Below are 57,671 nucleotides of genomic sequence, written 5' to 3'. Positions count from 1 at the left end.
ATATCGCATATAGCACGTCTGGATCTTCCTCCTTGATAGCAATCTTTATTTTCTCGTTGAAGGACAATAGTGCATCGGCCCTGAAATCCATCCATTTATTATAAACCGTTGGATTCTTCATGATATAATCGAAAGAAACAGTCGCTGCCGTTCCACCTATATATTTTTCAGTGAACATCTTCCGCGCAAACAAACTTACATCCCCATAAAAGCCATTCCCATTCAGCGTCTTCCATTCCGGGAAATAACTCTCGGCAAACTCAATTCCATCGACCTTATAGTTTTGTAAAATGCGTTTCACACGACTCACTTGCCAATCTACAAATTCCGGTCTATGAAAAGAATAGAATTTAATGCCCTGATTTGGATAGGGTTTTAAAAACTCCATTTGCCAATCGGCAGGTAAATTCGAAGCACCATAGATGCAATTCCCCAGCAGCATGATCCAAATAGCAATATTTTCATTCTTCAACGCATTTAGATAAGCGGGTTTAAGCAAATCATCATTTTTGCTTCCATCCCAATTACCTACAATAAAAAAATGGACAGATTTGATATTAGCCATCCGAAGATCCGCAACGAGCGTTTCTGGAGAAATTTGCTGTTGATAAAGCATTTCCGGATCAATCTGTATCGAATTTCCTTTAATTCTTTTCAGTTGGGGCGTTTCGACAAACAACTCCTTTCCTGGCACTTCCGTTGTATCAACTGAAGGCGGAGCCGATGGTACGGGCGTATTGGTTGCGCAGCTACTTACACTTACGAAGAGCAAGCACAAATATAAAAAAGCATGTCCCTTACCGGTATATTTGTTCTTTTTCATTATATTTTATTTTATAACACGGTCTTCCATGGACCAATCCATAACCGTTGCAATATAAGGCACAAGAAAAGTTGCCATTTTCTGATGGCCGCGAACACCGGGATGCCAAGCAGCCCCCATGTCCGAGTCGTTATTCATCACCCCTCTCAAGGAAGCTGTATAATAAAGGTTATTATCATCCAGCTTTCCAACAATATCAGCGATATAACCACCAACTGGCACCTCCAAACGGGATACAACACATAAAATCTTTACCTCTGCACCATAGGCACGTCTAAGCTGTCGAATTATACGGAGATAAGCCTGTTGAAATTCCTTTTGTGAAGGCACGGGAGCTGTAGAAAAGTCGTTAGATCCGAGATTGATCACCACTAAATCCGGAATGTATTGATCAAACCCGTAGCGCGAAGTAGTATCGCTATTCAAGCTATTGAGCATCGCATCTTTCATCGTATATCGAGAAGTCGTCAACGAATCACCATAATTCCGAGCTGCCCCACGTCCCGAGTGGGCGATCAATGCGTAATCCGTTTGAAAATAACGGGCCAATATACACGCATAGGTCTTATCCGCATTTTCCGTAGATACAGAAAATGGCTGATCCCGATCCGTTCCATCAGCGCCATATCCCACTGTAAAGGAATCGCCGATAAATTCTATAAATCGCCCAGGTCGTGGGCTTGGAATATCCAATTTTGTCTTATCACCAAGCGTAAAATGATGAATAGTTGTACACCCAAACTCCCCTTCGGAGCGTTTTTGCACACGGACAAGGTGCTGTTTATCGTCCTCTAAATTCGAAACAATATCAATCAAGGTATCTCTACTAGATACAGCAAACGTCTTGTAAAACAACCCATCTACAAAAACATTAAAATGACTCTCCCCTTTGTCGGAAGCACGTATGGACATAGATTGCCCCTTTAATGTGAATTCAAAGTAGCTTCCTACCCAGTCGAAAGTCACTTCGCCCAAATCATTCACAACTGTCCGCCCAACGTAAGCTATACCCGAAGTATTAGCAGGTAAATCTTTCGATTGTCGAACCTGTGAAAAGCAGCTGCATTGACAGCTCCATGCGAGAACAAGAATCGTTATTATTTTTCCCATCGTACCAAAATAACTTAACACGCTATCCAACCAAACAGCGTGTTAAGTTTACTTTACGTTTACTATCTATTGTAACTCATTTCGTAGGCCATCACCCCCGCATACGCCTTATCATTTGTCGCCATGGTAGCGAAAATCGAAATCTTCTTACCCAGCACTCTCACATCAATATCACCATATCGGTTATAGTTGGTCCCTCCGTAGGCTTCCGACTCGAAGAGCATAAAGTCTCTATAACCCGCTGACTCTGCCAGAAGCGTCATTTTATTCGGATCGGTAATATCATAAACTTTAATATGCGTAGCATCCCAAGCAAAAAAGCCTTGGGTAAGGACCGCCATAAATTGATTTCCATCCACGTTGAAGACCTCAAAATCCAATATTTTATAATAATGGTTCGCCGGAGCCATCTGCACCACATCCATAGTAGGCGTAAACTGTACAAAGCGACTTCCCTTCTCCCGATTAGCATCGGTCGCCACATAATTACAATAAGTCAGATAATGATCAGAATTCGCGTCCAGTGATTTGCGCTGTACGTTTGCATAAGTCCAAGGCTCGGCCGCTGCATAACGAATGACAATTGGATTCGTATTCATCACTTCACCATCGTTAAACTCCCAGTAATATATTTGATTATCGACAGCGGGAGCTGTTGCATACACATAAGCTTTGCCTTGTTTAAGATTACCAATAACAGAAACTTTTCTTCCCAACTCCTTCGCAGCACCCGCAGCAGCCGTGTAATTCAAGATCAGTTTTGGCGCACTGTTAGTATCTTCGTAGTAATACAGCATCAAGCCCGCCGAATATATATTATACCGGTTGACAACGAAATGGTTAGCATCGTCAGCCACTACCTGCATACAATATGTAGTCGGAGCTGGAATCGTTTTTACATAACTACCATCATTTGCATTGTATACGCGGACTCCCACCGTCTCGCCAAGGCTACCTGCCGAGAAATCCGCTACAAGAATCTGTTCTCCCACTACTGTTAATCCAGAAATATTTGTCCGCAGTACCCCTAATTGATCGGCCGTGTAAAACCAACGCTTTTTAAATGTCGTTCGAGGCAATGTTGGAACCGCTTTGATAATATGATGCTTGCTATTTCCATCTCCGTCTATTACGCGAACATCGATAGGGTGGGTAAAGTCCATGATTCCCGTGAGTGCGGGTTCCATACGGGCATTATTTTCCAGACTAGCCGTCGCTCTAAGTTTAGAAACATCAATAGGCTCTTCCTCGGTCGTTGGAACCTCCACATAAATGGTATCTCCATCGTTGTAGGGCCCTGATGTTTTCGCCATATATTCTGTTGTTTGTCCGGGAATCGACAACATAAAATTCAACAAGCCACGGTTAAATTGCGTATCCTTATGCAGCTCCACTTTCTGACAGGACATCACAGTTATACTGATAAAAACCAGCACTATATATTTTATATATTTTTTCATCAATCCATGTATTAGGTTATTTCCATTCACTAAACTGCTCTATGTTCGGATTTCTTTGTAATTCCGCTATTGGAATCGGAAACCGATTGTATTTCTCTGGATAAACCCTTGTGCGTCCATTATCCGCGTCAATCAACACATAGCTCAAGGTTCCATCCACTGCTTTTGTTATTTTTACACCTGTAGCGTGCGTACCATTCAGTACAGTTGTTGCCAAGCCCCAACGACGTAGATCCCAATAACGGTGTCCCTCAAAGGCCAATTCTATCATTCGTTCATGACGGATCAAATTCAGTAACTGTGCATTGTTTGTTGCAGTCAGATCCTGCTCAAAACCTGCACGGCGACGAACTTTATTCAAAGCCCCCAAGCCAGCAACCAATTGTCCCTGTTCGGCTAATGCCTCCGCTTGAATCAGTAAAACCTCCGCGTAGCGCATAAAGTAGAATGTAAGTTCTCCTCTACCCAAATCAGTAAGTTTCTCATCAAACAGTTTACGCATATAGTACCCCGTAGAGGTTGTTCCTCCACCTATAGCAAAACCTTCCTTTGAGCCTTCAACGGTTTCCAATGTACGTCCTTTCCAAGTTGCACCATTATATAAGATAGAAGCATAGAATCTAGGTTCTCGACCTTGATACGGATTTGCAGCATGTGCTGGATTACTCCAGTTGAAATCTGTACCATCCGCCATTTGGTATTCGCGAACTAAATTCTCTGTAGGACTAATTTGCGCATATCCGCCATCCAATGGAGGACCAAAGAAGTAGTCAAAAGAATAGGTAAAATTGGGTGCCAAGAATCCAAACTCCAATATACTTTCCTTATTATCTATACCCTCACTGCGACGTTGATTGAATAACGCTTTATAATCAGGGGATAGATCGTAAACATTTAAAGCCTGCAAAGCTTCAACAGCATCAGTACTTGCCTTCCAGCGCTTTGCGTAAAGCATCGCACGGGCCTTTAGACCAAGAGCGGCTCCTTTGGTAACTTTACCTCGTTTAGCGGCAGGAACTGTTACCGGCAACTGCGCTGCCGCTTTATCCAAATCTGCAGCAATAAAGTTCCAGACCTCCTCTGGCGTACTTAAAGAACGTCCGACACCATCGTTTAAATCGTCATACAAAATCACACTAGCCCCATACCGCTTCGCCAATTCAAAATAAACGTAAGCCCGAAAGAAAAGTACCTCACCTTCGGCACGTTGATAGAATTCCGAAGGCAAGCCAGTTCCTTTTTTATTCAAACCATCCAAAAATTCATTGCACTGACGAATCCACGTGTAGCTCCAGGCCCAGTTATCTAAAGGATTAGCTCCTGAAGTAATCGAAGAAGATCCCAAAATCAACAAGTTCACTTCATCGTTTGGCGTATTCTTCTTTAAGAGATCCGCATAAGCGTCTTGATTGACATGCGCGGTGTAATACGTTTGACCTATCAAAGGATAGAATTTATTCAACGACATTTCCACATTCGTTTCACTGCTCCATGCCACCTCTTCCCCATATACATCGGTAAGCTCTGGTTCGATTGAGCAACTTTGAAAGCTTAGCAAGGCAACAAGTCCTAGTATGCTACAGTTATATATTAATTTCATCGTTATAGCTAATTAAAAAGTAAGGGATAAACCAAATTCATAAACACGTTGTTGCGGATAATAACCCTGGTTTACACTCGGCATTTCTGGGTCAAGGTAGCCCAGGTTACTCCACGTAAATAAGTTGCTTCCAGAAACATAGCAGCGTATACGTTGGATATTTGCTTTTGACAACCAAGACGCAGGCAAAGAATATCCTATCTGTGCCGTCTTTAGGCGAAGGTAAGATCCATCTTTTATCCAAAACGAGGAGAATTTACCACCACTCTGTGCCGACTGCGTACTCAAGCGCGGGTAGGTAGCATTTGGATTTTCGGGTGTCCAAGCATTTTCCACCAAGTATTTCGGAGAATTTCCATCTTGATAAAAAGGCATCGTGTAGAATGTATTATCGTAAACACCCGAATTCGTATATAGCCCCGACAAAGCTACATCCGACAGTGCTGCACCTTGTAAAAAGGCGTTAAAGTCAAATCCCTTATACGATCCGCCCAAGTTCAGACCAAACATCATTTCAGGAAGATCCCCCTTGCCGATTGTTGTCCAATCTTGATCGAATGTAATACGGCCATCACCGTTAAGATCTTTTAGCTTAATTTCGCCGACTCGAGTAGGTCCAAAGAGCGCGCTTTGATCAATTTCCTCTTGACTTTGAAAAAAACCATCCGCTACAAAACCATATTTCAATCCGATCGGCCGTCCCGTTCTACGCAGATAATCCGGCACATTCGCGTCTTCAGTTGTTTCGATCACCTTGTTTCGTGCAAAACTAACATTACCGCGTACGTTATAATTGAATCCCCCAATGTTGTTGCGATGTGATAAAACAAGTTCAAAACCACGACTATCTACAATACCAGAATTCACATACGCTGGAAAATAACCACCAAAAGAAGGCGGATTTAATCCAGACTGTCCCTGCAAAATGTCTTTAGTTACTCTATAGAAAACATCCGCTTCCAGCCCAAGCAACCCATTCCAAAGCGAAGCGTCAAAACCACCATTGTAAGTCATAGTTGTCTCCCACTTGACATCCAAGTTTGGTACCGTGGTCACATCTAACGGCCTTCTTGGTTCCTGACCAATCACCACCACAGGATTAGCCCCGGGACTAAAGGTTCGCAGGTATTGATAGTCGGTAATACGGTCATTACCCAATTTTCCTACTGATGCCCTTAGTTTAAGATCAGTTACGAAGTTGACTGCTTCCCGAAAAAAAGATTCGTTTGATATTCTCCAACCTGCCGAAACAGCAGGGAAGATATCCCAGCGCGTATTTGCAGGTAGCAAAGGCGATCCATCGTATCGTCCCAACACTTCCAACAGATATTTATCTGCGTAATCATAATTGAAACGGAAAGAATACCCTGCTCTACTAAACATGCCATGACCACCTTTTACCAAATTATCGATAACCTCATCTCCCCAACTCAAATCCATGATATCAGTGATCGGATAGCCGCGTCTACCACCTGATAGCGAACTGTTATCGGTACGCATGTATTCGTATAAAAACAAAGCATTAACGGAATGCGCTCCAAATTTGTTGGTATAGCTTATCGAAGGTTGAATGGTTTTCTGCCAGGAGTCTGTAAACCATTGGTTCAAACTAGCCACACCTGAGTTTGCATGCCTGGCCCAAGCCAAAGAATACTGGCGAGTAGCATTGTTATACACGTCCAATTGATAAGGCAACAAATAAGTCTTCCGCATAGTATATCCTTTATCAAATGCCCCATTTACCTTCAATTTTAGTCCCGAAACACCCGGAACTTCATACTCCAACGACAAATTACTTTGAAAGCGGTTTGACCGTGATGAATTTTCACCCGACAAGTCGCGCGCCGCCAAAGGGTTCTGGTTTCCGTTACCAGGGTTCAAACTGCCGACAGGAATACCATCAGCATTATATGCCGGTAAGAATGGATAAGACATCATCGCCTGCGCAAATACCGAGGCATAGGTATTTCCTAATCCCGCAGACAATCCAGGCTCTTTTCGAACATCATCACGGTAAGCAACATTGAGTGATAGCTTCAGGTTATCCAAAATATCCGCATCGAAATTAACACGCCCATTATATCTGTCGTAGGAAGTACGATCCATAATACCATCCTGGTTAAATGCCCCTGCAGACACAAAATAACGGTAACGATCAGAGCCGCCATTCAGGGTCAAGTTATTGGTTACAGTAGGTGCACTATTTTTAAAAAGTAGATCAAACCAATCTGTATTACCAAAAGTACCTTCAGGATCACCATTAGTAATGCGATTGATCTCCTCGGCACTAAAACGGCGAGAAGCCTCCGCCACGCCATCAAGTTCCTGTGCTTTATTGTAGTAGTAAGCATAATCCGCTGCATTTAAGAATTCAGGAAATGCTGTATTCGTACTCCATGCATACGATCCATTATATGTCAACGTAGGTTTTTGTTGCTTTCCCCTTTTCGTGGTGACTAAGATCACTCCGTTCGCACCACGCACACCATAAATGGCCGCAGAGGCATCCTTCAAAACAGAGATTGCCTCCACTTCATCGGGGTTAATTTGAGGAAACTCACGTTCTATACCATCCACTATTATCAAAGGCGAATTATTACCTAACGTATTATAACCACGAACCATCAACGAAGCCCCATCAGAACCAGGTTGTCCACTGTTTTGACGGGTCACCAATCCTGGTAGTCGCCCTTGCAACATGGCTGATAAATTTGCCGTTGGAGCCGTTTTTAATTCGTCTCCATTAATCTGAGCAATAGCGCCTGTTACACTAGCCTTCTTCATTTGTCCATACCCTACAACCACCACTTCCTCCAATAAGGCATTATCCGCAGTCAAAAAGAATTCTATAGAACCAGTTCCCACCGTTACGATGGTATCTTTGGGAAGGTAGCCAACGGCAGTCAACGAAATGCGGACCCGGTTTCCCTCCACAGGAAGCGAAAACTGTCCCAGAATATCAGTCGATGTATTCTTCTGTTGCGTAGCTTCACGGACGTTTACCGCTTCGAGAGGCTGGCGGTTGTCCGCCTTGCGCACAACCCCTTCCAGCCGCGACTGTTGTGCATAAGCCCCAGTGGCAACAGAAGAGACCAGACACCATGCAAGCAAGGAGCGAGAAAGTACGCCGCAGCTCTCTCGTTTACTGGATTTTTTTTGTTTAAATGGCTTCATAAAAGTTTGTGGTTAATTGTCGTAAATGGTATTGCATCATTTTTAATAAATATTTTTATAAAACAATACAATATTAAAATAATTTAAAATATAAATCAGATTAAATAAATTCCTTAAATAAAACTTCATCTGAAGTTAACATCATCCCACTAATACTGTGCTTTAGTCGATGATGGCACCTTCGATAGTCGTTCTTTTATCGTTTTCTCCATGTATCGTTGATAATCTCTAAAAAGATCCACTGTCCGCGCTTCACCTATTCGAATAGACATTTTAGGATCATTGAAGACCCCTGGAAATTGATAACAAAGAATCTTCTCGAAATTCTGAAAACGATTGAGGTCACGAACAATCTCCGCCACTGGGCGAGGATAGAGCGATTGATCCTCATTAAAAAGAAAAGTTTCCAAATCAAACCACAGGTGTGCCCCTGCGCGATCACAAAGAGATTGCAAAAGATCAGCCGATTCCTTGCCCGTCAAATCTCCTTTCGGCATACGAGCAAAACCAAAAGGACAAAGAATATCAAGATTTTGCAACAGCGCAGGATAAGTATCCAGCCCTGCAGGCACTTGCATACTATTAGTGGCAAGCATCACCGGCTTTGCAGGAGCAATCTGGTTACAATATGTCTTGAACTCCCGGAAAAAGTCAACAATTTCTTTTTTTCGTTCCATGCGTTTCACTTCGCTGTGCTCCCAATTGTCCAGGTTACCACCACTTTCTTCAGAAACATAGAAACCATAGAAAGAAGCGTGGTGACCATATTTTTCCCAAAGCTCCTTTGCGACTATTTTATGCCATTCCAAGGATTCCGGTGTAAAGTCGAACCAAGCAAACATCCCTACCCCTACAAAAACATGCATATTCAATTTATCAGCCTCATCGAGGATTGCCTCTACAGGATCATTCGCCGCAATTGGAACACGCTCTGGATAGCGCTTCGATGGATAAAAGGCTTTTCCTTTGTAAGATTCTACTGTAGTTTGATGTTTACCCACATACTCTTCGTTGCGGAAAACCTCCTGGATGACCACAATATCCATCTTCAGTTTATGCATCGCCTGTACCATCTCGCGCCACTGCCCGTCGGTCATTTTCTTGATATCCGTATTCCAATGCTTTCCTTCCGTTTCGCTCCAATGATATATACCTGCCCAAGCACCATCGATCAGACCTGTTGAGCGTTGTGTAGAAGAAATAACTTCAATATCACGCACCTTTCTGTATGTTTTTTCACCATCCTTCACGACAAGAATAATCCGATTATTGCCAATCCGATCTTGCGTTGGCAGGATATGTTTAACTTCATAAGCCTGCTGAGGTAAAAGCTCTTTCTTTACGTAATGCAGTAGATTTTCTGGTCGCTCATCTCCTATGTAAATCGACAGTTCCACCATTTTCGTCCGTTGTTGCTCATTTCTTAAACCCGCCCGGATGTCCAGATCCACCTGATTAGTAATTGTTGTTGGCGGAATCAAAGTCAGCGATATCCCCTCTTGCGCCGTTCCTACCAAAGGCTTTACAAGCACCATTAACAAGCAGAGGAAAACAAATTTTATCAAATTATTCATATCGTGTATCTGTAGATTTTTGTTGATTAATAAGTTGCAATAAAAGTTCAGGTTCGTCCGTTGTGATCCAATCCACCCCACTTTTCATAAACGTACGAAGATCCTCTTCACTGTTTACCGTCCATACATTAGTCGACAGGCCCGCATGCTTTGCCCGTTCAACGAGTCCCGGATCGTTCCTATAATGATAAAAGTCATAATCAAGCCCCATAATACCATCCGACTTAAGTTCTTCAACCGATTTATTTCCATACAGATAAGCAGTATGTGCACTCGGATCAAGTTTCATGATCCGCTGGAGTACAGCATAATCAAAACTGATATACTCGACATAACCTTGCGCATGGAGACGATGCACTACTGCAACTACTGAATCGGCAAGCTCTTGACTCCTGCCCGTGGGTGATGCTTTAATTTCCAGAACCATTTTTGTTCGGTTCTGCTGTTTAGCAACCGTGATAAAGTCGACTAAGGTAGGTACAGGATCCCCTCCTTTCGCCGTAGCGGCATAGAGTTCTTTTGCTGTAGATTCCTCTACAGCAAGCCCCCCAATATGGGGATCGTGCGAGAGCACCACAACACGGTCTTTGGATAACCAAACATCAAATTCCGAACCTGCACACCCCAGTAGAGCAGCCTGCTGAAAAGAGCGGATAGAGTTCTGCATTACGCCCTGCTTACGCCAAGCTCCCCGATGTGCAATGACCTTGTTCTTAAGAAACTCATCCTTTACCAGTTCGACGGCATAGGATTTACCCTCGATATCCAGGAGTAGCCCGTACGCATGAATTCCATCATTTGCAAGTACTTGTTTTTTGCGTCGAAGAAAGATCTCTCCCTTCTTATTCAAACGGAAAAGCGCAGCGGTGTCCCTACTTATTTTTATCTTTCCCCTCGTATCGGCCACTGGAACTAAAACAGAAGCGATATACGCCCCCCGTTTATCCAATGGGACTTTATAACTACTCAAAAGAAGGACATCTATTTGAGCCAAGAGTACAGCATTGGGAAAGCACAGCAAGCAGAGTAAAAAAACTATAATCTTTCCTTTCCGGTTATTTTCTTTATTGAACATATGTCTTGTATTTATTTCCAAATCCATCCTCCACAACAATCATCAATTCGGCTTTGCCACTTATTGGTTTCGCAGAAAACAAATGATCCGTTGGAGTCGTCCAGATCCAGTCGTAAGCATATTTACTTTTATTCTTGATGATTTCGTTCCTGGTTTGCGGATCGTGCCCTACGAACTGCTTCATTTCTCCGGCATATACGCCATCCTCATACCAGGACACCCGCCATGTTGGATCATAATTCCATACCAGCACTGTCAATTCTTCTGGATGGTCAGGATTTTCTCCCACAGCATAGGCCCTGCATTGCATATCGTCAGGCCAACCTAGGGTCTTATATTTCCAGGAAAGGCTATCTCCTTGTGCGACATAAACGCTATATCCTACAGGTGTACCATCAGCACAAAAATTTCTTTCCTGCCAAAAGATACCCGATATCGAAGCCTGATTATGCTCCCACAACTGCGGCGCTAGTAGAAAATGATCCTGTAAATGCGTGTGTCCAGAAAGGAAATGTACTTTATAGCCTTCGAGCAAAGCATAAAGATCATCGGCATTGGAGACCGTTTGTGCAGGTGAAATTTTACGAAAACTCTTACTTACCGAAGGTATATGATACATGAGCACCACGGTACTCCCCAAAGGTACCTGTTCAAGATCCTGCGCCAACCAACGAAATTGTTCTTCGTCTATATAGCCCCTATACGTAGCAGCAGGAGCCACATGAAAAACATTATCAAGTACCACATAATGTATTTCTCCTCGATTAAAAGCATAATATCGAGGACCGAAATGTGCTTCGTAGACCGCAGCAGTATTCAAATCCCCATCTAATGCAAAATCGTGGTTTCCCTTACAGTAGAAAAATGGCACATCAGCCTCCGAAAAAGCATGCTTAACCCCAGCAAAGAGATCGAAACGATCTCCCACCATATCGCCCGTAATCATGCCATGCACCGAGAGCCCACGAAAAGCGGTATCACAATATTCCTTTATATCCCTCGCGAAAGAACGGCAGCCCTCGACATCCGCTTCCTTGTAGACCTGTGGGTCGCCCATGACAATAAAAGCATGGTTGGTATCATCGCCGATCGATTCCAAAACAAAATCATAAGAGCATGCCACATGCTCCTTCGCTAGCGGGTAGAAAAAATGTGTATTATTCCTCTTTGGCATTTGAAATCCAGCCGGAAGAGTGATGTAAATAAATGTAGATCGATCTGATGGTATAATGCGATATTGCCCCTCTTCATTGGACAGCACAACGGTATATCCATCGGTAACCATTACATTTGCCAATGGAAGCCCATCGGTCGTCCGCACCTGCCCTCTTCGTTCCACCGTCGACACAGGCATTGCTGTCGACAAGCCCACTATACACAAGAAGAACGTATGAAGTAGGACTAATCTAATCATGCTTATATTGATTTTTACTTGACGATAAAAAGCATAAACGAGGTCGCCGCACAGCAGCAGGATATCCCTTTCTTTGCGCCGAAATCTTGATTTCAATTGAAACGACAAATCTTATCATAACAGGCATCTTGATTGTTAAAGAGGCCGGCTCCGAAGAGCCAGCTTCAAACTAAACAACTTGTACAACATCTTTACAGGCAATATTTTCGAGCACTTTCCAACACTGGTAAAGCCCTCGAGGAACATGGAAGCAGCCCTTCCATTTACCTCCCTTTAGCGGCAATAATACCTCGCCTTGCCGATTCAGGTAACCAAACCATTCTGGGTAATCCGTATCCTTGAAATGTTTCCAGGTATAATCGTGTACCTTTTCAAACCAAATCAAACATTCTTGCGATCCAGTTAGCTGATACCCCTTGATCAATGAGATCAACGTCTCAATATGTACCCACCAAAGTTTCTGATCCCATTCCAACTGTTGCGGCGGATGCCCCGAACGATCCATAAAGTAAAAAATGCCACCAAACTGTTTATCCCATCCGTACTCGAGCATATTTAACGTGATTTGCGTAGCCTGTTGAATCAGGTCCTCACGCTTTAAGCGTTGCCCCAAATCCATAATGAACCACATCGCCTCAATCGCGTGTCCTGGATTCACCAAACGTCCTTCAAAAGTATCGGACAACTGCCCATCCAAGGTTACATTTTCCAATACGATACCACCAAGCTCCGGCCGATAAAAAACGTCCAATACTTCATGTAGACAATTATTGATCAGACCATCCAACAATTCCGCTGGCAAAAGGTGTTCAATCTCCAAGGCAAGATTGCATAATATCATAGGAAGGGCAAAATTCTTCAAGCTTCTGCTGCCTGGCACAGCCTTGTTCCACTTTCCTTTAGGGTTGTCAAGTTTCGCACGGATCCTTGCAAACGTTTCTTTTGCAACATCAGCATAGCGTGAGTTGCCCGTAGCGAGATGTAATTGACCAAAAGCAATAGTTGCGAAGGTGTAAGAAAAAATATTGTAAGGCTCCACCAAGGGTCCGCCCTGTCGATCCAATGCAAAATACCAATTGTAGTCTCCATCATGACCATATTGCAGTAAAAATGCAGCACCATGTTCTGCGGCCTCCAGCCAATCTTTCTTTTTTTCGACCTTGTTATACATACTCGCAAACATGTACACCTCTCTCGCTTGCAGCCAGATAAACTTATCGGTATCAAACACTTTCCCTGTTCTATCCAAGCAACTGTAATACCCGCCATACTCCCGATCCAAGGAATTTTCTAACCAAAAGGGCAATACATTGTCCAACAGTTCCGTTTGGTACTGTTCACTAAATTTCTTAAAATCCATTTATAGTCTAATTATTCTTTATTATATCGCTTATAATAAGGGGTTAATGAATCCAATGTCGTTCAATATCTTCTAAAGATTTCCCTGTCGTTTCGGGAACAAGCTTCCAAACAATCAGCATGTAGGGCACACACATCCCTGCAAAGAGGAAAAAAGTTCCTCCTGGGCTTAATATCTCCAACAGCCAAGGCGTCAGCTGACCGATCAAGTACGTCCCCAGCCAAAGCGAAAGTCCCGCGATAGACATAGCCAATCCACGAATAGAATTCGGGTACATTTCTGAAAGCAAGACCCAAATCACCGCAGAAATAGAAATGGCACAGCAAAACACGTAGGCCAGAAAACAGATCAACATAAATAAACTCGGAAGACCGATAGCGGTGCCCCAGAAAAAATAAAAGCCGATCAGTAGAAGGAAAACAATCATCCCCGAAACGCCCAGATATACCAGTTTTTTACGACCGATCCGGTCAATAATAAAGACAGCGAGTATGGTCGTCAACACATTCACCAACCCCACGATGACCTGGTAAAACAGGGAGTCTCCACCAGAAATACCACTGCTTTCGAAGATGGTAGGTCCATAATAGAGAACTGCATTTACGCCCATAAACTGCCCTAAAATCGCTATCGCCGCACCTATCCATACCGCTTTCCGAACCCCCGGTTTACCCAAAAGCTTCCAATCCACCTTTTTGTCACCCGTACTCGCATCCTGAATTTTTTGAACCTCGAACAAAGCCGTATTTTCCGAACCATAAATTCGCTGGAATACAGCCTTGGCTTTTTTCGTTTTACCATGCATAACGAGCCAACGAGGGCTTTCCGGTATCAAGAAAATGATGATAAAGAAAAAGACGGCCGGTAGGCCAGACACGCCAAGCATTCCACGCCAAACCTCCTGATGAAACACCAAACGAAGCCAGCTACTTTGCAGATTTACCGCTTCACCCATAGCATATTCCATCAGGATATAATTTACCACATAGGCCCCAAGAAAACCAATAGTCACAGCCAATTGATACAAGGAAACCAACCTACCCCGATACTGAGGTACCGCCAATTCAGAAATATACATTGGGGAAATAATCGAAACCACCCCAATACCAATTCCTCCAATGATACGCGCATAAATAAGTTGATTAAAATCGGCAGAAATCATACAATAAGCTGCCGACACGGCGAACAATATCGCACTGATGAACAAGGTTTTGCGACGACCAAAGCGATCCCCAAGATACCCGCCACAAGAGACGCCAGCAATCGAGCCCACCAAGGCACAGCCTACATACCAGCCTTGAGCAACGGTATCCAAACCATACTGTGTAGTAATCTGCGCAATAGTTCCTGATATAACCGCAGTATCGTATCCAAATAAAAATCCGCCTATAGCGGCCACAACGGAAAGAAAACCAATATAATTTAAGTTTATCCTTTTCTTGTTCATATCTATCATATTATTCATTAGGTATTTGGTGTAGTATTTTTAGCTGTTAAAAAATTGTATATAACGGTCGTATAGATGTGCCGCTTGCCCATAAGCGGACTGTGGACTCATAAAATGTGAAAATTCAAACGTAATAGCCTTTTCGTAGTTTGCCCGTTTAGCAGCCTCGAGCTTCAGGCGGAGTTTATCAAATTTAATGGGCAAGAACTTAATCGGCATATCCCGGTCAAAAGTCTCTGCATTCGTCCAGCAGGAAATACCATACCGGTCGGCCAGTTTCTTATTAACGGTAAAAAAACTATCTAGCTCATTATAATCGATATGCCCATCTTGAAACGCACAAGCATCGATAACACCCTTTATGCCATCAAATATTTCTGACCAATCTTCCTCATGTTGGCGAACGCTTACCGCATCCGATTTTGAAAGCATCTGTGCAGAAGCCATCACAGCTTTTTTTCCATCGATCCAAGGTGAGATAAACGTAGGCAATCCATTTGAAATAGACTTACACAACGTACCTAACTCCCGAAATGCAGCAATAGAACCCTTGGTTTTACGGCTGATCTCCCCACTGATATACCAGCCCGCAAAACTTGTATACTTCTTGCCATATTTTGTCCAAACCTCTTCCAGCACATACTTGTTGTGCTCCACTTCCCGGTATAAATCACCCGTATCCCAATAAACGCCGGAATCATATAAACCAAAATAAAACTGCATACCATACTTCTCGGCCAAGCGTAAAAACATATCAAGAAGATCAACGGAGGGCTGATAACAGCCTTTTGATAATAAGTAAGCGGATGGATAAGTGAGAAATTTGCGATAGCCAGCACGAATCAAAATAACTGTATCGATCCCCATTTTTCTCATATACCTAAAATCGAGATCCCATTCAGCTTCGCCCCAATTTTGGTGCGGAATATCATGAGATATCTCATCCAGAAATGTCGCCGTAATTGGAAGTGCTGCCTTCGAATCCACCAAAAGGCGATCCTGAATAGCCGCATCAACAAGAAGCCTATTTTCAGCATCCGACAAAACATTCTGATCCCGGCAGGCCTGGAACAACAATGAAGTTGCACCACCTAACATACCAGTCTGCATCGTTTGTTTAAGAAATTTTCTACGGTTCTGCTTATCCATAATTTTATCAGTTGCAATCGTCCTATCGAAAATATCACCTTTCACATTGTACGTCGTTGAAGACAAAGCTAAATTAAAAATAATTTTTAATAACAAAAGCATATATTATTAAATATTTTTAATAACTAAGTTTATTTGTAAAAATTTAATAATATATTAATCATATATAAACATAAGATTCAATATATATATTTTAATTTCTTAGATTTGTTACTCACAATTTGAATCTGCATGACATTTTTTGAGCATATCGATGACGAAAGCATTTCGGGAGTAGCCTATAAAAACAATTCTATCAAGAAGAGTATCATTGCCATATTATCGATGTATGGTAATAATACAATAGCCGAATTAAGCAAAGAATTGAAGCTCAGTGTCCCTAAGATTACGAATGTAGTCAATGAATTGATCGAAGAAGGGTTGGTTAAAGATTACGGGAAGTCGACAACCGTGAGCGGTAGAAAACCGAATATTTACGGATTGTTACCCACTTCTGGTTTTTTCGTCGGTGTAGATGTAAAGCACAACCATGTAAATATAGGATTGATTGACCTGAACAAAGAGGTTGTCTCTATTGCCGAGAATCTGCCTTATCAGTTGGCCAATAACCAAGGATCACTGGACGATCTATGTCAGGTTATCAAAGATTTTATTAAAAAGTCAGGCGTTCCGAAAGAGAAAATTTTGGCTCTCGGTTTGAACCTCAGTGGAAGGATTAATTACAAGACAGGGTACAGTTACAGTTTCTTTCACTTTAGTGAAACGCCATTGAGCAAGTATCTGGAGGAAACATTGAAGATAAAAACCTTTATCGAAAATGATTCTCGTGCGATGGCTTATGGCGAGTTTATGTCGGGAGTAGTCAAGCAAGAGAAAAATGTACTTTTTCTTAATTTAGACTATGGTATTGGCATGGGAACGTTGATTAACGGACAAATCTATTATGGACAATCTGGTTTTGCAGGAGAGTTTGGCCACATCCCGATGTTTGATAATGAGATTATTTGTCATTGCGGCAAAAAGGGCTGTCTAGAAACCGAAGCGTCGGGGCGCGCACTAAAAGATCTATTTATCCAAAAAGTAAGAGAAGGTTACGCGACCACGCTAACACAGTCTGTGGCCATAGACGAGATCAACCTGAGCCACATCATCTCAGCCATACACAACGATGATGTACTAGCCATCGAATTATTGGCCAAAATCGGTGAAAAACTAGGACGAGCAATCGCCATTTTGATTAACCTATACAACCCAGAGTTAATTATTCTTGGCGGATCGTTAGCACAAACAAATGACTATATCTTACTTCCGATAAAAAGTGCCATCAATAAATATTCGTTGAACCTAGTCAGCACAGATACCAAAATCAAGTTATCCTTACTTCAGGAAAAAGCTGGTGTAATTGGCGCCTGCCTGCTCGTCAGAGACAGACTTCTTGATATCAATGTTTAAAAAGGATAATTTTAAGAACAAACATAAAATTTCTAGCATATAAAGACTACGTCATCCGGAGTCTCTCGTTTTTAGTTTTTTTCTATATGCTTTAAATATTCCAACAAATCCATTGCTGAATCTAACCCTAACTTTTGTTTTAATCTATATTTGGTCATTCGCACACTTTTAGGTTCCACATTTAGGATATTTGCAATTTGTTTGGTCTCCATGCCAAGATAAAAATATGCACAATATTTTAAGTCAAGTGATGTAAGTTTCTGCTTTGCGTGTTCGTTAAGGGTTTGAAAGAAATTCGGATGAATTTCCTTAATCTGGAATTTAGCCTTTTCAAAATCATTATCCAACAAGTTTTCTTCCCGGATAATTTGCTTTAGATCTACCGCTTTATCGGCGTCCAATTTATCTTTCAATTGCTTAAGTATATCGTTCTTATGTTGTATATGTAGCTGATTTGCCATCACTTCACCTTGCAGCTTTTGCTGTTGCAAGGCCAATAACTGCTGTTCAGCCTTCAGCCGTGATTGTTCTTCTTTTTCAAATTTCAGCAGTAATTCCGCTTCCTGTTTTTCGGTCGCCAGTTTCTTTTCCTGCTCCAACGAATAGCGCAATCTAAAATGATAGGAACGAAACATGAAGAATGCTCCAATAAGCCCAATACATCCCAAACCTACGTACAAAAGCTTCTGTTTTCGTTGATTTTGCTCACGTTCTTTCAGGATCTGTATTTCCCTTTCTTTTTTTTCAGATTGATACTGTACCTCTAATTTTTTCACCGCTTCGGCTTCAGATTGGTTGAACAACAACGCCCTGTACTCGTCATATTTTTTCTGAAATTCAAGTGCTTTTTTAAGATTGCCCTTACGTTCGTAAATAGCAGAAAGGTCACCTACAACACGTGACATAATATGATAATAAATAGGATTTTGGGTAAGCATAACGGCATAAGCCTGTAGCATGTACTCTTCTGCTTTATCCAGATCGCCATCCCGCTTTGCTAAATTCGATAACATACCCAAACTTGCAGTTTGAGTTGCCTGTGCATGAGGTAACTTTGACGAGATCAATAACGATTCATTTATATTATGGACAATCTGATGGCGAATAGCTGAAGTTAGTTCTTTGGAATAAGTCAATAAATAGCTCGCTTTATTGTTCCTTGCAATACTATAACTGTAATCACTGACCTGGCCCGGAAATTTTTTATACAGTGAAGCCCCCTTCTCACAATAATCTAAAACAGCCTGAAAATCTACTATAGACTTTGATTTTTCATATTGATAGGTAGAAACCACAGCCATGGCAGAATAAGCATTACTCAAATCGTTTTTATTTCCCGATTGCAATGCTGCTTCCACGGCCTTCTGCGCATATTTTTTAGAATTTTCTAGATCATTCCATTCGGTATAAATACCATATAGCTGATAATTAATTTTAAATTCCAATACAGGATTACCTTTGGTTTCTTCTAAAAGCGAGAGGGCGTTTAAACCATAATTCATCGCCTTTTTATAATCGTTCAGTGACTTTGATAAATAAAGCATGAAGTAAGCCCTGTAAGCCCCAGCTATTTTATCGTTGGTTTTCGATGAGCTAATCTTGACGGAGTCCAGGAAAACCTCCGCTTTGTCATACTTTTCCTGATTTACTAAAATCACACCCTCATTCACATAAGCTTTGGTTATTTCCGTTTGCGCTTTCTCATATTTAGCAAATTCCAAATATTGTTTATTGACAGACGAAGCACTATCGTATAGCATAGCAATGCGGTATTGCTCCACCAGTACATTGTACGTTTTCATTTTTTCTACTACACCGAGCTGGGCCTCATTTAAACGCCTGTTCAAACTGTCTATATAAGCATTTTGAGCGTTCAGATAATTAGTGATAAAGAAAAATAAAATGAATAGTATTTGGCTTTTCATCCAACAAAATTACAAAATCTGTAGATACAGCGTAGCGATAAACAAATTTACCAAATGCCAAAAATCAACATAAACAACTGATTGATAGAACATAAAAAATACTGTAGTCATTTTGTAGACGGTTGCTTTTTTTGTAGTAGTAGTTCTGTAGTTAGCAAAAAATAGCACTGTGCTAAAAAAAGAATCAAATTTGTTTTTCAAATCAATATCAAATTAAAAACAAAAAAGCAATGAACAACAAAACACTTTCAATCGTATCCTACATCACATTAATCGGATGGCTGATCGCCTATTTTTCAGGAAAAGAAAATGCAAACAGTTTACTTAAATATCATTTAAGGCAATCTTTTGGTTTACTCATTACGGGTATCATTTTTAATATCGCGATCGGAATTTTGATCAGTATTATGCCCTTTCTCTCGCTACTGAGTTATGTCGGAATCGTATTTCTAGGTTTATTAATTATAGGAATCATCAACTCGTCCAACGAAGTGGAAAAACCACTGCCTTTAATCGGCAAGTTGTTTGAAAAAAAATTCAGTTTTATCGGTTAAACCTTAAAAATTAGAAAAACATAAATAATCTATCTATGAAGAAGACCGTTCGCTATCTTTTACTCTTTCTATGCATCACATCGGTTTCCTGTCTTAAATTAGAAACAAATCCCGAGAAGATATTTACAACGATCGGGCTCAATGGCAATAAAATTCCATCTAACTTTAAGCGTGCATTCGACGAAATACGTGGTCAAAAAAAAATTGGAAATCTAAAAGCTTATTCTGAAACAGAAAAGAAATACGTAGCAGCTACAGCACAGGAATGTATAGCATCCAATTATCAAAATATATTCGAAGAGGATATCAAGAAAATAAAAGCATTATCTGCTGATGAAGAATCGCAGCCCATTATAGATAATGGGCTCGCGATGTTTCAATATGCAGACGAAATCTATAAAAATGAATACCCAATAATTGCTAAAATGATTGATGAGGGTATTCCGGACGAAGAAATAGATGCCGCGATAGCACAACTTGAGGCAACCAAAGGAGCGGAACTGGAAAGACTCCGTATAAGAACAATGGACTTACTGCTGCCATATGCAGATAAAAATGGGGTGGAATATGAAACGATAAATGGTCGATTTTAATCCTTTAAATCCATGTCAATCAAAAGTTAAAAAAAAGAGCGGAGAAATCCATTTGTACACATACAATGTCAAAATCATGAATCTAAAACATTTTAAGCGAGCGGGAAATCTGTACAAGATGAAGCCACAATACGGTTTCGGAATAATCCTCATTATCGGATTATTGTTGTCCGCATTCGGAGCCTACTATGCTGACATCAATGGGCTAATGTGGATCATGCTCACATTGGGCATACTGTCCCTTTGGGCTTTAATCAGCAAAAAGCTACATATTGCAATGGATAAAAGAGAATTATACGCAAAAGTCGGTTTAGTGAAACCACCCGTTTGCATTTCTATAGACAACATTCAGCGTTTCGAATTATTCACGATGTCTACTCATTTTTTCAAAACGAATGCTATACTCAGTGCGTATTATCTTGATGAGAACGGAAAAGAAAAAGCCATTCAGATCGCGCAAGGCTTTACCGTGAAAACCATGCAAAGTATCCTTAACGAAATGGAAGAAATCATCGGCGATGAAAGATAGGTATCAAATCGAGGAAAGCAGCTCCACTTTTTCGTTCAAGCCGTTTCATCACCGTCGAAGCAAGCTCAAATGGTACGTGCTGGCAATACTGATTTCGGGTGGGCTGTCCACTTATTATTACGAACCGATGAATGAACTGCTTCTAATCGTTAGCGCTACAATTCTTATCCTAACAGTCTGGTCCTTTCTTAAAGAAATACTGCTATACATTCCCATCAGATATACCTTCGAACGATCAACAAATGAAGTCTGTCGAAGTACATTATTTGTATCAAAAAGGAAAATCATGAAGCTAGATGAGATAGTTGTATACCAAAATTCCGAAATGGGTGGCTGGCAGTACAAAATGGGCAAAAAGAAAAGTCAATTTGTGAAGAGCTACGCAATCAGCGAATATTTTTCTAACAAAAAAAACAATGAAAAAACAATTGCTTTTGAATGTGCGATCTTGAATAGGATAGAACAAATGACAACAACATTATCATCAACAATTCCCGCTAACTCTGGGAGTTCTTCTTTTCATCACTAAAAAAATAAGGATGCTAAAATCGTATTTCATGTTCATATGCTTGTCTGTGAGCTTTTCGGGAGTCGCTCAACAATACCAATTGGATTCGGTGGTCCACCGCATAAATGGTACTCAATTTATCGCTTCACAGAAATATGATGCAAAAACAAAAAAAGCAGAACTTACCAGGTACAAACAAATAGAAACTCATGGAGCTATTCAAAATATAGAGCGTAGTCAAGTAACATATGATGACAAAGGCAACGAGATATACTATGTGTTTTCCATTTGGGACTCCATAAACAATACTTGGAATGAAGAAGAGAAAACAGAAAAAGAATACAATGCAGACAACAGATTGGTTCGTACCAGCATCCACAGCAAACAAAGCAACAGCTGGGTAAAAGTATCTGAAAACATACGATTATATACGCCAGATTCCATCGCAGAAACGGACTATGAAGTAAGGAACGATAAATTTACGCCCGTGCACAAAAACATATCGATCAATAATGCATTTGGGAAGGTCAAAATCCATAAAATATTCCATTGGAACGATGAAACGCAAAACTGGCTGCAACAGACACGAACAATGAACCTGTATCAAAACGACACCGTTCTGATCGGCTTTGAAACCTTACAATGGAAAGAAAACCAATGGCAAAAACAAGAAAAAGTGGATTATGTATTGGATAAAAATGGTAACAGAACAGATAGCTACACGCTTTATCATCCACATAACAACAACTGGATAGCTATCCTCAAGTTTGAAGAAGAGGTACATGATCCCCAAAACAAGAGAATAAGCCGCACGTATACATCTTCGAAAACCAATCGGCAATGGACGCTGCGTTCACAAACGGAAACGTATTTCAATAATAGCGGCAAAAAACAAGATGTATTGTTTTCAGAATTGGACACATCAACCCATCAATTAAAACTTCAATTGGAACAGATGCACTTGTACGATCGAGCTGGGCGCTTGACGCTTTTTCAGGATTTTGACTATGCGAATGAAAGAATAACAGGAACACAAAACACTGTCAAATTTGGTAAAGAAGGAAACGTCATTCAAGAAGATATGTACGAATGGGATATGGAGCATAATACTTGGATCGAGAAGATGACCACCAAAATTGAATACGACCAAAACATCGAATTGGATACCACTTTGGAAGCACACAAAAATTCGGATCTATTTGGCTTGAACGAGCACAACTACAGCACGAATAAATACGCACCAAAGCACGTGAAAATATACAAATACCAAGGCGGAGAACAAGTGATACAGGAAGAATTTGACTATTTTTATTCCCTATGCAGGTAAACTTATCAAACTTATGTTATGCTCCTGCACTAAAGGATAAATAGGCTCTCTCCTATTCGGGATGCCAAAAACGGGACAACGAACAATATCCATCCATCCTAGTATACCTACAGTTTCCAGTTCCTTCGCTTCTCCGGGCTTATCGCAGCGGATAATTTTCTCAAAAGTGTCTTGATCACCAAACAACAAGGCTTTGCTAGCCATCATCCAATGTTCCGCCGTCTTGTAAGTAATGTCATCAACTACAAAAGGAGATGGAAACCATTGGCTGAAACAGGATTTACCCACCTCTTCATTGTATTTATTGATATGCCCCCAAAAGAAAATAAACTTAAGGGTATCATCGCTTTCATACTTCTGTAGCAACCAATCTATATCGTAATGTGTTTTCATATACCGTCAAGGATAGCTGACGGCAAAACTATTCAATTTTTATAGTAAAAAATGTTATTTATGCACAAATAATTGTTAACTCATTTACATTTAGCTGAAATTATCTAAGCTGTAAATGTATAGCAAGGTACGTTCATAGGTATCAATCTTTTTCACTTCATTTAATTGTCCCACAAAAATGCCGTGATCATTCGCAAAACTATCGCCCCTTCGATTGCTGACCGATCTATCTGTGTTAAACAGATCGTCTGAATTCCCGTAATCTGCCTTTTATCAACTACAACTCAAATATATCCTATTGGATTTATTACATAATTAAATAACAGCATGTCATCAGACGTTAACGCCAACTTCTTGCAGAATGCTTTTCTCGCTATCTGTATGAAAATAGATGTTTCCGGCTGTTATCTGATCTAGCCAAATCAGCGGCTGCTTTTTCATTTTTATTGTATCTGTTGTCAATGTATTTAAGTTTATTCTAACAATACGAAAACCTGAAACTAGAATATTTTTAAACAAACGCGGGACATACATTATATTTTCTTCAAAAAGAACCGGCCCTCCATATTGCCCAATAATATGACGACCGTCAATAACTAGACTACCTATTTGAGGAGCCCCTTGTGTTATCTCTGTTAAACCAAAAAATTTTATTTCATGATCGAGATGTGTTATCTCCGACATAAAATCCCAAGGTGTTTGAAAATTTTCCATCTTTTTATTATTGTTGAAGACTGATTGATAACATCTTTAGAAAAAAAATTAAACTTAAAAAAGCATATGTGGAAACTCATTTTTACCTAACAGAATATTCTTACCATTAAAATACATCACTCCGCCTTTTTCATCTTTATCACATTTAACATTTAAAAATCCACCTTGAATTATCGATTTTTTCATTATCTATTCTTTTAGGAAGTTATCATGGTATTTAATTCAAATCCCTATAACAGACATAGCCTTCCACACTTTCACACAAAATAATATCGTTGTCGTCCGATGAAAGCTTCGTCAAATCATTGTCTACGGGGTCAAAACTAACGTATATCATGTTATCAACCACCATGATTTTGTACGTTTCAATAATATAAAAATACGTGTTCGAATTATAATTAAATGCAAATTTTTTTACTCGTGAAAATATAAGTTTTAAAAAACTATTCCTTTGTTCTGCCAATTCCACTTCTATTTCTATCACCAGTTTACAATCTAACAAGCCAATGTTAATATGGAAAGGATAGCATTTGGTAAATATGCAAGATCATGCAATCGTGCCAATAACTCTTCGTTCTTTCCTAAAAATTCCATAAGTGGAGAATGTAAGTTGATAGTTTATTTGTAGGGATAGATAGGAATGGCGCATATTACCTTTAAAGTTCATACAAAGCCTCTCTATCCTCAAGCGTACGAAATCGGTCCATCGACAGTTGGATAACGTTTTTTTTAAACAGTCCATTTCAGTTTTTCCACTAAGTCATTGAAATATTGCTCCCCCCAAATTTCGAGCACGGCGTCATTTGGTATAAAAGGTACAACATCTTCTCTTATACTGTCAAACGAAACCGTTTTAAATTTCTCCCGAAGGAGCTGGAGAACATCATCCTGAGTCATTTCCTTTTCGTGCCAGTCACCGGTATCTTTTGCCCTAAGCATAAAATGGTGCATATCAAGAGGAATACCTTTCTTAATATACCATTCCAGATCGTACCAATCCCTTCCCTTTACTCTGTTCTTCCACTTACGGAACAAGAGCGCGTGCATCTTGCCAGCGAACAAGCTCGACCTGTCAAAACATTTTACATAGAATGAAAACGGTCGGGTCACAAGTTTCATTTCTGTCGTAAATCCCAGCGGAGGCTGGCGATCCACTTCTATCTTGATCTTTATACCTCTATTGGTCGATTTAATACCGGCTTGTTTTACAATATCTTCGAGGATCAACTCCCTCCACTCGGTTTCGGATTTAAGGAAGGCTGAATCGATATTTGTTTTTTCTTTTTTCTCTTTCTCCCGGATGCTGACTTTCATTCCGATCGATTCAAACTCCATCAAAATTGCTTCGAAATAAGGTTCAAGGGAAAAATCAGGATCTGCTTCCAATAGTGAAAAATCAAGATCCTCAGAGAACCGATCGAGTCCGTAAAATATCCGCAAAGCCGTTTCACCATAAAATGCTGCCTTTTCAAAAAAGTTGGTTCTTGAAAGACCTGCCAGCGCAACTTCCTGCATAATTTCCCTTAATGCAGAAAGTACATCTTCGGTGTTTTTAGGGTCATATTCTGCAATCCATTCTTTAATCATAATTTATTTAGGGTTTTAATCAGCATTTGTAAACTATCTTTTTTTGGCGCATCAACAAGCTACGAATTCAATTCCTTAAGGTTTAGTTTTTGCAGTCCTTCCCGATCTATTCGAAGATCCTCCATCAAAAAATTGCTTGTTTGTGTGATACTCCGCAAAGTAAGCCCTGCCGTACTGATTATTTTATCACATAATGCTTTTTCCGGTGTTGCTACAAGGGCAACCTGTCTAGATGCCAGTTCTACACTTCTTATTCCAAAGCTATAATAAGGTGAAGGCATAAACCGATAAGCGAACCTACCCACAGAAGTTTTAATTTTTTTGGAAAGTTTCATGGTAACCGAGCTGATCTCAAAAACCCGTTCAGGAATTAAGCCCCAGTAGGAGAGCGCGGTTTCAAGTGATATATAACTCGGGCCCCATAGGTAATTTGCAATTAGAAAGGGTTCCGGAGTTGTTAAATCGGTGTTGCTGCCAGGCATATAAAGCCCTCTTTTTAATAGGATCAGGTCACCACTCTTTATAAGTTCACTGATTTTATCATTCGGTCTTTTATAATCTTTAAGGATATCAAGCATGACCTGTCTGGTAAAAGGTGCATTATTAAACTGTTTCGCTAAATATCTAAAATCCATTATTGTAAAATTATTATACTAAAACCGGAATTTTTCCGATTCAAAGCAAATGAAACAACATATAAAATATGCAACAAGAAACACAATTAATCGGTTTATATCCGATTATCACAATATAATAACACAATATATTAATCCACTCACTATCGACCACTATCCTATTACGCTCCTCCTGCGTAATCCTGATAAAAAGGGGTAAATCAAACACTAGATCAATATCTAACACACTATCTTTTTTGATGAAGCGTACCTCTTAACTCATAAAGATTACGTTCTTTAAATAATACACAAGCGTAGGGAGATTTATCAAATTGTTTATCATGATCCGCCAACGGATCAACCAATTGTCACATTTAATTCTAAAAAATCATAGAGACTTCTGGAAAGTTGAAAATCTACTGACTACAAACAGCATTTTGTAGTCGGTAAACCATAAAAAACTACCAATTTAGCTAATAATTATATGCGGTAAATATAAGTTATATTTACCGCAAAAAAAGCGGAGAATAGACAAGCTATTCTCCGTACAACTATCTGTGAGTAAGGCTAACTTTCCGCTATTATACATATCTACCCATGTTTCAGCGAAAAACAAACTGCCTAAGTTATATGCAAATCCACAGAAGGTATTTCCTACATCCTCAAATAATACTCCTGACCCTTCCCCTACCCACCTGGTCCACCTCTGCCCGACTTGATAAAAGGGATCTGTCGCAATACTTGACTCAGAAAATGCCCCCCAATATCCCTTCTTATTCTTCTTAGGCGGATCTTCCTGATCATCTTCTTTATCTTCGTCAGAGCTACCGTTCAGACCATTAACTTTTTTAAACTGAGCAAATATACGCTGCGCATCTTCTCCACTTGCAGCAAATCCACCATCCGCATAATCCGTTACAGCCATCCCATCTGGATCAATAGCATTTCAACGTCCGATCTCCGCATTATAAAAATGAGCCCCATAGTCGTATTGATTCCCAACGTCGTTCTGGATCTCCTTTCCATTATAAAGCACCTTAGCTAATAAGATATATCTGCTACGGCTCGAAAATATCATGTTAGACAGAGATTTGGCGGATTTATATAATGTAACCGCAAGGCGATCACGAGAGCAGGTACGACGTAATATCGAGAAATTTCCGAAACACTTCCTCCCTCCTATTCACTATACTATTTTCCAAACTACAAAACCTTTATTGGCAGGCATTTTTTAGAAAATAGCAATGTGTATTATTAAAGTCCAATCCATTCGTATCAAAAACTTCGATGCGGTAAAGCTAACGCTGTTCGATTTGCCAAAAATCACGTCTTTGGAACTTCCGGAAATTTTTTAAGAGGCGAAAAATCCCCTTTAAAAACGTCTAAATCATAGAAATCATCGTTAACATCTAATATCACCGAAATAAAAACAGGAACTCCGTCCACATCATGAAAATCGCCCTGAGCCAACTCTCTTCCAAAACTTCTATCACTTTTGCCAACAACTCTCAGACTTCCCATACCTCCATCATCCATCTCATTAACCAAATAATTATCTAGATTCTCAATAATGTTTTCTCCTTTATCTGTATCTCTAACCAACCAATGGATTAGGGCCTTTTCTTCTTCTTTAAATCTTCTCTTCATAAACAATTTACTTAGGCAGTTTATCAACAAAGTCCACCGATGAGAGATTGAACTTTGTTGATATAAAAGTCAATTCTTTATAAAACGACCTTCTCCCCCCATTTTGTATACATCATACCCCTTAGACTTAAAGCTTCTTAGGTACAAATCCTTTTCAAGGTGTATTCCAAAACACTTACTCAGACTATCGAAAAAATTAAGACTTTAAAATATCTATTAACAATTGCCTATCTAGATTCTTAATTTCAAAGGGATCATGCGTAATCTCGAAAATATGGTTACTGGTATCAATTGCAATAAAATCACCATCCTCCAATTCTTTTAAATGATAGTAATCTTTACCGTCTAATCTGGTAATGTAGATATCGCCGATATTAATATTCTTGCGTTCTTCCCCAGTCAATAGCTTCAAAATTTTCAGATCCTCTACTTCACCCCAGAACTTTATTTTCCTTTCACTTAAATCTATACGGTGCGCATCAAATTGAAATTTTCCTTTTTTTTTTATCTATGCTATAAGCCAATACCATAGCCGAAGCAAAATACAGTGTTATATCCATCCAAGAGTCAGCTGTTAGATTATAAATCCGAATGCCCTCAATCTTAAAATTAGAAGATTTCCTCTGCTCATTTTTTGCATAAAAATCTACGGAATATTCTAAGCCGTACATGTATGGCAATGTACGTTCATCGATATCAATCTTTTTCACTTCATTTAATTGTCCCACAAAAATGCCGTAATCATTCCCCAATTCCTGTAAAATCTTGGAAAGCCCTTCTTTTTCCCAATCTAGAAAATCTCTAGTGTTCCGCCTAAAAAAACCAAACATATTCACTTAAGTTCTTTGAATAAAATCAATTATAAAAATCTTGGAAAAGTGATTCCGAGGCTATTTAATAAATTAACAAAATTTAAATTAGCTCAAACATTTATGGAATATGATAGACTTTTTTAGTCATATAAAAAATCAAATTCCATATTCTTCACCTGGAAAACTTTAAAAACCATACCGCCAAGTTCCAACAGATTAAGTTTTCCATTTTCTACCTGTTTTGCTAGCTTAGATTCAATATCAGACAATTCCATCGTTAGATGTTGCCATATTTTGTTGGTTCGTATAAATTCATAAATTTCCCAAACAGTGAATTTAATCGGATATTCATTTTCCGGGAGAAAATCAAATTCACAAACCACCCCATCTTTTTCTAATCGACAACCAGCTCCATGAAAAAGATAAGTGAAATAGTCGATAGTCCCCATTTTTACATCGATATCAAAAAAATTTTTCCCCGTACTTTTAAGAAGCTTAATCCTAAAATCATCAATGAAACGTAGATAGTCGCTTAAAATTAATTGTATATTTTCCATTTAACTAATCCCCTATGTATCTCCTCAAATCTACTTTCAAAATTGTGCTCGCTTCTTTAATGTTTAACTCAATTACATTTATAGCTTGGTTATTTTTGATTGCGGCCTTAGTCCTATTATGACCATCTAAAATATAAGTTTCTCCTTGGAGACATATGTATATATAGAACTTCAACTTGACAATGTAGGCTTTTCATACTGCTAATTTATGCTATTCTCGACCAAACAGATTTAAACTTATTTCTTTAAATCTGTCTCGCACTAAACGTAGCAACTCCATTATGAAAAAGAAAAAACAATTCCAGACCATTATTTTGATCTAATCTATGGCATTTTGTAGGAATATCTTTCGGATAGGTTTTACTCCTTTACCCAAAACCTTCGTTTCTTCCATAAAATCTATAAGTTCAATCATTTTCTTTTCGAACTCTTTTGCTCTGCTTTTATTGTCGATATAAACTTCCCATACTGCACCCGAGCCACCCCACATGTCTTTTTCGTTGAGATGTTTTACAAAATCTTCATCTTTATGCTTGCACAACAGCATTGCAATGTGATTAACAATTTTTGCATGAGATCTCAAATCTACTTTGTTTAAAACATCTTCAAGATCATTCAATATAATTAAAAAACGTTGTCTATCAGACTCGTCCAATTCTATTTTTTTTCTTTTTCTAAAGATACACATATCAAAATTTTCTATTAAGTATTACATTTGATGGTCTACGAAGTTGTTTATAATTTTGATATAATTCTAGAGGCAACCCTCCTATCTTTCCATCTAATGGCGCAGCAAACAATCTCCCTATTTTTATATCTTTCAGGGGAATATAACCCTTTAAAAGAAACTCTCCACTATTAACATTTGGTAAACCTGCAAAGTTTCGATAATTAGGTACATATAGGGGGTTTATCAAAGAATAAGACTTGCCATACATTGACGCACCATCTCCATAAACTCTATAAACTGCGATTTCAAATCCACTCACTCCTCGTACCAGATTAGATGCCGCAGATGAATAAATTCCCAATGGCGCATAAGTAAAAGCTCCCTCGATTACTCCTGCGGCAGCAGCGCCATCTGCTGCGCCCCTCTCTTCTGGCGATGCATTAATATAAGCATTTCCGCTATTATACATATCTACCCATGTTTCAGCGAAAAACAAACTGCCTAAGTTATATGTAAATCCACCGAAGGTATTTCCTACATCCTCAAATAATGCTCCTGGCCCTTCCCCTATCCATCTCGTCCAAGTCTGTCCCACTTGATAAAAGGGATCTGCCGCAGCACTTGCTTCAGAAAATGCCCTCCAATATCCCTTCTTCTTCTTCTTCTTAGGCGGATCTTCCTGATCATCCTCTTCATCTTCGTCAGAGCTACCGTTCAGACCATTAACTTTTTTAAACTGAGCAAATATACGCTGCGCATCTTCTCCACTTGCAGCAAATCCACCATCCGTATAATCCGTTACAGCCATCCCATCCGGATCGATAAACCGTATCGGGTTATTCACAGCGTAATTATATGGTGAAAACCGTCGATATTGCTCCGCTAATGGATCTATAACATTCCACCGTCCGATCTCCGCATCATAAAAACGAGCCCCATAGTCGTATTGATTCCCGACATCGTTCTGGATCTCCTTTCCATTATAAAGATACTTATTTCCCCCCGCAGCCACAACCTGTTGCTTACCGAAAGGATAGAAATTATCTTTCTGCAGTACCTCGATCGCACCCGTAGTCGGATTGCGGTAAATGGTAGCCCTGACATTCCCCAAATGATCCGTTAGATTGTAGCGGTAAGTATATGTTCCATTACTGTTCCGATAAGCCACACCTTCCCCCGTGTGGATCAGCTCGATGTTCGAACCCGCATACTCTATCCCTCCGACATAGTCCCTGTTGCCTCCCTGATTGGAATATTTGCGAAGTTTTACCCCTGTGGCATCGTAGAGATAGCCTACACGTACCGTACCATGCCAAACAGAATCAGGAAGGTTCAACTGGTTGTAACGGATATTCATCCCCTTACGGTCCAAGGTGGCATTACCGTTTGCATCGTAGGTATAACTGTTTACTCCCCCTGTTACACTCAGCAGGCGGTTACTCCGGTTGCCCTCCATATACGTATAGGCAAAAGCTGAACCATCACGCGTAAGACCGGTGATATTACCACGATCATCATACTGCATAACCTCCCGCATCCCAGCCCCCACGCTGTAACCATCCGACAACCGGTTCAGTTTATCATACGTATAGGTAAAATATTTTGCCGATTCCCCGTATTGCGTCCAATGCTGCTCGGCAATGTTCCCGTTATATTGGGCCACAGCTCCCTGTGAAGGCTGGTCATATTTCAACGTATAAGAGAAATAAGGAGAGGACACACTATTGCCCCAGCCCCTTTCGTTGTAACCATAGGCCAATGCCGTGTGAAAATTATCTCCTGTTTGGCTCCCGCCTACCGACCTGTTCTTGAGCTGACCGATCTCATTGTACTCGTTCTTGATCAACAGCACCGTATCCTGGGAGCCTATTTTATGCTTGACGGCCAGCAGGCGTCCCACATGATCATATTCGTTCTTCGTAACGATAGCCGTCTGTGCCCCGCTCTGATCGCGATGAATCCTTGTACTTGTAAGCAACTCACCGGCAAAACTATAGGTATTCGTCACCGTTTCCTTACCGCCTATATGGTTCTGGGACACCGACTGGATCAGCCGGCCTTCATCATCGTAATAACTCACCGTCAACAACGGTGCTGTACCGTCATCCCGGTACACCTTTAGCCCCGTCTGTAATGTTTTCGTTTTGGCACTCGCCGAAACCCCTGCAGACGGTAGTCTATACTTTCCTTCAAACGTATAGTTATCGTAATAATTAACGAGCAAAGGCTGCATTGAGCTCGTCGGAAAAGCCTGGTTACTATAAATGGAATCCTGTCTATATTCCACCCGTAGAGTCACAGCATTTACAGCAGACTGCGCCTGCTCCTGCGTGGACAATAGGCTGTTGGTATATATACCTTTGGAAACCTCCCGTCCCAGATCATCATACTTGACGTAACTCCATTTTCCTGCAGTTCGCTGTACGGCATCCTGCGTCATCACCAGTTTATCACTCGCATTATATACCAACCACTCCCAACCTCTCCCAGGCAGCTTCTTCTTTATCAACCTGTTCAGATTATCGTAACGATATGCATACACATTCTCCCGGAAGGTAACATCATGCAGCTCGTTTGTACCATCTTCGGAAATCAAGGTACCCGTGACCCCGGGCGGAACCACATAGATAAGATTTCCTGAACTATCGTATACATAATACGTACTCAACGATTCTGTAGAAGTTTTCCATTGCCTCCGCAAAACAGTCCGGCCCTGAAAATCCTTAAATTCTTCGACACTTCCCGCTCTTTCCTTCAACGGATTATTTTCGTCGTAAACAATCGTCTTGTGTAATTTTCCTTTCGCATAGTTTCCCTGCTGCGTTATTCCGCTGGTACCATACAGCCGCCAATAAGCAACCTCTCCATCACTATTTGTTGCATAGACCGTTTTAATAGATTTTCCTGTCAGTGGATCATTCCTATCATAGGGCTGCCAACTATGCCCCTGGGCCCCCTGCTCTATCGCGCGTCCCAATGGGCTATTCTCAAAAACGGTTTTTACATAAGGATAAGCCGTTTTATTGACATGGCTCTCCCAACCCTGTAAAGGATCATAAAATTTCACCAGACTATCTTTTGCATAAGTTCTAAAGGAACCTGTAGTCCCTGTACGCTCTACATAAGCCGCGTATTTAACAGACTCGCGGCCGGCAACATCATATTCGATGTGCTGAACCAGATCACGGAAAGCAGGACTTCCCATAACTTCAATGCTCTGCACGGGCCGCCCTATCGCATCGACATACTGTACCGTCCGATTTTCTTCAGCAATCGAAAAAACTCCATTAATGCCCGACTCCGTAACGCCCGGTTTTTTAAACGTACGCGACAGGAAATAATTGCGGTTGACAGCCGGAAGGGACGGTATGGTTGGAGAACTCTGTATGTAGATACGTACGCTTCCACCCGTAGCAACATGAAAGCCATCGATAAGGTTTACACTGCGTAAAGCTACGATCTCAGGCTGGCCGCTATAGCTTGCCAGGGTCACTTCGTTATTCTGTCCGAAAGCTGTACCAGAAATTAAGCAGGCAAGAATAGTGACCATTCTACTTCCTGTAAAAGACACCTTCCTTCCCTTTATAAATTGTAACATTCTATGTGTGTTTCCCATAATCTGACAGCTTAAAAATTAGTGACCCATACTTCGTACTGATTCCCGGCAACAAAATTGTGGCCACTCCCGTGGGCGATCAGTGCGGAAGCATTTGTCGTTGTATTTTTTAACGCAAAGTTTGTGAAGAAACCATCCTCATGCTTTGCTGAAGGATCGACCCGAAAACTGAGTTTATAACTGCCCGCAGGCACATAGAGAACATTATATTCTTTGGGATTTGTTGCCATTAGGTTGAACAATAATTTCTTGGATGCCACGACCTGTCCATCCTTAACAAAATCCACATACGCATACTTTGGATAATCGTAGGCAACCATATACGCCCCGTAGAGCCTGACCTCGACGAAAGGCCGCGAGGCTGTCTCTATGCTAAAAAGGGTCGTATCCGTGTAATCTAATCCATAATACATGTTATATAACAGGTGACTGTGTGCCGTTTCGGTTGCATTATCTATTCCCATCGCACTGACACTCCCTCCGGATGATACCGAGTTATAGATATGGCGGTACGGGCTGCCCTGCCAGCATATCGATTCCATAATCGGCCTACTGAATGAAGGCAGCATGCTGCTGTACGCCCAACGGTAGAGATTATAGGTATATCCGTTAAGAACGTTGCCGACATCGTCCCTGACCACGGTCAGCCTCCCGTTATCGTCATAGCTATACCTCCTTCTGGTGAGCCTCGCGTCTATCTCCTCTCTCAGATTCCCCCGTATATCATACACTAAATATTTCACATCAGATGCCTCTGGCCATGTTACAGTACTGTGGTTTGCCAAAAAATAAGCGGATAGCTCATCCGCTCCGAGAGGCGAAATAATCTGACTGCTGCTTCTGAACGGTATGGCGGTATAGGATAGATTAGTCGCAAACATCACCGGTCTGGTTGCATTAAAGCCCCATAACACACTTTTGGGTAAACCGTCCCTTTCCCTATATTGGAGGAGATTACCATAATCATCATATAGATCGTAATGACCGATGACCCTTAAAGCACCCGCCGAATAAGATTCTGACACCTGGGACGGGCCGTAATAAAGACCCGATGTACCGAACGACTGATAGTCTGTTTTCTGACGATAGATTTCAGCACCGCCCTCCCTATCGATTTTTTCCATGGGATGATCCAATATATTCCGTTCCCTCATCGCTACGGGGATCGCACCGCTATAATCGTAGGAATATTTATATTCCGAAGTCCGTTCCAATCCTTCGCTACTGACCGTCTGTACCGATGAGGGATGGAGATAGGGTAATGCACCATAGGTATAATTACGGAGAACCACCGTTGAATCCGTCTCACCGAAATAGGCAATCTCCTGCTCCTGCTCAAGGAGCATCTTGCCCGAATACATATTGTACTCCGTATTGGAAAACACATTTGATGTGTTTGCACCGGAAAGAACGCTGGGGGTCTGTTTATAGAGTACGCTATTTGCATAGGGAGCGCTGCTATCAAGTGCCCGAAAAAGATATTTTTTTCTAACGAGAACGGCACGGATAACACCGCTTTGCTGATATTTCATGTAGCTGTAGTTCTTCCGGCTTACTTTTTTGAAACGTCTATCGGCGCGATCATCCCGCGCATAGGTCGTAACCGACCGCTGTAATCCGATCTCAAAAGGAATCTTGATCGGAGAAAGATCAAAGTCGTACAACCTATACATTTCAAACAGGCCGGAAGAATAGGCCGACATATAATAGGCTGGATCGTAATAATCAAAGACCGTTTTCCCCTTTTGCTGCCCCCCATCCATTTCGTATCGGGTAACACTGGTATAATAGACCGGGGAACCGTTCGGCAGACTGTAGTTATAATAGTTTCCCGGACGGTATCTGTAAATCGTATCCATGGTGATAAACTGTGTGCTCACCACATTACCCGTTCCCACGGTCCTTTTGTAATATATCTGATAAGTCGGATCCGAACGTACCCCCACGAAGTTGTAATAACGCAATTCAGGAGCCCGCGGAGGCCTGATCAGCGCAACACCGGTACCGTCTTCGTTAGAACCATAAACATAATACTCCTGCTTCAATAATTTATAGCCGTCGATATCCCCATAATTGACAGTCCTTATACGTAGCCCACCGGCCTGGACAGCGACAGACTGTGTTGTCGATCCATTGGTCAGCGTTTCCCGGTATTGATGGGGTTCATAATCAAATTCGGTGTAGTGCCCGCCCGGATAGATTATATTTTTAAGCATCCCTTTTAACATTCCCGTACTGCTGGGATGAAATGTATGCCGCTGTGAAGCAGACGGCATACCTATGGAAAAGCTCTTATTGGTTGCCAGTACCGTAGCTGTACTGATGTTATAATACTTACCTACCGTAAGCTCTTGGTAAGGAATAGTCCCCACATTGGACTGACCTGTTGCCACACTGTTAAAAGTATGATCGTTGACAAATCCCCACATATCGCTGCCCTTTAACTGATAGCCGAAAACATCCTTGCTGTAATAATTCAGTGCAAACCTTTGCCGCTGGGCTACATCCGCGCCGTAGACATGTATAGAATCCAGATAAAGACTGCTCATCACGTGCCCGTTACTGTTCAATGTAGGTGCCGAGTGGAAAAGATCTACACTGCGGATTACCGTACCTCCGGATGTCTTCTGCCTTACTGCAGATAACCTGTTCGCCCCCGTAAATTCCACGGTTTCGCTCCTTGTGATAATCTTCTTCAATGAAAGACCATAGATGTAAACAGATCTGAACCCGTTAGCGGATTGCGATCGCTTGTCCTGAAAAACGATCTGTCCTGTTGAACTGTTATAATAGGGCACCTTGTACACCACAAAATCACTTATTCCCCCAAATCGCTGCTCGACAAGGGGTTTCTTCAGATACCCTATCGGATAGCTTTTTGTAGGCAATACCCCCTCCCAGTAGGTCGGGGCGAAAACAGCAGTGTTATTGCCTTCGTACCATGTAATCGCACTCGAATGGGAAGATTCATTTTTATAAACCACTATCTCATCTTCGGCAATCCCCTGGTACTCCAGCCCCTTCTGCTCATATTCAAACACCATACTGTTGTTGCCCTGTGCGGAACTGACCTTGTAGCACTTCCAGGCCGTGATATTAAGATCAGTTCTCTCGAGCAGATGCTCGGCTGCACTTTCGTAAGTTGCATAAAGGGGGCCGACTTCGCTATTGGTTCTCCCAAACTGATAACGCGTACCATCCGTATCCAAGATCGTGAACGCACCGTCGCTGTAGCTTATCTTGATATTATCATAAGGAACAGAAACAAACTCATAAGACGTACCGGCCGAGTTCTTCTTGGCGACAAATGTCCCTGTTTTACCCAGAAGGCTAAAACTGAACTTATCCGGACTACCATCGCCTACTGAATCCATCAGATGTATATTGACATTGGTACCGGATCCGTTCCGATCAAAAAATGTAGTTTCTTCCCCCTTTATCATTGTATTAACCAGATAACCGTGAGCAGTAGCCAAATCATCTTTATCGTTGATCACCCGTGTTATCTGAAGATCAGCAGAGATGCTCCACCCTAGACCAGATCTCGTGGAGCGTTCATCTTTCCTGAAGCCTCCTGCATGATAGCTCAAATTGATGGGCAGAATAAGGTTCCCGCTCGTTAATCGAAGCAACGGAATGGAAATATCGATCAATCCACGGCTCATATCCACAGGATAGTCTGTCTGCTTTATTAGGGCAGCAGCTTCGGGACTGTTTGGGATTTTGACAAAGTCCTGCGCAAAAGTAAAACACACAGTGAAGGTCAACACAAGGAACAGAAAGATACATCTTTTCATGGCAAAATAATGGCTGGTTAATATCGTTTTCCAAAAGCTACTGTAATACACACAGGACCAATAGCAGTCCGTTATAAAATCCCTTTATCGCTTCTTTATCTAAAAGAGATTGGGATCCATACTATTCACGCCAATATACATAATAAATAATCACAAAACAATGATTATTAAATGACATATAAGATTATAAGGAGATCTAGAAAAACAAAAAAACACAATAAAAACAACAGTTAACAAGACAACCGAATAAACAAAAACCATATTAAGAAGAAAAATATTTTATAAAAAAATCTCAAACAAAAGATTAAAAAAAACTTATTTCAACACTTTGCTTTTAACAAATAACAAAACAACTATCTATCAATAATTACAAAATAAATACGTTAAAAATAATCGAATTTTAAACCGCAATTGAATGCAAAATTTTAAAAAAAATCTTACTTACAGATCATAAACAAAAAGCCCAATCTACTCTGCAGATTGGGCCGTCAACTTGAAGTAATATCAATTCTTAAATCACCTTTCCATCTTTATCCCTTTTTACAATCTCATAGATTTCATCAGTACCACAATTCTTTGACAGTTGCGACGCTTTTTTGGTCATGTATTCCGCATTGGTAAGATTCTGTATTGTAAATAGATTTTCACCAACACTATTAAGTCGCCATTTTTGATCGTTGTTAACCACTTTACTCCCCATAGAGGTAATGTGATCCGTAAAGTACTTATTGTTCTTCGTATTCTTTATCGAATAAACACCGCCCAAGTCCTCTTGTTTAAAAAAGAACAGACAACTAGCCGCATCAAATTTACTCACCATTTTTGTCGCATGATCATTTCTATACTCCCCGTTAGCCATATTCTTCAGCGGGCCGTAAAACTCGTCCTGCGCCTCCCGTTTTTCTTTATAGGGCGCTCCATCGTTGCTTACATAGGCCCATTTGTTATTCTTAATTTTATTTGTTGCCAACAGGCTAAACTGCGCCTTCAACGTACTTGCCCAAAGATCTTCACCGTTCACCTCATAAGCGCGGGTCAGTAGATTTTTGTCTGTGAACTTTGGGATAAATTTGGTGAACTTATCCGCATTCTTACTTCGAACGTTACAATTAAAAAAAACGAAATTCCCTTTTTCTGGCACCTGAGGCTCCTCATCGTCAGCAATTCCCTGATCACTGAAACAAATCAGGGAAGTCAAAAGCCCAGGCTGATTTGCATACTCTGTTTTCCATCCGTTCCCACCCGAAAGCACAAAAATAAATTTATCTTTCAACTCGTCGAGGGTAGGCCAGCCATCCGCAACCACTTTCGCGCACAGCGAACTGTCAGCCGGAACAGGGTAAGGCCCTGTAGGTAAGTCGTCCGTTTTGAAGAAGTCATTTGGAATAAAGATGTTACTTCGATCCAACCCATCGCCTAAAAAATACTTTGCAATATAATCATCGAGATGTTTATGAAAATCATGGTATCCACCACCACTTTTAGGTTCAATTTGCACCAAAATAGGAAGATGCCCCTGATTATTCAAATGCCATACACGCACATAGCCCAACCAAACGTCCAAGTGTTTTCCATGCCTAACGCCAGTATCGTGCTGAACCGTAAAGTAGTCGGCAGGAATATCATTTCCGCTGTACTCTTTGCTGTCGCGGACAATATCAAATTCTAGCCCCAGGCAACCACCTTGATATGGATTACTTGGGTCGAACTTCAATTGGTCTTCAATAGATTCGTTCCTTTCATAAGAATTGTGGGAAGCTTTAAAAGAGATATCGGAATACCGAAGCTCGTCTGTTGATTTTTTCATAAAATTGCTTTTTTAAATTATTAAATAAGTAGATGTATAGGTTTATCTCAAAAGATACATTAACATTAATCAAAACAGATTTAAAAAAATAACTAACAGAACAAAACTAGATGACATACCTTAAGAAGACAATACCCAATAATAGGTAGATTAATTAATTCTATAAATAAGCAATAAATAAAAAACAAAAAAAAAACAGGCAGAAAAAATTCTACCTGTTTCTTTGTATCCAGGAACTCGAACATCTCGAAGAAAACAAAAAATGGGAGATCTAGTAGTGTTATGTAAAAAAATAAGGTTATATTTTAAAATCAGTACATAATTCATCAAATGATAGTAGCGATTTATTAGAATTTTTACCAGATACAACGACAAGATAGAATCGTTTTTGTCTATGATATACCAATATCCCCACGTCCACATGACCTACAGACTCCATATATTCATTTTCTTGTAGTTTGAAAACAATTCCATCATAGTCTTTACTCTCATTACGGATATTGAAACCTCTAGAATCTTTTAGCAAGACGAGGGTTGTCGAGTCATTTAGTATCCTTAGTTCTTTCTTGCTGTTGGGCTCAAGAATTATGCTGAAAGGCTCTTTCAACAGATGAGGATAAGATATAGGGAAATTTGCATGTACGTAACCTCCTACTCCCGTATAGGAAATATTTGGTGTTAAACCAATCTTCCTACTTTCTTCAAATTTCAAGGTAGGCAGTAATTTGCTACTCACCTGTTCGTCAAATGCAAAAACGAACAAATAATATTTATTTTTATAGATCAAATCAACAGCCGGCCGACCCGACTTTGGAACAACTACACCAGCACCCCTTATTTCCGCCGACTCTAACTTCAACCCATCTATATAGTCCGTTGGAATATGCTCAGCTCCTCGCAGTCTAGTTGCCAGTTCGCAAGTATTAAAAAAAACTATAATTAAAAGTATGGGCATCAAAACTGATAAAATATTTCTTTTCATATCCAATATATCTATTATTAAGAAATTCAATGTATCAACAGTGACCTAACGTCGGTGAGGCCATGCCTCTAGTCGCGATAACTTTCAAAGCTATTCCGGTATATCCTGGTTTATTTCATTGTACTATAATGGTTAATAGATCTCATACTATCCTCCCCACAATTATAACAACTTATTTATTAGTATTTTAACACAACAATATCACCATATTTTTTTAATCCTCCAAAAGAATTAAATTTGATTTTGCGAGTATTCAATATTATAAATAGCTTCTGCGCCCTCTTTCCTTACAACTGTATCTGCTTCAATAGAACTGCAACTTAAAAATGTAGGCTTTTCACCGCGTAATTGTAAGGAGAAAAACGTCGATATTGCTCAGCCAGCGGATCTATAACATTCCACCGTCCGATCTCCGCATCTTAGAACCTAGCCCTGTCATCGTATTCAATAAATTATCCTATGATACGGTACCAAAGCAAAAACATCAAAATACCAAAGGTGAGTGCCAAAATAGTGATTAGCTTATATAAATTTAACTTTATATTTAGATCATTAAACCTAGATATTAATAAAGTAAAAAGCAATATCACTAAAGAGACACACAAGATTTCTTTAAAACGAACTGGATATGAATATCTATGTAAATAGAGATCATATCCAGTTATTACCATATATATTATAGTAAACGCAATTGAAGTATGATAAAAAAAACTATTCTTCTTAATGATTAAGATCAGGATATTTATAACAAATAATGTTATTAGAAAGAAGACTGATACTATATTATGATATGGAACAGGGTAGCCATAGGAACCTTTTGGCAGTCCGAAATATCCGTCATAGTTTATCAAATCATTACCTTTTTTAACCAAAAGTACTAGCTGGAGAATGAGAACTATGTATGCAATAATTTTGAACAAATTTTTCATAATTAACTAATTTTATCTCCTTTATAGAAACAAACTAAGGTGGAACTGCAACTTAAAAGTGTAGGCTTTTCATGCTGCTAATTTCTGTTATTCTTGACCAAACATATTTAAACTTATTTCTTTAAATCTGTCTCGCACTAAAAGTAGTAACTCCACTTGTCGAAGTACCCGTAAATGGCATTGGATTATCGGTAGTAATTTCAATTAGATCATCTATAATTGTAAGTTTACATTTTCGTTTTTTAACCTTTAATTCTTAAAGCACTTTTCAGTACCCTTCAATAAAATGAGCCGGGCTTTTGATTTAAACCTCTATACAGCTTTTTCTATCGTTCTTTTAATAAAAGAATCTGATTACTTTCCGCTATACTTCCATTATAAAACTTGCAGGCATTATCAGACCTAACAGGTTTAAATTCAATTGCCAACAAATTCTTATCGCTACTCGTAGATAGGCCACAAATAAGATAAGTGTCCAAGTAACTATATGGATTATCAGCGGAAGATGCAGAAGAATATGTAATAGGTAAAGTTCTTTTACTGCCAAAGGTAAGGTCTGATTCTATAACCTGTAAATTATCAATAAGGTAAAGCTTTTCACCAATTACAACAGGATTACAGGTGTTATGTAAAACGTCGTCAAATATCTTGACGACTCCATCTTTAACACTCATTATAACGGCCTGACCTTCATTTGCCCCATCTTCCGAAAACGAAGTATAAAGAGTGAACAAAAGCCAGTCATCGGTAAACAATACTTTTGAGACTCCTTGCAACTGTTTTTTTGAAAAAAGTATCTTATCCAGCTTCTTAATATAAAAATTGTAACGACCTTCAGTCTCTATAAGATTTAGGCTTATATTCTTCTGATTTATCTTTATAAAACCAGTGTCATCAAAGCTTAATAGATTAATGGCACTCTCTCTTGGTAAAAAAGTTGCTGTATCTAATGAATTATCAGACACTTTAATTATCTTTTTTTTCTCACCTTCATTTACTGCAGGCAATACTTTACGGGATTGGGTATTACCCTTACAGGAAGCAAAGGCAATCCATACAAGCAGAAAACAAAAAATATTTGTTCTATATTTCGATTTACGTACTATTAATTCACGACTCATCTTCTTTCTTTTTTTCTCTTGTAATGTTTTTAGATAATCAATAATTCCCCTTACCTCATCCTTTGTTAGTTGAATTGTTTCATACTCCTTACCGTTAATAGTTACTGTCTTTTTCTCCCCCCACTTTAATATAGTAATCTTTATTTACCTGGTAGGCTTCCTGTAAAGAACTGTATCCATAATCTGTGGCAGTTAACTCGTGGAACTGCAACTTAAAAGTGTAGGCTTTTCATGCTGCTAATTTATGTTATTCTCGACCAAACAGATTTAAACTTATTTCTTTAAATCTGTCTCGCACTAAACGTAGCAACTCTATTTTCAGTACACGCTCATTGTCCCGCGTAAACAAGTTAAATATCAATCTTATATATTTTTTTCATGTACTTAGCTATTTTATAACACTTAGACCTTTCTTTTAATAATTCGCTTTACCCCCGTAAGAATAATAGCACTTAATAATAAACAGATTACAATATCAACAATAAGATACAATAAATTAAACCATTTTAAACTCTCACAATCTTCACATTTCCCTCCTGTGTCTTGCAAAAAAACAAGAGGAAATCCAATCCGAGTAAGACCATCACTTACTCCATTAAACTCTCCTAAAAAGATATTGAGCCATAAAAACAAACCAAAAAAAAGAACGATTATCCATTTTATATGGTTTCTACAGAAAATCTTAGACATAATTTCAATCTTTATTTATGAAGCCACTATTTACCATCTATAATATTTTGCATATATTTCGAATTAACAAGAACGGTTTTCCCTCCGATTTTATCGACCTTACCATACACTCCTTCGACTTTTTTTCCGCTACTTTTTTCTTCCCGACATATACCATGCAAAGATGTACATTATCCAAAACAAACACGCCCAACCATTAGTTGTCTAACCCTATATTAAAGAACTCATTGAACTGGATACAATCCAGTTTAAAATTACCTTTATCAATGACTATTATTGCTCCAGTCATCATTGCACTTCCTAGCATTCCTTCTGATTCTTTTTCAGCTTTTCTTATTGCTGACAAATCCCATTCTTCAATCATTTTATAAAGTCTTTGGACAAAAAAGTTTTTACCATATTCGAGGTTATTTTGATAAACTTTGAATTCAACAATACCTTTCTCTGTCCATATAGCATTATAATATTCGCCAGTTTCCACAGCATAAGACTCAAGGTAATAGACTGTATCATTACTATAGTTGATAAAATCAATCCGGTCAAGCAACTTTTTTCTACTTTCAAATGATAGTTTTGGATGAACACCACATTCTTTTTTTCCATTCTGAACTTTATAAATTCGCTTAGAAAATGTAGTAAAGTCTGTGACTGAACCACACCCAATTAAAAAAAGACTAACGAAAAATAAAACTACGTTCTTCATGCTAATTAATATGTAAATGGCATTTGATTTCTTCTGCTTATTGGTCTATAATTTGGATTAGTCACTCCATTAGAATTATAGTAGCAGCTTTGCCTTGTGCCATTAAAAACAATCCTAGTTCCGGTACCATTACCATTCGCATCAACAGTATAGTGTGTCCTTAAAGGCAAACCATTCTCAGCTCGGATTTGATTTTCGGTATGGTTTGCAGATACTTCTGCATATGGTATTGATTTTTGATTTCCATGTTGGTCTGTTACAGTTTGCCAAGTAGTCATATCTAAATTTCTAATAAAACGGTCTCTGGTATGCGCCAGTTCATGTCCTAATCCTACCTAATTTCGCCCCTGAAAAGGAGATCCGCCAATAGGATTATATCTGACAACACATGGTATATCCAGCGGAATGGAATTCCCCTGAAACGTATAAAACAGAACTAAACAATGAAAACAGAACGCATCTGAACTTTATCATAACGGCTATTTTAACGTTTAAATTCTGCCTGTTTCTTCTTCCCCTATCTTCGTAGAGAATTCGCTTTTCGTCGTACCAACCCCGACTGCGACCGATTAATTTTTTAATCCTAGCTTTTATCTTCCCTAGACTTTTTGGGTGGATGCATAAGCGGGCTTCCTTCCTGTAGTTGTAGAAACTATAACGATATACAAAAAAATGGATACCGACACCAAAAGCGTTTTGTTCGATTTCATTGATACCTACATCCAAAATTTTAAAACTAAACAGGCTTTTAGATAAAAAAACAAAAGCCCGATTAAATCAGTCTTTTGTTTTTTATTAGTTTTACAATATTCTCTAAAGAACTAAGATATTCCTCACATTCTTGCAAACAATAGTTAATCAAAGTAGCTAGAAAAATAATAAACATTTTTACGCACCTCTTCCCCTATACCTATGTGATATCTTTCATCAAGTTCAAAAGATTTTACTTCATCTATCGCCGGATTATGATTGATAAGATACCCGTAAACATCTCCAAATGCACCATTTTCTACCCATACGGAATAATCACCATAACGATAGAATTTTATAAAACCCGTAGCATCAATTTTTGTAACTAACGAATCAAAACTACTAACGGAAACACCAATGCTATCTAAGACCATGGAATAGTGACTTTCTCCTTCTTTACATTTAGTGATCACTGAATCACAGACTGCTACACCATTTATTGCTTTAGTATACAATTCAAAGCTAGTAAAACTATCTAATGTTGGATATAGGGAAACTATACTATCCATTTTCAAAAGCTCGTCAATATTAACATCGGACTTGCTGGCATTAGTACAAGAATATATACCAACAGTCACAAAAAAACAGAAAAGCAAATAGTTCATCATAAAACACCTTCTCATTTAAACAATCTATACCCTGCCCTAATAGCTTTGTTGTGATTAGGTTCATTAATAGGGCCGATCCTTTGATATTTATTTATTTCTCCCGACTTAACGTCTCTATTATAAGCACTCTTATGATAGAGCATTGCTGCTCCTACAGCAACAATACTAGGAATCCCCAATTTATCCAATGCACTTCCCCACAAGTAATTCAATCCTTCGTGGGAATTATAATAAACACCGTCTATTTTATAGATGGTGCCATTTTTAAATTCGCTAACAAAGTCCAATTTTTTGCCTTCCTGAGATTCTCTTTCGACAGCCTTCAAAACACCGCTGGCATAGACTCCCGCATACGAAGAAGGATTCAAGGACATCGTAGCAGAAGAATAATCATCAATTCCATCTTCTACCTCGTCTGTGCGACTCGAAACAAGCGACCTATAATGGTCATCTCCTAATGAAACCATATTTCCGTCCCAAGGGTTTTCTTCCTTTTTATCACCTATAACAGTTTCTTTACTGTTAACCTTAATAGCTTGTCCTGAATATTTCTTCCCTTTCCAGGTATAATCACCGCCAGAGTTTACAGCCAAATAATACTCATTGTCACCTTTCGCATCAATACGTCCCTGTTCAACACCGAATCGATCTAACAAAATTTTATCCCATGGAGCCATCCCATCCGGATCAATAAAACGAATCGGATTATTGAATGCGAGTTATATGGCGAATGTCTCCGCATCTGCTCTGCAAGCGGATCCACCACGTTCCACCTGCCTATTTCCGCGTCATAAAACCTCGCTCCGTAATCAAGTTGGTCACCAAGTTCCGTTTGAACTTCCTTAACGTTATAAAGATACTTATTATTTCCGTAAAGATAATTAGGACTCGAGTAACGTTTACCAAAAGCATAATAGTCGTTCTGCTGTACAGTGATTCCCGCTGTAGCACTACTCTCCCGTTTGATAACCTCCCTAACATTACCCAGATAATCTTTCGTATTATGTACTTGATGCGCTTATCCGAGATTACAAGGCAAGGAAAACGTATGCGCAATAAATAACACAGCCCAATCTTAATCAGATTGAGCTGTATTATAATGAAATTCAAAAGTATAGATGATTACAGACCATCAGTTCATCTAAATCACTACATTGAAATTATAAATTAGTTTATTCTTAACATCTAATATGTACAGATCTATAGACTCAACATATTCAGATTCTTTCCTAAAAAAATAACAATAAAAACTACCTTCTGACATTAGTACTTTTTGAGCTTCTTTTATTTTCTGACTAACTTTTGGTTTATCTAAATGATATTTAAAAATTATATCAAAATCTTTCATAGTCAATGCAGGTGTTTTTTGCCATTTTGAAATTTGCATACCCTTCCTAAATTCATCACTAATGGGATAATTTTGACTAAATTTAAGATCATCATCTAGATTAACACGGATTATTTCAAAAGAAAAGCCATCATTATTTGCTGATTCTTCACTATACAAAAAAACCTGCTTTTCCGGAATAGCATTTACCCCTAGAACATTTTGGTAAAAATCCTTTTCCATTCTTCTACTAGTACAACCATTTTCGATAAACAAAAGAAGTATAATAAAAACTGAATAGATACTATTTGGTTTTAACTTTTCCATCACCATATTTATAAATATTAAACTTAACGCCTTCCCCTGCGATTGCCTTCCCTGCATGAGTGCCCCAATTTCTTAATACTCTTAAAACGGTGCCATCATTTTCTTTTATATCGAAATCATATGTATCTAATAAACCCTTATCTCCCCCTAATGAAACTTTACCCGTTGAGGGATCTTTCAATTTTAAATGTATAGTACCATATACCAACCCTGTTTCTTGATTCGTAGAAAAAAAAATAATTAAAAGCATCCTCACCTCCTTTAGCTTGTAAATCACCAACTGTCACAGGAGATAAATTAATTTTGGCAGCATTCACATATAATGGAGCTCCATTTGCGTTGCGATACCAGTCATTTGCCTCATCTAATGTTAAAAAACCATCGTAGTCAGGTCTGCTTGGAAGACCTGCGTAATGATTTGCATATTTCAATGCAGCTTCCTTACTGGCGAATCCAAAATTCGGATCACCTTCCTTATAGGTACTATGCTTCTGAGCTTCTTCTCTTGACATTCCTTGAACAAAGTTTTCTTTCTCCATCACAACTGCTTGCCCTTGTAAACCATCTTCGTCAGTACCAAGGAAGTTACCATTTATGTCGTATACAGGGGAAACACTCATCCCATCAGGGTCTATAAATCTTATCGGATTGTTGACTGTATAACTATATGGTGAAAACCGTCTGTACTGCTCCGCCAAGGGATCCACCACGTTCCATCTTCCTACCTCTGCATCGTAGAACCTCGCTCCGTAATCCAGTTGGTCACCAAGTTCCGTCTGAACTTCCTTACCGTTATAAAGATACTTATTATTTCCGTAAAGATAATTAGGACTCGAGTAACGTTTACCAAAAGCATAATAGTCGTTCTGCTGTACAGTGATTCCCGCTGTAGCACTACTCTCCCTTTTGATAACCTCCCTAACATTACCCAGATAATCTTTCGTATTATAGTGGTAACTATAGATTCCACCACTGTTCTGAAGATAACCTTCATCGGTATGGATAATATCGATAATTGGAGTACCGGTACCAGTATATTGGTATTCGATTCCACCAATGTAATCACGGTAACTTGTCGCTCCACCCACCACTGCAGTCTTACGCAATTTGTTTCCAAGGGCGTCATACAGATAATTTACCGTGACCGCCGGATTACTTCCCGCCTGGGCCTTGGACGCCGTCTTCGGAAGGTTCAGATAATTGTACGTAAAGATCATCCCTGTACGGTCTCTGGTTGCATTTCCGTTTCCATCATAGGTGTAACTACCGGTTATTCCTCCTGACAGACTCAGGAGCCTGTTACTTTTGTTGCTATTACTATACGTATATACCGTCTGACTTCCATCACGTGTAAGGCCGGTAATATTTCCTCTAGCATCATAATCCATAGCCTCGACCATCACATTGGATATATCTCCCTCGTACCAATCCGTAAATTCGGTAGATGATGTTTTTAGCCTGTTCATTTTATCGTACTCCAAACCACGAAGGTAGATCTGGTTAACGTCGAACCACCATTCCGTCGAACTGATATTCCCATTGTACTGCGGAGTAGCGACCTGAAGGTTCTGCTGATAATAAAGCTCCTGTTCGAAACCTGGGGATGTAAGCGTTCGCAGCCAACCACGTTCGTTGTACCGGTACTGTATCCTATTCATGTAACTGCCCCCGTTGTTTTCGCTGTGCAGTTTCTTTTCTATCACCTCACCGATTTCATTGTAGACCAGACTTTTTAACGTAATGGTGTCCTGCGATCCGATCTTAAAACGAACATCCTTCAATCTTCCCATATGGTCGTACACGTTCCGCGTAACAGCAACCAATGCAGTCGCCGTGGGACTACTTTTATGCGATCGGGTGCTGCGCGTGAGTTCTCCAGCAAAACTATACTCGTTGGTTACATAATCAGTTCCACTTAGATGGTTCTGTGAGGCAACCTGAACCGGCCTGCCATAATCGTCATAATATGTGACAGACAGCAGCAGCAGTGTGCCATCCTCTTTATACACCTTTGTACCGGTCGGGAGAGTGTATGTTAAAGCACTACGCGTTATACCCTGTACAGGTAAAGACGACTGTCCTGTGAAACTGTAATCATCGTAATAATAGACAGTAAGCGGTTTAATAGTGATTCCTGTACCTGCAAGCGGAAAACTGGTAGAGGGACTCGGGTAGTCGGCTGCACCACTGCGACTTTCCCAGAGCGGTGAGGTAAGACCATCAATATATGCAGCCATCTGTTGCTGTCTGTACGAACTCGTTGCCGTATTCGTATAGATCCCACTACTGGTAATACGGCCGGATGCGTCATATCGGTTATAAGTCCATTCAACAGGGCTCTTTACCCGTTGAACTGAATCCTGGGTCAGCACAAGCTGATCGGCTTTATTATAGACCAGCCACTCCCAACCTTTTCCCGGGACCTTCTTTTCTACCAGACGACGGCGGCTATCGTACTTATAGCCATATACCAGTTCCTTAAAATCGTTTGTACTCTCATCTATCGTTGTTGCAGAATATCCAGGAGGAACAACATAGCGTAGATTGCCTAGATCGTCGTAGATATAGTAAGTATCAAAGGCTTCGTTAGCTTCCTTCCACACCCGTTTAAGGACCAAATGCCCTTCAAAGTCCTTATATTCTTCAACGGTTCCAGCCTTACCAGCGGAATACACCCAGTTTTCGTCTTTCAGCACGGTTTTATAAAGCTTGCCGGAAGCATAATTTACTGTTCCGCTGGCCTTAGTGTTGCCTGTTATTTTCCACAGTTTTACCGCTTCAGCAGTAGAAGTGGTGTCTGTTCCGTAATCGGTCACTATTGTGTGACCCGTCGCCGAAGCCACAGTCACCGAACTGCGTGTAGCTACAGGCTGCCAGACCGATCCCGGAGCTCCCTGCTCCTTAACCCTATCCAGAGGACTGTTATCGAACACTGTAACCGAATAGGGAAATGGTGTCCGCGCGACGCCGGTTATATCCGTACCTGTTGTTTTACTGTAATATGCCACTACATCTGTGTTACCGTTCGGCCTATAAGAGCCATTAGCCGCGCTATGCACATAGGGGAGATAATTTCGGCCCTGTCTCCCATATTCATCATATTCCAGGTGCTGAACAACATCGTTCCCCTGAGGACTGGCTTTCCATTCAACCGTCTGTGAAGGACGGCCAAGCCCGTCAAAATACTGGATACTGCGGTGTACCGCTCCAACCGCCTTCCCCTGCAACGCGGCAACCGTAGCATAAGGCTGCCGGGCAACAGTCTCCATGATGTAGTTTTCCGTAGCTGTTGGATTTACATCCACCATAGAACTACCTACTGAAAACGTGATAGTACTTGTACCCGTACCAGCTGCATTGTAGGCCGTTACAGTATAGGTTGACGACGCTGCCACCGAAGTAGCGGTACCTGTAATCGCACCTGTAGTTTTATTGAAACTTAAGCCGGCCGGCAACGAGGGACTGATGGTATAACCATTTTCATTACCCATCCGGCGTATCTGGTTATTCTGCGAATCTCCAAAATAGATATTATCTGCCGATGCCCAATAGATACCGTTCAGACTGTTAAATGTGGCCGACAACGGACTCCCGTTTTCACTGCCGCTGCTTCCTGTTCCCGCAATAGTTGTAACGACTCCTGCGGCCGTGATCTTACGTACGCGGTTGTCCAGCTGCGTCACATAAAGACTGCCCGAGGCATCGATTGTTATCGCCATCGGAAAGTAAAGACTCGCAGCTGTCCCCGTACCGTTGACATTTCCGGCACTCCCGCTACCTGCGAAAGTCGTTACCACCCCTGCAGGGGTAATTTTGCGGATCCTGCAGCCGTTATATTCCGACAGGTAGAGGTTCCCCGAAGCATCAGCCACGATCCCCTTCATACCGTTGAAACTCGCCGCTGTACCTGTTCCGTTCACCGTGCTCGCGGTTCCTGATCCGGCCAGCGTAGTTACCACACCCGCAGGCGTGATCTTACGGACACGGCGGTTGTTTTCATCCGTAACATACACATTCCCACTGGCGTCAACCGTAATGCCCCAGGGTTCGCTGAACCTCGCAGCAGTCCCCGTACCGTTCACAATACCAGAAGTCGTTGATCCGGCAAGGGTTGTCACGGCACCTGCCGGCGTGATCTTCCTGACCATGTTGTTGCCACGATCGGCAACATACAGATTCCCGGAAGCATCACGGCAGATCGATACCGGTTTATAAAAACGGGCAGTGGACCCGCTACCGTTGACCATCCCGCTCACGCCAGAGCTCGACCCCACGAAACCGCTCAGTTCTCGCGTTTCTGGATTGTAGATACGTATAGCATGGTTACCTGCATCGCTGACATACAGCACCGTGGACGAAGAGGCAACCATACCCGCATTCCCCGTCAAACGCGCGGCACTGCCGATCCCATTGATATAGCCGGCGGTGGCACTCCCAACCTGTGCCGTGACATCTCCGTTCGCATAGACTGCACCTCCGCTGTTTGTGGGAAGATAGTTCACAGCAGTTCCAAGAGGAAGTGAAGAAGGTAAACTGTAGCTTATCGAAGGAAGCGACGGCAGAGCGGCCGTGGTCGCCATGACGGACATCGATGAGATCATAGTCACGCCTCCTCCGTTCATCAGTTGATGTAGCCGCAGGCTATCCTGATCCGTTGTATCACTTTGTGCATCTGCCCCAGCAGAGACCGACAGCAGTATCGTAGATAATAAAATCCGGAGATACATTGGTAACTTCCCCGATATATTCTGATTATTGAAGCTTATACGCGTTATCATGCTTTTTTTTCTAACTGACATATACATGTTAATTTCTAAAGTTTATGGATTGCAGTTCTGCAGACCAACAACCTTTCCGTTGGCTCCAACCTGTATAACACCAGATCCGGATGAATAATAGCCCGCAGGGGCATACTCACCTCCCAGCTGGTAGATGGTTAAATTTAAAACTATCGTTCCTCCACCTGAAGATCCAGTAGAATAGTACGTATTCCGATGGGACGATTGACACAGAGGTGTATCACCTGTCAATTCCGATGCGTACGCAAGTTGAAAAACTGTACTGTTCGCGGGAACCCGACTATTGCCATCGCAGTCTATAAGATCTCCGGCAAAATTATAACAGTATGTTTTCAAGATATAACCCATATGGTCTTTTACAACAATCAGTCGTCCAAAACTGTCGTACCCGTAGTATTCTGTGATACCCTGCGGATCGATCTTACTGGTTACCCCTATGCCTGGTTCAAACGTGTAAATGCTCATCGGGGCGTCAAACGGGTGTAAACTTACATCGTCAATATATATTGTTGCCGGTGTAGGGTTAAGTAATGATACAGTGCTGGCATTTTTCACCACGTACGAATAGTGTGTCCAACCGTTCTCCGAACTTGAGCTCGAAGAAACAAGGCTCCCCCCCTGTACAACAAGTTCTGCAGGCCCCGACGCAAAAACATTCAGTTTATAGGTTTTACTTGGATTCAAACCGCTTTTTGTAAGTATAGCTGGGGTTGTTAATATGTATGATTTGTTTCCTGTATGTGCAGTATTCCCGGTAACAGTACCCGAATAAAGCCAGTTACCCTTTTCCCCTGCCTCAAAACCTGTGTAAGCAATATCACTCTGGGAAGCATTCTCGACTGTTGCTACAGGATACTGATTATTGTAGCCCCATAGATAACTCGATAAAAATTGGCCGTTTCTCAACATTTCCAGCAGTTGATAATTCGATGTAAACTGATTATAACCAAAAGTCTGTTTATATCTTGAATCCCATATTAACGTATCCGGAACTTCTGAGATAGAGGATATCTTAAAAGCAGGTGAGAGGTTTTCTCCTCCGTCCAATAGGTAATCCGCTGCAGGAACTACAACAGAATTATGCAATTTATACTCGTTTAGTGAAGATTGCAGAACTATCTTATTACCGGCCTTAAACTTATATTTTGTGCTTTCAATGAGAGTCCCGGCTCTATTTCCTATAGACAATGCTGTGAAATATGCAGGGGGTGCAGGGAATGATCCCCATGAATAATCTCCCGCATACCTATATTCTGTCAAAAGTGTATCGTTGCTACTATTGGTAGAAAATTCTTTTGTTTTCTTCATATGATAATGAGATCCATATTCGTAACTCACTTTTTCAACCACATCCCGACCACTGAAACGTGATGTGGTTTTTGTTTCACTCAATACTTTTGCAACACCAGTTAAATATTCGTACCGGGAATAGGCAACATGTCCGGCCATAACACTCCGGATCACGACGGTAAAAAAGTCGGCATCTAATGAAAGAAGCTTATTTACAAAACCATATACGATTTTGGGTTTATTTTCCCCACTCTTAAAATATGCTTGGTACTTGTTTTCAATTATCGATATAATATTTCCGTGTTTGTCATATACAACTTGCTTTAGAAGTTGTCCACGATTCCAATCATATATAGGTAATTCCGGAAATGGCGGTGAATCGGCAGATAGTTGATAGTGCCGAGTAGCCAAATCCCAGAAATGTATATATAAGCTATTACTAGATGCGCAATCTAGCTTGTAAGGTTCGTAAACAGATTTAACAACAGGCAGTTTATAAAGATTCAATCCAGATACATCGTTAGTCTCTCCCGCTGTAGCAGGCATGTCAAAATAATACACAATCTTACCATTATTATTGCTATCAACAGAAGATGTAAAAATTTCCTGAACAGCCTTATAACCAACATAACTTCCTTGGGTTCCGGAAAGCGTGCCCTGTGGTACAGAAAATCTCATCGCATAACGAAGGTCAGTGGTACCCGACGGAAAAGCGAATGTGGGAACCGTAATAATACTGCCACTTGATGTAATTCCATCATCTTTCAAATATGTATACATCCGTGAAAGCTCCCTTTTTCCCTTTGAATAAAAATCGATCCGTTCTATACGTGCGCCTCCCCCTTCTAAGGGGTCAGGATATCTAAAATCATGCATCCCGTAAGTATATTCTGTCTCAGCGCCTGTGGAGTATTTCACTTTAGTGAGTAATCCGCATAACATATATTGTTCATTAGGCAAGCGACTAGCTCCAGGTAGAACGAAAGCATCTTGTGCTAAATAATCAAATAAAGGAAGCGCCCTGAAACGATTACTTCCATTATTAGATGGATAAACAAAAATAGTCGGGATCAAAGAAGTATTACCTGTGGCACCGTTATAGAAGCCCCATAAATCCTGTGCATTAGACAGTCTGTTCGGTAGAGCAAACTGTTCATTATATGAAAATTGGGCATATAGTTGCTTATTTCCGTTATTCGTAAGCTCATCTACAGCGGTTAATTTTAAACGCTTGTAAAATGATTGATATTGCTGATAATGATCATTGACAAGAATATCACTATTAAAATAATCATATTTAAACTCAAATCCTTTCACCATAACATTAGGTGTTGTTCGATTGAAAACACGGAAACCAGTTATAGCTTTACTATTTGATGACGTTAAATCTTGGCGAGTTAATGTCGCATCAAAAAAAATCAATTCATTATCTGTGGTGATCTGTGCTAGACGTCTTACATTAGGACTTACATAAGAACCTACCACCTGTGTAATATCTTTTACAAAATTATCATAATATATTACCTGTTGATCCCGTATATTTGTCCACGTTTCTGAAACGTAATCATATGAAGAAATTATATAATCTGACGTGATAGACGCAGAGCCAAAGCCTCCCACGTATTCCACTGGAGCTCTTGAAGAGACGTCAATTAGTTCCTTTTCGTACGAAAAATCGATAACCTTATTTTTATTGGTCACTATTTTAGACAGATGCCAACTAGAATTATAGGTGAGAACTTCGCCATCTCTGTTGTCTAAATCGTGGGAATAATCTGTTATTTCCTCAATATCATTAAAGAAATACTGGTGGCCGTCAGCGTCCGTCAAAGTAAAGCTAGCAATCTTTCCTTTTGAATCTAGTTGATGGATAATCTTAATATCCTGATATGGAATCAACTCTATTTTTTGAATATTTTCATAACTGTCAAAAACAAACTTCCCGGAAATTCCATTAACGCTAAAATAAAAAATATCCGGATGGCTATCATGATACGGCAAATACCAATTACAAGGCAAATAATCGTAGGATATATTTAAAATTTTATCTCTCACGTAAGAAAAACTGGTATCAGCCATATTAAAATTACGGATTAGATCTGCAGAATTAGACCAAAACAGGCCATATCGTTTTTCTTCAAACACATTATCTCCGGGTAAATCATTTGTTGGCGAGATATCCCCATCCCTATTGTAATCATCGGGTATCCCTTTAACTACTCGAGAAATAACTCCCAAACTCCCTATATTCCAACCTAATCCAACATTAGATGCTGCTTCACTAACCTTTAATCCCGTACTTAAGTAATTTAAATTTAACTGTAATTCGAAATCATCTACTTTCACGTTATAAAGGGGAAGCTTTATTTCAGGTATCCCAGTATAATGGTTGACTGGAAAATCCACATGTTTTAACATCGAGGCTACATTTGGAGTTTCGTTCCTGACAAAACGAGGTTGTGCCATCATATGTTGATGACAGAAAATAAATAAAAAAAATAATAATACCTTACAAGGTGAATTCATTGGTTTTGAATTAAAAAAAAATCTCTAAAAGAAATAAAAAAAAGAATACAAGCCAGATGCTGCCGAAAATGAGATTATGAAGACCTAAGATAAACGGAACTACATATTATGAAAACAAAACTGAAATTTGGAAAAGCTATTTAAAATATTCATAAATTTGATAATAAAAGTTTGATAGGCAAATGTAAACAAAAATCTTATTTAGACAAAATAAAAATAATGATTTTTATTAAAAGTCAACAAAAAACTATTTAATATAAAAAAACGAGATAACTCATTAAGTATCTACCTCCCATTCTTACTGAAAACATTTTCACATATGGTAGAGAATTAAACCTTATTTCTCTGATCAATAAACTTAAATGATTAAATTTTATCAATACCGGACACAAATTAAAAACGACTTATTCATTGGTATTTCACTGCAACAACAGTATTTCCGAAACTAATTCCATAAAAAAACAGGCAGAAATTCTGCCTGTCTTCTCTTTCTTTATCTTCGCCGTCGTCTTCTACCATCCAACAAACGACTGGTAAGATAACTCACTGCTGCACCTATTATTGCCAGTAAAATTGTATTCAGGAGATTTGAAAAATCATAACTGTTCCAGATTGAACAAAGCGTACCACCCATGGTCGCTATCGGTACATCATGTCGCGTTTTCATCTTTTTCCCCTCCTTCCTCTTCTACCGAAGCCTTGGGCTCTTCCGTTTCCTCCTCCTGCAGCACGGTTTCCACGATACCCAGACCTATAGCAATATATTTCAAGACGTTCAATGCCTTTCCAGGCAATTGAACCGGAGCCAGCAATACAACCTGTATCACCTGACTGATTTTATTCAATACTTTTTTCATTGCAACCAATTTTTACCCTTAACCAAAAAGGATTTTCACCCTCCCCTCAACAAATCCACAACCTCACGAATCCACGACTTAACGACTTTGCAATCAAGTAACCTTGTAACTCTTCCGTCACTTTGTAACTAATTAAAACGACTTTACGAATTCACGACTTTACGACTTTGCAATCAAGTAACCTTGTAACTCTTCCGTCACTTTGTAACTAATTAAAACGACTTCACAACCAACACAATTCAACCTCTGATAAGCAAAAACACCTCTCCCCCCATTTCCCAAAGCGCGTAGACCAACGCTTTCAGTTCCTGCAGTGCTTTACGGCTCTCTGTTCCAGTACCTTCGCCCGTGAGCGCAGTCACAGGAGCAATACAGCCGTGCAGCTCCTTCAACGCATTGTTGGCCGGGTGGATCAAGATCGCTTCGCGTCCCAGCACATGCGGAATACCGATCTGCTCCCCATTCTTCGGGTACACCCGTTTCTCCAGTTTATAGCGACCCTCCGGAATACAACTCAGACGCCGCGTATTGTTCCTATCCGGAAGCTCTATCGTATGGCAGATATGCTTTCCCTGATAAGAAATAGAACCATTCGTGCCGCACGCGCCATACCGGCGCTTCAACACAAGTGTATGCGTACAATTCATGTTTAAAAAAATATAAGAGATTTACAATAAGCAGGATCCCAATCCCGCAACAAGCACGTTCACGCTCCGGAAACATCCAACAAGCCAAATGCCCAATTTACAAGTAGAAGACCGGCTAGCACAGCCTTCCACATGCAGTTGTTCGCAACAGATCAGATCGCGATTCCGATCCGCGAATTTGACTAACGCACCAAAATACTCGCCGTCTGGCTCCAGTCGCCTGCACCCTTGGTGTTCAGCGCCCTCACCTGCACCTCGTAGGTCTGCCCCACCACGAGTGGAGCGATGATGTTCCCACGAGAGGAAGTTGTCGATAAACGGTCGCTCCAACCTGCATCGCCCGTGTCAGCAAGGCGGTAGCGGTATTCATAGATCTTTGCCCCCTTCTCCCGCACAAAATCCAATCGCAGCTGCCCCGACTGCCGTCCATCGCTCAATTTTATTCCCTCTACCATCAATGGCACAGGTAGCGAACTGGATTTACCATTAGTCGGGAAACCCGAGCTCAACAACACCGAAAGACTACCATTAGCCACGCTATTCACGTAGTAAGCCAACTTCTGCAGTCCAGCCTCCAACAACGGCCGGCTCTCGTCCTTCAATGCTGTGTCTTCCGGAGAGCCACGACGCCTGCAGGCCGCCAATTTGCTCGAAAAATCATCCAGAAGAGCCTGGATGCTCTCCAATGTAGGAGAAGGATCCGGGTAATTTGCATTACCTGTCATTGCACTAACGATTGTGGTTGCGGCAACCACAAGCCCATCTTCTTTTAACCCTGAAAAGCCGATGAGCGCTTTAAATTTAGTCGTCATTTTTTCATTCATCTT

At 40.3% G+C, this 57,671-nt stretch carries 50 protein-coding genes (1 of these 50 running past the window's edge); 7 read left to right on the top strand and 43 right to left on the bottom strand.

Annotated features, from left to right (window positions below; all coding sequences use genetic code 11):
• The 11 genes from ACSZOX_RS20815 to ACSZOX_RS20765 all read right to left on the bottom strand — a co-directional run.
• Window positions 1–823: the 5' portion of a hypothetical protein gene (locus ACSZOX_RS20815; protein WP_437922136.1), read on the bottom strand. The gene continues 542 nt to the left of window position 1, outside the view; only the first 823 of its 1,365 coding nucleotides appear in the window; it begins with the start codon at window positions 821–823; its stop codon lies beyond the left edge, outside the window.
• A gap of 6 nt (window positions 824–829) precedes the next feature.
• Window positions 830–1,933, bottom strand: a complete 1,104-nt coding sequence (locus ACSZOX_RS20810) for an SGNH/GDSL hydrolase family protein (RefSeq protein WP_437922135.1) — start codon at window positions 1,931–1,933, stop codon at window positions 830–832.
• Window positions 1,934–1,995: 62 nt separating this feature from the next.
• Window positions 1,996–3,393, bottom strand: coding sequence for a hypothetical protein (locus ACSZOX_RS20805; protein ID WP_437922134.1), 1,398 nt, complete (start codon window positions 3,391–3,393; stop codon window positions 1,996–1,998).
• 16 nt (window positions 3,394–3,409) lie between these two features.
• The gene (locus ACSZOX_RS20800) at window positions 3,410–4,993 is read right to left on the bottom strand and encodes a RagB/SusD family nutrient uptake outer membrane protein (RefSeq protein ID WP_437922133.1); all 1,584 of its coding nucleotides are present in this window, start codon (window positions 4,991–4,993) and stop codon (window positions 3,410–3,412) included.
• A 12-nt stretch (window positions 4,994–5,005) separates the two neighbouring features.
• Complete coding sequence (locus ACSZOX_RS20795) at window positions 5,006–8,167, bottom strand: SusC/RagA family TonB-linked outer membrane protein (RefSeq protein WP_437922132.1); 3,162 nt, start codon at window positions 8,165–8,167, stop codon at window positions 5,006–5,008.
• A 149-nt stretch (window positions 8,168–8,316) separates the two neighbouring features.
• A complete protein-coding gene (locus tag ACSZOX_RS20790) occupies window positions 8,317–9,741 on the bottom strand; it encodes a DUF4434 domain-containing protein (RefSeq protein WP_437922131.1) in 1,425 nt (474 codons plus the stop codon).
• Entirely contained in the window at window positions 9,734–10,816 is a 1,083-nt protein-coding gene (locus ACSZOX_RS20785; protein ID WP_437922130.1) for a glycerophosphodiester phosphodiesterase, read from the bottom strand. Before ACSZOX_RS20785 ends, ACSZOX_RS20790 begins: the two co-directional genes overlap by 8 nt.
• Window positions 10,806–12,230, bottom strand: coding sequence for a calcineurin-like phosphoesterase C-terminal domain-containing protein (locus tag ACSZOX_RS20780; RefSeq protein ID WP_437922129.1), 1,425 nt, complete (start codon window positions 12,228–12,230; stop codon window positions 10,806–10,808). The genes ACSZOX_RS20785 and ACSZOX_RS20780 overlap by 11 nt, the downstream gene beginning before the upstream one ends.
• A gap of 169 nt (window positions 12,231–12,399) precedes the next feature.
• Entirely contained in the window at window positions 12,400–13,590 is a 1,191-nt protein-coding gene (locus tag ACSZOX_RS20775) for an AGE family epimerase/isomerase (protein WP_437922128.1), read from the bottom strand.
• 43 nt (window positions 13,591–13,633) lie between these two features.
• Window positions 13,634–15,037 carry a sugar porter family MFS transporter gene (locus ACSZOX_RS20770; protein WP_437922127.1) on the bottom strand — a complete coding sequence of 468 codons (1,404 nt, stop codon included), beginning with the start codon at window positions 15,035–15,037 and terminating at the stop codon, window positions 13,634–13,636.
• A 39-nt stretch (window positions 15,038–15,076) separates the two neighbouring features.
• A complete protein-coding gene (locus tag ACSZOX_RS20765) occupies window positions 15,077–16,288 on the bottom strand; it encodes a DUF4434 domain-containing protein (protein WP_437922126.1) in 1,212 nt (403 codons plus the stop codon).
• A gap of 129 nt (window positions 16,289–16,417) precedes the next feature.
• Between ACSZOX_RS20765 and ACSZOX_RS20760 the strand changes: the two genes are divergently transcribed.
• Window positions 16,418–17,638, top strand: coding sequence for an ROK family transcriptional regulator (locus ACSZOX_RS20760; protein ID WP_437922125.1), 1,221 nt, complete (start codon window positions 16,418–16,420; stop codon window positions 17,636–17,638).
• 71 nt (window positions 17,639–17,709) lie between these two features.
• Here the strand turns inward: ACSZOX_RS20760 and ACSZOX_RS20755 are convergent, their stop codons facing one another.
• Complete coding sequence (locus ACSZOX_RS20755) at window positions 17,710–19,563, bottom strand: helix-turn-helix transcriptional regulator (protein ID WP_437922124.1); 1,854 nt, start codon at window positions 19,561–19,563, stop codon at window positions 17,710–17,712.
• A 230-nt stretch (window positions 19,564–19,793) separates the two neighbouring features.
• Here ACSZOX_RS20755 and ACSZOX_RS20750 point away from each other — a divergent pair, with 230 nt between their 5' ends.
• From ACSZOX_RS20750 to ACSZOX_RS20730, 5 genes are all read left to right on the top strand, one after another.
• Window positions 19,794–20,117, top strand: a complete 324-nt coding sequence (locus tag ACSZOX_RS20750) for a DUF4870 domain-containing protein (protein WP_437922123.1) — start codon at window positions 19,794–19,796, stop codon at window positions 20,115–20,117.
• A gap of 35 nt (window positions 20,118–20,152) precedes the next feature.
• Window positions 20,153–20,710, top strand: a complete 558-nt coding sequence (locus ACSZOX_RS20745; protein ID WP_437922122.1) for a hypothetical protein — start codon at window positions 20,153–20,155, stop codon at window positions 20,708–20,710.
• Between the two features lie 76 nt (window positions 20,711–20,786).
• Window positions 20,787–21,239, top strand: a complete 453-nt coding sequence (locus tag ACSZOX_RS20740) for a hypothetical protein (RefSeq protein WP_437922121.1) — start codon at window positions 20,787–20,789, stop codon at window positions 21,237–21,239.
• Entirely contained in the window at window positions 21,229–21,768 is a 540-nt protein-coding gene (locus ACSZOX_RS20735) for a hypothetical protein (RefSeq protein ID WP_437922120.1), read from the top strand. Before ACSZOX_RS20740 ends, ACSZOX_RS20735 begins: the two co-directional genes overlap by 11 nt.
• A gap of 28 nt (window positions 21,769–21,796) precedes the next feature.
• The gene (locus ACSZOX_RS20730) at window positions 21,797–23,074 is read left to right on the top strand and encodes a hypothetical protein (RefSeq protein ID WP_437922119.1); all 1,278 of its coding nucleotides are present in this window, start codon (window positions 21,797–21,799) and stop codon (window positions 23,072–23,074) included.
• Here ACSZOX_RS20730 and ACSZOX_RS20725 read toward each other — a convergent pair.
• The 7 genes from ACSZOX_RS20725 to ACSZOX_RS20695 all read right to left on the bottom strand — a co-directional run bounded on the left by ACSZOX_RS20725 (window position 23,063) and on the right by ACSZOX_RS20695 (window position 27,460).
• Window positions 23,063–23,467: an NADAR family protein gene (locus ACSZOX_RS20725; protein ID WP_437922118.1), complete on the bottom strand. Its 405-nt coding sequence runs from the start codon at window positions 23,465–23,467 to the stop codon at window positions 23,063–23,065. The genes ACSZOX_RS20730 and ACSZOX_RS20725 overlap by 12 nt on opposite strands.
• A 333-nt stretch (window positions 23,468–23,800) precedes the next feature.
• Window positions 23,801–24,181, bottom strand: coding sequence for a hypothetical protein (locus tag ACSZOX_RS20720; RefSeq protein ID WP_437922117.1), 381 nt, complete (start codon window positions 24,179–24,181; stop codon window positions 23,801–23,803).
• Window positions 24,182–24,235: 54 nt separating this feature from the next.
• Window positions 24,236–24,367, bottom strand: coding sequence for a hypothetical protein (locus tag ACSZOX_RS20715; RefSeq protein ID WP_437922116.1), 132 nt, complete (start codon window positions 24,365–24,367; stop codon window positions 24,236–24,238).
• Between the two features lie 543 nt (window positions 24,368–24,910).
• Window positions 24,911–25,768, bottom strand: coding sequence for a nucleotidyl transferase AbiEii/AbiGii toxin family protein (locus tag ACSZOX_RS20710; RefSeq protein ID WP_437922115.1), 858 nt, complete (start codon window positions 25,766–25,768; stop codon window positions 24,911–24,913).
• A 59-nt stretch (window positions 25,769–25,827) separates the two neighbouring features.
• On the bottom strand, window positions 25,828–26,403 hold the full coding sequence (locus tag ACSZOX_RS20705; RefSeq protein WP_437922114.1) for a type IV toxin-antitoxin system AbiEi family antitoxin domain-containing protein: 576 nt from the start codon (window positions 26,401–26,403) through the stop codon (window positions 25,828–25,830).
• Window positions 26,404–26,851: 448 nt separating this feature from the next.
• On the bottom strand, window positions 26,852–27,307 hold the full coding sequence (locus ACSZOX_RS20700; RefSeq protein ID WP_437922113.1) for a hypothetical protein: 456 nt from the start codon (window positions 27,305–27,307) through the stop codon (window positions 26,852–26,854).
• Window positions 27,308–27,328: 21 nt separating this feature from the next.
• Complete coding sequence (locus ACSZOX_RS20695) at window positions 27,329–27,460, bottom strand: hypothetical protein (protein WP_437922112.1); 132 nt, start codon at window positions 27,458–27,460, stop codon at window positions 27,329–27,331.
• Here ACSZOX_RS20695 and ACSZOX_RS20690 point away from each other — a divergent pair.
• Entirely contained in the window at window positions 27,459–27,617 is a 159-nt protein-coding gene (locus ACSZOX_RS20690; protein WP_437922111.1) for an ORF6N domain-containing protein, read from the top strand. The two genes, ACSZOX_RS20695 and ACSZOX_RS20690, sit on opposite strands and share 2 nt — an antisense overlap.
• Window positions 27,618–27,705: 88 nt before the next feature.
• Here the strand turns inward: ACSZOX_RS20690 and ACSZOX_RS20685 are convergent, their stop codons facing one another.
• The 24 genes from ACSZOX_RS20685 to ACSZOX_RS20570 form a co-directional block, all read right to left on the bottom strand.
• Window positions 27,706–28,029, bottom strand: a complete 324-nt coding sequence (locus ACSZOX_RS20685) for a DUF6984 family protein (RefSeq protein WP_437922110.1) — start codon at window positions 28,027–28,029, stop codon at window positions 27,706–27,708.
• Window positions 28,030–28,225: 196 nt separating this feature from the next.
• A complete protein-coding gene (locus tag ACSZOX_RS20680) occupies window positions 28,226–28,441 on the bottom strand; it encodes a hypothetical protein (protein ID WP_437922109.1) in 216 nt (71 codons plus the stop codon).
• 67 nt (window positions 28,442–28,508) lie between these two features.
• Entirely contained in the window at window positions 28,509–28,859 is a 351-nt protein-coding gene (locus ACSZOX_RS20675; protein ID WP_437922108.1) for a hypothetical protein, read from the bottom strand.
• A gap of 122 nt (window positions 28,860–28,981) precedes the next feature.
• On the bottom strand, window positions 28,982–29,398 hold the full coding sequence (locus ACSZOX_RS20670) for a DUF6896 domain-containing protein (RefSeq protein ID WP_437922107.1): 417 nt from the start codon (window positions 29,396–29,398) through the stop codon (window positions 28,982–28,984).
• Between the two features lie 319 nt (window positions 29,399–29,717).
• A complete protein-coding gene (locus tag ACSZOX_RS20665; protein WP_437922106.1) occupies window positions 29,718–30,086 on the bottom strand; it encodes a hypothetical protein in 369 nt (122 codons plus the stop codon).
• A gap of 1 nt (window position 30,087) precedes the next feature.
• Window positions 30,088–33,666 carry a DUF6443 domain-containing protein gene (locus ACSZOX_RS20660; protein ID WP_437922105.1) on the bottom strand — a complete coding sequence of 1,193 codons (3,579 nt, stop codon included), beginning with the start codon at window positions 33,664–33,666 and terminating at the stop codon, window positions 30,088–30,090.
• A 29-nt stretch (window positions 33,667–33,695) separates the two neighbouring features.
• Window positions 33,696–37,481 (bottom strand): RHS repeat domain-containing protein, encoded by a 3,786-nt coding sequence (locus ACSZOX_RS20655; protein ID WP_437922104.1) that lies wholly within the window; start codon window positions 37,479–37,481, stop codon window positions 33,696–33,698.
• Between the two features lie 511 nt (window positions 37,482–37,992).
• Window positions 37,993–39,288 (bottom strand): Ca2+-dependent phosphoinositide-specific phospholipase C, encoded by a 1,296-nt coding sequence (locus tag ACSZOX_RS20650; RefSeq protein ID WP_437922103.1) that lies wholly within the window; start codon window positions 39,286–39,288, stop codon window positions 37,993–37,995.
• 298 nt (window positions 39,289–39,586) lie between these two features.
• On the bottom strand, window positions 39,587–40,270 hold the full coding sequence (locus ACSZOX_RS20645; protein WP_437922102.1) for a hypothetical protein: 684 nt from the start codon (window positions 40,268–40,270) through the stop codon (window positions 39,587–39,589).
• Between the two features lie 1,255 nt (window positions 40,271–41,525).
• The gene (locus tag ACSZOX_RS20640) at window positions 41,526–42,320 is read right to left on the bottom strand and encodes a hypothetical protein (RefSeq protein ID WP_437922101.1); all 795 of its coding nucleotides are present in this window, start codon (window positions 42,318–42,320) and stop codon (window positions 41,526–41,528) included.
• Between the two features lie 402 nt (window positions 42,321–42,722).
• Window positions 42,723–43,010, bottom strand: a complete 288-nt coding sequence (locus ACSZOX_RS20635) for a hypothetical protein (protein ID WP_437922100.1) — start codon at window positions 43,008–43,010, stop codon at window positions 42,723–42,725.
• Window positions 43,011–43,206: 196 nt separating this feature from the next.
• Window positions 43,207–43,713 carry a hypothetical protein gene (locus ACSZOX_RS20630; protein ID WP_437922099.1) on the bottom strand — a complete coding sequence of 169 codons (507 nt, stop codon included), beginning with the start codon at window positions 43,711–43,713 and terminating at the stop codon, window positions 43,207–43,209.
• 5 nt (window positions 43,714–43,718) lie between these two features.
• Entirely contained in the window at window positions 43,719–44,030 is a 312-nt protein-coding gene (locus ACSZOX_RS20625) for a hypothetical protein (RefSeq protein WP_437922221.1), read from the bottom strand.
• A gap of 537 nt (window positions 44,031–44,567) precedes the next feature.
• A complete protein-coding gene (locus ACSZOX_RS20620) occupies window positions 44,568–45,071 on the bottom strand; it encodes a hypothetical protein (protein WP_437922098.1) in 504 nt (167 codons plus the stop codon).
• Between the two features lie 11 nt (window positions 45,072–45,082).
• A complete protein-coding gene (locus ACSZOX_RS20615; RefSeq protein WP_437922097.1) occupies window positions 45,083–45,748 on the bottom strand; it encodes a hypothetical protein in 666 nt (221 codons plus the stop codon).
• Window positions 45,721–46,008, bottom strand: coding sequence for an RHS repeat-associated core domain-containing protein (locus ACSZOX_RS20610; protein ID WP_437922220.1), 288 nt, complete (start codon window positions 46,006–46,008; stop codon window positions 45,721–45,723). The genes ACSZOX_RS20615 and ACSZOX_RS20610 overlap by 28 nt, the downstream gene beginning before the upstream one ends.
• Before the next feature lie 204 nt (window positions 46,009–46,212).
• On the bottom strand, window positions 46,213–46,725 hold the full coding sequence (locus ACSZOX_RS20605; protein ID WP_437922096.1) for a hypothetical protein: 513 nt from the start codon (window positions 46,723–46,725) through the stop codon (window positions 46,213–46,215).
• Window positions 46,703–46,906: a hypothetical protein gene (locus ACSZOX_RS20600; RefSeq protein WP_437922095.1), complete on the bottom strand. Its 204-nt coding sequence runs from the start codon at window positions 46,904–46,906 to the stop codon at window positions 46,703–46,705. Before ACSZOX_RS20600 ends, ACSZOX_RS20605 begins: the two co-directional genes overlap by 23 nt.
• On the bottom strand, window positions 46,884–51,503 hold the full coding sequence (locus ACSZOX_RS20595; RefSeq protein WP_437922094.1) for a DUF6443 domain-containing protein: 4,620 nt from the start codon (window positions 51,501–51,503) through the stop codon (window positions 46,884–46,886). Before ACSZOX_RS20595 ends, ACSZOX_RS20600 begins: the two co-directional genes overlap by 23 nt.
• A gap of 42 nt (window positions 51,504–51,545) precedes the next feature.
• On the bottom strand, window positions 51,546–55,283 hold the full coding sequence (locus tag ACSZOX_RS20590; RefSeq protein ID WP_437922093.1) for a hypothetical protein: 3,738 nt from the start codon (window positions 55,281–55,283) through the stop codon (window positions 51,546–51,548).
• 550 nt (window positions 55,284–55,833) lie between these two features.
• Window positions 55,834–56,007: a hypothetical protein gene (locus ACSZOX_RS20585; RefSeq protein WP_437922092.1), complete on the bottom strand. Its 174-nt coding sequence runs from the start codon at window positions 56,005–56,007 to the stop codon at window positions 55,834–55,836.
• Complete coding sequence (locus ACSZOX_RS20580) at window positions 55,991–56,197, bottom strand: hypothetical protein (RefSeq protein ID WP_437922091.1); 207 nt, start codon at window positions 56,195–56,197, stop codon at window positions 55,991–55,993. Before ACSZOX_RS20580 ends, ACSZOX_RS20585 begins: the two co-directional genes overlap by 17 nt.
• 239 nt (window positions 56,198–56,436) lie before the next feature.
• Complete coding sequence (locus tag ACSZOX_RS20575; protein ID WP_437922090.1) at window positions 56,437–56,844, bottom strand: DUF5675 family protein; 408 nt, start codon at window positions 56,842–56,844, stop codon at window positions 56,437–56,439.
• A 182-nt stretch (window positions 56,845–57,026) separates the two neighbouring features.
• The coding region (locus ACSZOX_RS20570; protein WP_437922223.1) for a hypothetical protein at window positions 57,027–57,671 on the bottom strand (645 nt) is incomplete at its 5' end.

Origin of the sequence: Sphingobacterium sp. LRF_L2 (assembly GCF_965644235.1) — a bacterium.
Taxonomy (GTDB): domain Bacteria; phylum Bacteroidota; class Bacteroidia; order Sphingobacteriales; family Sphingobacteriaceae; genus Sphingobacterium.
The sequence above is the reverse complement of the archived record's forward strand: the minus strand, read 5'-3'. Positions and strand labels throughout refer to the sequence as shown.

Bases quoted from the DNA above. Each gene is read 5' to 3' on its own strand.
- ACSZOX_RS20810 (WP_437922135.1), bottom strand. From the start codon at position 1,933: ATGGGAAAAATAATAACGATTCTTGTTCTCGCATGGAGCTGTCAATGC.
- ACSZOX_RS20805 (WP_437922134.1), bottom strand. From the start codon at position 3,393: ATGAAAAAATATATAAAATATATAGTGCTGGTTTTTATCAGTATAACT.
- ACSZOX_RS20800 (WP_437922133.1), bottom strand. From the start codon at position 4,993: ATGAAATTAATATATAACTGTAGCATACTAGGACTTGTTGCCTTGCTA.
- ACSZOX_RS20795 (WP_437922132.1), bottom strand. From the start codon at position 8,167: ATGAAGCCATTTAAACAAAAAAAATCCAGTAAACGAGAGAGCTGCGGC.
- ACSZOX_RS20790 (WP_437922131.1), bottom strand. From the start codon at position 9,741: ATGAATAATTTGATAAAATTTGTTTTCCTCTGCTTGTTAATGGTGCTT.
- ACSZOX_RS20785 (WP_437922130.1), bottom strand. From the start codon at position 10,816: ATGTTCAATAAAGAAAATAACCGGAAAGGAAAGATTATAGTTTTTTTA.
- ACSZOX_RS20780 (WP_437922129.1), bottom strand. From the start codon at position 12,230: ATGATTAGATTAGTCCTACTTCATACGTTCTTCTTGTGTATAGTGGGC.
- ACSZOX_RS20775 (WP_437922128.1), bottom strand. From the start codon at position 13,590: ATGGATTTTAAGAAATTTAGTGAACAGTACCAAACGGAACTGTTGGAC.
- ACSZOX_RS20770 (WP_437922127.1), bottom strand. From the start codon at position 15,037: ATGAACAAGAAAAGGATAAACTTAAATTATATTGGTTTTCTTTCCGTT.
- ACSZOX_RS20765 (WP_437922126.1), bottom strand. From the start codon at position 16,288: ATGCTTTTGTTATTAAAAATTATTTTTAATTTAGCTTTGTCTTCAACG.
- ACSZOX_RS20760 (WP_437922125.1), top strand. From the start codon at position 16,418: ATGACATTTTTTGAGCATATCGATGACGAAAGCATTTCGGGAGTAGCC.
- ACSZOX_RS20755 (WP_437922124.1), bottom strand. From the start codon at position 19,563: ATGAAAAGCCAAATACTATTCATTTTATTTTTCTTTATCACTAATTAT.
- ACSZOX_RS20750 (WP_437922123.1), top strand. From the start codon at position 19,794: ATGAACAACAAAACACTTTCAATCGTATCCTACATCACATTAATCGGA.
- ACSZOX_RS20745 (WP_437922122.1), top strand. From the start codon at position 20,153: ATGAAGAAGACCGTTCGCTATCTTTTACTCTTTCTATGCATCACATCG.
- ACSZOX_RS20740 (WP_437922121.1), top strand. From the start codon at position 20,787: ATGAATCTAAAACATTTTAAGCGAGCGGGAAATCTGTACAAGATGAAG.
- ACSZOX_RS20735 (WP_437922120.1), top strand. From the start codon at position 21,229: ATGAAAGATAGGTATCAAATCGAGGAAAGCAGCTCCACTTTTTCGTTC.
- ACSZOX_RS20730 (WP_437922119.1), top strand. From the start codon at position 21,797: ATGTTCATATGCTTGTCTGTGAGCTTTTCGGGAGTCGCTCAACAATAC.
- ACSZOX_RS20725 (WP_437922118.1), bottom strand. From the start codon at position 23,467: ATGAAAACACATTACGATATAGATTGGTTGCTACAGAAGTATGAAAGC.
- ACSZOX_RS20720 (WP_437922117.1), bottom strand. From the start codon at position 24,181: ATGGAAAATTTTCAAACACCTTGGGATTTTATGTCGGAGATAACACAT.
- ACSZOX_RS20715 (WP_437922116.1), bottom strand. From the start codon at position 24,367: ATGAAAAAATCGATAATTCAAGGTGGATTTTTAAATGTTAAATGTGAT.
- ACSZOX_RS20710 (WP_437922115.1), bottom strand. From the start codon at position 25,768: ATGATTAAAGAATGGATTGCAGAATATGACCCTAAAAACACCGAAGAT.
- ACSZOX_RS20705 (WP_437922114.1), bottom strand. From the start codon at position 26,403: ATGGATTTTAGATATTTAGCGAAACAGTTTAATAATGCACCTTTTACC.
- ACSZOX_RS20700 (WP_437922113.1), bottom strand. From the start codon at position 27,307: ATGGCTGTAACGGATTATGCGGATGGTGGATTTGCTGCAAGTGGAGAA.
- ACSZOX_RS20690 (WP_437922111.1), top strand. From the start codon at position 27,459: ATGTTAGACAGAGATTTGGCGGATTTATATAATGTAACCGCAAGGCGA.
- ACSZOX_RS20695 (WP_437922112.1), bottom strand. From the start codon at position 27,460: ATGATATTTTCGAGCCGTAGCAGATATATCTTATTAGCTAAGGTGCTT.
- ACSZOX_RS20685 (WP_437922110.1), bottom strand. From the start codon at position 28,029: ATGAAGAGAAGATTTAAAGAAGAAGAAAAGGCCCTAATCCATTGGTTG.
- ACSZOX_RS20675 (WP_437922108.1), bottom strand. From the start codon at position 28,859: ATGTTTGGTTTTTTTAGGCGGAACACTAGAGATTTTCTAGATTGGGAA.
- ACSZOX_RS20670 (WP_437922107.1), bottom strand. From the start codon at position 29,398: ATGGAAAATATACAATTAATTTTAAGCGACTATCTACGTTTCATTGAT.
- ACSZOX_RS20665 (WP_437922106.1), bottom strand. From the start codon at position 30,086: ATGTGTATCTTTAGAAAAAGAAAAAAAATAGAATTGGACGAGTCTGAT.
- ACSZOX_RS20660 (WP_437922105.1), bottom strand. From the start codon at position 33,666: ATGTTACAATTTATAAAGGGAAGGAAGGTGTCTTTTACAGGAAGTAGA.
- ACSZOX_RS20655 (WP_437922104.1), bottom strand. From the start codon at position 37,481: ATGAAAAGATGTATCTTTCTGTTCCTTGTGTTGACCTTCACTGTGTGT.
- ACSZOX_RS20650 (WP_437922103.1), bottom strand. From the start codon at position 39,288: ATGAAAAAATCAACAGACGAGCTTCGGTATTCCGATATCTCTTTTAAA.
- ACSZOX_RS20645 (WP_437922102.1), bottom strand. From the start codon at position 40,270: ATGAAAAGAAATATTTTATCAGTTTTGATGCCCATACTTTTAATTATA.
- ACSZOX_RS20640 (WP_437922101.1), bottom strand. From the start codon at position 42,320: ATGAGTCGTGAATTAATAGTACGTAAATCGAAATATAGAACAAATATT.
- ACSZOX_RS20635 (WP_437922100.1), bottom strand. From the start codon at position 43,010: ATGTCTAAGATTTTCTGTAGAAACCATATAAAATGGATAATCGTTCTT.
- ACSZOX_RS20630 (WP_437922099.1), bottom strand. From the start codon at position 43,713: ATGAAGAACGTAGTTTTATTTTTCGTTAGTCTTTTTTTAATTGGGTGT.
- ACSZOX_RS20620 (WP_437922098.1), bottom strand. From the start codon at position 45,071: ATGATGAACTATTTGCTTTTCTGTTTTTTTGTGACTGTTGGTATATAT.
- ACSZOX_RS20615 (WP_437922097.1), bottom strand. From the start codon at position 45,748: ATGGCTCCATGGGATAAAATTTTGTTAGATCGATTCGGTGTTGAACAG.
- ACSZOX_RS20605 (WP_437922096.1), bottom strand. From the start codon at position 46,725: ATGGAAAAGTTAAAACCAAATAGTATCTATTCAGTTTTTATTATACTT.
- ACSZOX_RS20595 (WP_437922094.1), bottom strand. From the start codon at position 51,503: ATGATAACGCGTATAAGCTTCAATAATCAGAATATATCGGGGAAGTTA.
- ACSZOX_RS20590 (WP_437922093.1), bottom strand. From the start codon at position 55,283: ATGATGGCACAACCTCGTTTTGTCAGGAACGAAACTCCAAATGTAGCC.
- ACSZOX_RS20585 (WP_437922092.1), bottom strand. From the start codon at position 56,007: ATGAAAACGCGACATGATGTACCGATAGCGACCATGGGTGGTACGCTT.
- ACSZOX_RS20580 (WP_437922091.1), bottom strand. From the start codon at position 56,197: ATGAAAAAAGTATTGAATAAAATCAGTCAGGTGATACAGGTTGTATTG.
- ACSZOX_RS20575 (WP_437922090.1), bottom strand. From the start codon at position 56,844: ATGAATTGTACGCATACACTTGTGTTGAAGCGCCGGTATGGCGCGTGC.